At 70.8% G+C, this 56,568-nt stretch carries 50 protein-coding genes, 1 tRNA gene, 3 pseudogenes and 1 riboswitch (2 of these 55 cut by a window edge); of the genes and pseudogenes, 30 read left to right on the top strand and 24 right to left on the bottom strand.

Going from position 1 to position 56,568, the window contains the following annotated elements; translation table 11 throughout:
* Positions 1 to 687 carry the 5' portion of a glycosyltransferase family 4 protein gene (locus tag MTF65_RS09455; RefSeq protein WP_243628024.1) on the bottom strand. 627 nt of this gene lie to the left of the window's left edge, so only the first 687 of its 1,314 coding nucleotides appear in the window; it begins with the start codon at positions 685 to 687; its stop codon lies off the left edge, out of view.
* A gap of 240 nt (positions 688 to 927) precedes the next feature.
* Here MTF65_RS09455 and MTF65_RS09450 point away from each other — a divergent pair, with 240 nt between their 5' ends.
* On the top strand, positions 928 to 1,557 hold the full coding sequence (locus MTF65_RS09450; protein WP_243628023.1) for a TetR family transcriptional regulator: 630 nt from the start codon (positions 928 to 930) through the stop codon (positions 1,555 to 1,557).
* A 247-nt stretch (positions 1,558 to 1,804) separates the two neighbouring features.
* Positions 1,805 to 3,043, top strand: a complete 1,239-nt coding sequence (locus MTF65_RS09445; RefSeq protein WP_243628021.1) for a S1 family peptidase — start codon at positions 1,805 to 1,807, stop codon at positions 3,041 to 3,043.
* Positions 3,044 to 3,092: 49 nt separating this feature from the next.
* On the opposite strand, the gene MTF65_RS09440 is transcribed toward MTF65_RS09445, so the two are convergent.
* From MTF65_RS09440 to MTF65_RS09425, 4 genes are all read right to left on the bottom strand, one after another.
* A complete protein-coding gene (locus tag MTF65_RS09440) occupies positions 3,093 to 3,875 on the bottom strand; it encodes a hypothetical protein (protein WP_243628019.1) in 783 nt (260 codons plus the stop codon).
* The gene (locus tag MTF65_RS09435) at positions 3,872 to 4,393 is read right to left on the bottom strand and encodes a SigE family RNA polymerase sigma factor (RefSeq protein ID WP_243628018.1); all 522 of its coding nucleotides are present in this window, start codon (positions 4,391 to 4,393) and stop codon (positions 3,872 to 3,874) included. Before MTF65_RS09435 ends, MTF65_RS09440 begins: the two co-directional genes overlap by 4 nt.
* A gap of 117 nt (positions 4,394 to 4,510) precedes the next feature.
* Complete coding sequence (locus tag MTF65_RS09430) at positions 4,511 to 4,744, bottom strand: ferredoxin (protein ID WP_243628016.1); 234 nt, start codon at positions 4,742 to 4,744, stop codon at positions 4,511 to 4,513.
* Complete coding sequence (locus tag MTF65_RS09425) at positions 4,744 to 6,216, bottom strand: aldehyde dehydrogenase (protein ID WP_243628015.1); 1,473 nt, start codon at positions 6,214 to 6,216, stop codon at positions 4,744 to 4,746. The genes MTF65_RS09430 and MTF65_RS09425 overlap by 1 nt, the downstream gene beginning before the upstream one ends.
* Positions 6,217 to 6,428: 212 nt before the next feature.
* On the opposite strand from MTF65_RS09425, the gene MTF65_RS09420 reads away from it, so the two are divergent.
* The 7 genes from MTF65_RS09420 to MTF65_RS09390 all read left to right on the top strand — a co-directional run bounded on the left by MTF65_RS09420 (position 6,429) and on the right by MTF65_RS09390 (position 14,617).
* Positions 6,429 to 7,511: an MBL fold metallo-hydrolase gene (locus MTF65_RS09420; protein ID WP_243628014.1), complete on the top strand. Its 1,083-nt coding sequence runs from the start codon at positions 6,429 to 6,431 to the stop codon at positions 7,509 to 7,511.
* Positions 7,512 to 7,634: 123 nt separating this feature from the next.
* Positions 7,635 to 7,719, top strand: a riboswitch (cobalamin riboswitch).
* Positions 7,720 to 7,849: 130 nt separating this feature from the next.
* Entirely contained in the window at positions 7,850 to 9,091 is a 1,242-nt protein-coding gene (locus MTF65_RS09415) for a prenyltransferase/squalene oxidase repeat-containing protein (RefSeq protein ID WP_243628013.1), read from the top strand.
* Positions 9,091 to 9,732: an SCO2322 family protein gene (locus MTF65_RS09410; protein WP_243628012.1), complete on the top strand. Its 642-nt coding sequence runs from the start codon at positions 9,091 to 9,093 to the stop codon at positions 9,730 to 9,732. Before MTF65_RS09415 ends, MTF65_RS09410 begins: the two co-directional genes overlap by 1 nt.
* Positions 9,729 to 11,111, top strand: a complete 1,383-nt coding sequence (locus MTF65_RS09405; RefSeq protein WP_243628011.1) for an energy-coupling factor transporter transmembrane component T — start codon at positions 9,729 to 9,731, stop codon at positions 11,109 to 11,111. Before MTF65_RS09410 ends, MTF65_RS09405 begins: the two co-directional genes overlap by 4 nt.
* Entirely contained in the window at positions 11,108 to 12,964 is a 1,857-nt protein-coding gene (locus tag MTF65_RS09400) for an ABC transporter ATP-binding protein (protein WP_243628010.1), read from the top strand. Before MTF65_RS09405 ends, MTF65_RS09400 begins: the two co-directional genes overlap by 4 nt.
* Positions 12,961 to 13,857, top strand: a complete 897-nt coding sequence (locus MTF65_RS09395) for an ECF transporter S component (RefSeq protein ID WP_243628008.1) — start codon at positions 12,961 to 12,963, stop codon at positions 13,855 to 13,857. The genes MTF65_RS09400 and MTF65_RS09395 overlap by 4 nt, the downstream gene beginning before the upstream one ends.
* A 316-nt stretch (positions 13,858 to 14,173) precedes the next feature.
* Positions 14,174 to 14,617, top strand: a complete 444-nt coding sequence (locus tag MTF65_RS09390) for a transglycosylase SLT domain-containing protein (RefSeq protein WP_243626623.1) — start codon at positions 14,174 to 14,176, stop codon at positions 14,615 to 14,617.
* Between the two features lie 187 nt (positions 14,618 to 14,804).
* Here the strand turns inward: MTF65_RS09390 and MTF65_RS09385 are convergent, their stop codons facing one another.
* Positions 14,805 to 15,974, bottom strand: a complete 1,170-nt coding sequence (locus tag MTF65_RS09385) for a steroid 3-ketoacyl-CoA thiolase (RefSeq protein ID WP_243628007.1) — start codon at positions 15,972 to 15,974, stop codon at positions 14,805 to 14,807.
* 252 nt (positions 15,975 to 16,226) lie between these two features.
* Between MTF65_RS09385 and MTF65_RS30485 the strand changes: the two genes are divergently transcribed.
* Positions 16,227 to 17,474, top strand: coding sequence for a cytochrome P450 (locus MTF65_RS30485; RefSeq protein WP_374207189.1), 1,248 nt, complete (start codon positions 16,227 to 16,229; stop codon positions 17,472 to 17,474).
* Between the two features lie 437 nt (positions 17,475 to 17,911).
* On the opposite strand, the gene MTF65_RS09375 is transcribed toward MTF65_RS30485, so the two are convergent.
* Positions 17,912 to 19,954: a bifunctional glycosyltransferase 87/phosphatase PAP2 family protein gene (locus tag MTF65_RS09375; protein ID WP_243628006.1), complete on the bottom strand. Its 2,043-nt coding sequence runs from the start codon at positions 19,952 to 19,954 to the stop codon at positions 17,912 to 17,914.
* 120 nt (positions 19,955 to 20,074) lie between these two features.
* On the opposite strand from MTF65_RS09375, the gene MTF65_RS09370 reads away from it, so the two are divergent.
* The gene (locus tag MTF65_RS09370) at positions 20,075 to 20,407 is read left to right on the top strand and encodes an antibiotic biosynthesis monooxygenase (RefSeq protein WP_243628005.1); all 333 of its coding nucleotides are present in this window, start codon (positions 20,075 to 20,077) and stop codon (positions 20,405 to 20,407) included.
* Between the two features lie 160 nt (positions 20,408 to 20,567).
* On the opposite strand, the gene MTF65_RS09365 is transcribed toward MTF65_RS09370, so the two are convergent.
* Positions 20,568 to 20,984 (bottom strand): nuclear transport factor 2 family protein, encoded by a 417-nt coding sequence (locus MTF65_RS09365; protein WP_243628004.1) that lies wholly within the window; start codon positions 20,982 to 20,984, stop codon positions 20,568 to 20,570.
* 106 nt (positions 20,985 to 21,090) lie between these two features.
* Here MTF65_RS09365 and MTF65_RS09360 point away from each other — a divergent pair, with 106 nt between their 5' ends.
* Positions 21,091 to 21,684, top strand: a complete 594-nt coding sequence (locus MTF65_RS09360; protein ID WP_243628003.1) for a GNAT family N-acetyltransferase — start codon at positions 21,091 to 21,093, stop codon at positions 21,682 to 21,684.
* 88 nt (positions 21,685 to 21,772) lie between these two features.
* Here the strand turns inward: MTF65_RS09360 and MTF65_RS09355 are convergent, their stop codons facing one another.
* Positions 21,773 to 23,851 (bottom strand): MDR family MFS transporter, encoded by a 2,079-nt coding sequence (locus MTF65_RS09355; protein ID WP_243628002.1) that lies wholly within the window; start codon positions 23,849 to 23,851, stop codon positions 21,773 to 21,775.
* Between the two features lie 126 nt (positions 23,852 to 23,977).
* On the opposite strand from MTF65_RS09355, the gene MTF65_RS30480 reads away from it, so the two are divergent.
* Positions 23,978 to 25,072 (top strand): peptidoglycan-binding protein, encoded by a 1,095-nt coding sequence (locus MTF65_RS30480; protein ID WP_243628001.1) that lies wholly within the window; start codon positions 23,978 to 23,980, stop codon positions 25,070 to 25,072.
* Positions 25,073 to 25,215: 143 nt separating this feature from the next.
* Positions 25,216 to 25,899, top strand: a complete 684-nt coding sequence (locus MTF65_RS09345) for an HAD-IA family hydrolase (RefSeq protein ID WP_243627999.1) — start codon at positions 25,216 to 25,218, stop codon at positions 25,897 to 25,899.
* Positions 25,900 to 26,440: 541 nt separating this feature from the next.
* Here the strand turns inward: MTF65_RS09345 and MTF65_RS09340 are convergent.
* Entirely contained in the window at positions 26,441 to 27,022 is a 582-nt protein-coding gene (locus MTF65_RS09340; RefSeq protein WP_243627997.1) for a TMEM165/GDT1 family protein, read from the bottom strand.
* Between the two features lie 632 nt (positions 27,023 to 27,654).
* Between MTF65_RS09340 and MTF65_RS09335 the strand changes: the two genes are divergently transcribed.
* The 5 genes from MTF65_RS09335 (at position 27,655) to MTF65_RS09315 (ending at position 32,769) form a co-directional block, all read left to right on the top strand.
* Positions 27,655 to 28,317, top strand: coding sequence for an HNH endonuclease family protein (locus MTF65_RS09335; RefSeq protein ID WP_243627996.1), 663 nt, complete (start codon positions 27,655 to 27,657; stop codon positions 28,315 to 28,317).
* Positions 28,318 to 28,447: 130 nt separating this feature from the next.
* Positions 28,448 to 30,115, top strand: a complete 1,668-nt coding sequence (locus tag MTF65_RS09330) for an alkaline phosphatase D family protein (RefSeq protein WP_243627994.1) — start codon at positions 28,448 to 28,450, stop codon at positions 30,113 to 30,115.
* Between the two features lie 202 nt (positions 30,116 to 30,317).
* Positions 30,318 to 30,959: a DedA family protein gene (locus tag MTF65_RS09325; RefSeq protein WP_243627993.1), complete on the top strand. Its 642-nt coding sequence runs from the start codon at positions 30,318 to 30,320 to the stop codon at positions 30,957 to 30,959.
* A 184-nt stretch (positions 30,960 to 31,143) separates the two neighbouring features.
* Complete coding sequence (locus MTF65_RS09320) at positions 31,144 to 31,632, top strand: hypothetical protein (protein WP_243627991.1); 489 nt, start codon at positions 31,144 to 31,146, stop codon at positions 31,630 to 31,632.
* A 339-nt stretch (positions 31,633 to 31,971) separates the two neighbouring features.
* On the top strand, positions 31,972 to 32,769 hold the full coding sequence (locus tag MTF65_RS09315; RefSeq protein ID WP_243627989.1) for a hypothetical protein: 798 nt from the start codon (positions 31,972 to 31,974) through the stop codon (positions 32,767 to 32,769).
* Between the two features lie 328 nt (positions 32,770 to 33,097).
* Here the strand turns inward: MTF65_RS09315 and MTF65_RS09305 are convergent, their stop codons facing one another.
* Both MTF65_RS09305 and MTF65_RS09300 read right to left on the bottom strand, forming a co-directional pair.
* On the bottom strand, positions 33,098 to 33,325 hold the full coding sequence (locus tag MTF65_RS09305; protein ID WP_243627987.1) for a DUF2277 domain-containing protein: 228 nt from the start codon (positions 33,323 to 33,325) through the stop codon (positions 33,098 to 33,100).
* A gap of 15 nt (positions 33,326 to 33,340) precedes the next feature.
* Positions 33,341 to 33,751 (bottom strand): TRADD-N-associated membrane domain-containing protein, encoded by a 411-nt coding sequence (locus MTF65_RS09300; RefSeq protein WP_243627986.1) that lies wholly within the window; start codon positions 33,749 to 33,751, stop codon positions 33,341 to 33,343.
* 577 nt (positions 33,752 to 34,328) lie between these two features.
* Between MTF65_RS09300 and MTF65_RS09295 the strand changes: the two are divergent.
* Both MTF65_RS09295 and MTF65_RS30775 read left to right on the top strand, forming a co-directional pair.
* A pseudogene (locus tag MTF65_RS09295) lies at positions 34,329 to 34,454 on the top strand (GntR family transcriptional regulator); the annotation flags it as partial.
* Positions 34,435 to 34,554 (top strand): annotated as a pseudogene (locus MTF65_RS30775) (IS5/IS1182 family transposase); the annotation flags it as partial. The pseudogenes MTF65_RS09295 and MTF65_RS30775, both read left to right, overlap by 20 nt.
* Before the next feature lie 75 nt (positions 34,555 to 34,629).
* Here the strand turns inward: MTF65_RS30775 and MTF65_RS09285 are convergent.
* Complete coding sequence (locus MTF65_RS09285; RefSeq protein ID WP_374207214.1) at positions 34,630 to 35,043, bottom strand: SgcJ/EcaC family oxidoreductase; 414 nt, start codon at positions 35,041 to 35,043, stop codon at positions 34,630 to 34,632.
* 89 nt (positions 35,044 to 35,132) lie between these two features.
* Here MTF65_RS09285 and MTF65_RS30475 point away from each other — a divergent pair.
* The 5 genes and pseudogenes from MTF65_RS30475 to MTF65_RS09260 all read left to right on the top strand — a co-directional run.
* Positions 35,133 to 35,801 (top strand): annotated as a pseudogene (locus MTF65_RS30475) (tyrosine-type recombinase/integrase); the annotation flags it as partial.
* 1,021 nt (positions 35,802 to 36,822) lie between these two features.
* Positions 36,823 to 39,471, top strand: coding sequence for an NB-ARC domain-containing protein (locus MTF65_RS09275; protein WP_243627982.1), 2,649 nt, complete (start codon positions 36,823 to 36,825; stop codon positions 39,469 to 39,471).
* 427 nt (positions 39,472 to 39,898) lie between these two features.
* Complete coding sequence (locus MTF65_RS09270; RefSeq protein WP_243627981.1) at positions 39,899 to 41,155, top strand: helix-turn-helix domain-containing protein; 1,257 nt, start codon at positions 39,899 to 39,901, stop codon at positions 41,153 to 41,155.
* A gap of 90 nt (positions 41,156 to 41,245) precedes the next feature.
* Positions 41,246 to 41,617, top strand: a complete 372-nt coding sequence (locus MTF65_RS09265; protein WP_243627979.1) for a DUF6415 family natural product biosynthesis protein — start codon at positions 41,246 to 41,248, stop codon at positions 41,615 to 41,617.
* A 310-nt stretch (positions 41,618 to 41,927) separates the two neighbouring features.
* Positions 41,928 to 42,998 (top strand): protein-L-isoaspartate(D-aspartate) O-methyltransferase, encoded by a 1,071-nt coding sequence (locus MTF65_RS09260; protein WP_243627977.1) that lies wholly within the window; start codon positions 41,928 to 41,930, stop codon positions 42,996 to 42,998.
* Positions 42,999 to 43,032: 34 nt separating this feature from the next.
* Here MTF65_RS09260 and MTF65_RS09255 read toward each other — a convergent pair whose 3' ends face one another.
* Positions 43,033 to 43,275: a helix-turn-helix domain-containing protein gene (locus tag MTF65_RS09255; RefSeq protein WP_243627975.1), complete on the bottom strand. Its 243-nt coding sequence runs from the start codon at positions 43,273 to 43,275 to the stop codon at positions 43,033 to 43,035.
* Between the two features lie 531 nt (positions 43,276 to 43,806).
* Positions 43,807 to 43,878 (bottom strand) — tRNA-Val (locus MTF65_RS09250).
* A 229-nt stretch (positions 43,879 to 44,107) separates the two neighbouring features.
* Between MTF65_RS09250 and MTF65_RS09245 the strand changes: the two genes are divergently transcribed.
* From MTF65_RS09245 to MTF65_RS09235, 3 genes are all read left to right on the top strand, one after another.
* Positions 44,108 to 45,352, top strand: coding sequence for a hypothetical protein (locus MTF65_RS09245; protein WP_243627973.1), 1,245 nt, complete (start codon positions 44,108 to 44,110; stop codon positions 45,350 to 45,352).
* A gap of 243 nt (positions 45,353 to 45,595) precedes the next feature.
* On the top strand, positions 45,596 to 46,225 hold the full coding sequence (locus MTF65_RS09240) for a DUF4383 domain-containing protein (protein ID WP_243627972.1): 630 nt from the start codon (positions 45,596 to 45,598) through the stop codon (positions 46,223 to 46,225).
* A 91-nt stretch (positions 46,226 to 46,316) separates the two neighbouring features.
* Positions 46,317 to 46,526 (top strand): zinc ribbon domain-containing protein, encoded by a 210-nt coding sequence (locus MTF65_RS09235; RefSeq protein ID WP_243627970.1) that lies wholly within the window; start codon positions 46,317 to 46,319, stop codon positions 46,524 to 46,526.
* Between the two features lie 74 nt (positions 46,527 to 46,600).
* Here the strand turns inward: MTF65_RS09235 and MTF65_RS09230 are convergent, their stop codons facing one another.
* Genes MTF65_RS09230 through MTF65_RS09215 form a run of 4 tightly spaced genes read right to left on the bottom strand, consistent with a single transcriptional unit; the run spans position 46,601 to position 51,822 of the window.
* Positions 46,601 to 47,260, bottom strand: coding sequence for an O-methyltransferase (locus MTF65_RS09230; RefSeq protein WP_243627968.1), 660 nt, complete (start codon positions 47,258 to 47,260; stop codon positions 46,601 to 46,603).
* Positions 47,261 to 47,277: 17 nt separating this feature from the next.
* Positions 47,278 to 48,099, bottom strand: a complete 822-nt coding sequence (locus MTF65_RS09225; RefSeq protein ID WP_243627967.1) for an HAD family hydrolase — start codon at positions 48,097 to 48,099, stop codon at positions 47,278 to 47,280.
* The gene (locus tag MTF65_RS09220) at positions 48,096 to 50,642 is read right to left on the bottom strand and encodes a phosphoribosyltransferase (protein WP_243628632.1); all 2,547 of its coding nucleotides are present in this window, start codon (positions 50,640 to 50,642) and stop codon (positions 48,096 to 48,098) included. The genes MTF65_RS09225 and MTF65_RS09220 overlap by 4 nt, the downstream gene beginning before the upstream one ends.
* Positions 50,643 to 50,655: 13 nt before the next feature.
* Positions 50,656 to 51,822 carry an HpcH/HpaI aldolase/citrate lyase family protein gene (locus MTF65_RS09215; RefSeq protein WP_243627965.1) on the bottom strand — a complete coding sequence of 389 codons (1,167 nt, stop codon included), beginning with the start codon at positions 51,820 to 51,822 and terminating at the stop codon, positions 50,656 to 50,658.
* Between the two features lie 194 nt (positions 51,823 to 52,016).
* Here MTF65_RS09215 and MTF65_RS09210 point away from each other — a divergent pair, with 194 nt between their 5' ends.
* A complete protein-coding gene (locus MTF65_RS09210) occupies positions 52,017 to 52,787 on the top strand; it encodes a TerD family protein (RefSeq protein WP_243628631.1) in 771 nt (256 codons plus the stop codon).
* 16 nt (positions 52,788 to 52,803) lie between these two features.
* On the opposite strand, the gene MTF65_RS09205 is transcribed toward MTF65_RS09210, so the two are convergent.
* The 5 genes from MTF65_RS09205 to MTF65_RS09185 all read right to left on the bottom strand — a co-directional run.
* Positions 52,804 to 53,544, bottom strand: a complete 741-nt coding sequence (locus MTF65_RS09205; protein WP_243627963.1) for a Tellurium resistance — start codon at positions 53,542 to 53,544, stop codon at positions 52,804 to 52,806.
* A 132-nt stretch (positions 53,545 to 53,676) separates the two neighbouring features.
* Entirely contained in the window at positions 53,677 to 54,792 is a 1,116-nt protein-coding gene (locus MTF65_RS09200; protein ID WP_243628630.1) for a DUF475 domain-containing protein, read from the bottom strand.
* Between the two features lie 25 nt (positions 54,793 to 54,817).
* The gene (locus tag MTF65_RS09195; protein ID WP_243627962.1) at positions 54,818 to 55,393 is read right to left on the bottom strand and encodes a TerD family protein; all 576 of its coding nucleotides are present in this window, start codon (positions 55,391 to 55,393) and stop codon (positions 54,818 to 54,820) included.
* Positions 55,394 to 55,556: 163 nt separating this feature from the next.
* Entirely contained in the window at positions 55,557 to 56,132 is a 576-nt protein-coding gene (locus tag MTF65_RS09190) for a TerD family protein (protein ID WP_243627961.1), read from the bottom strand.
* A 183-nt stretch (positions 56,133 to 56,315) separates the two neighbouring features.
* Positions 56,316 to 56,568, bottom strand: the 3' portion of a protein-coding gene (locus MTF65_RS09185) for a peroxiredoxin (RefSeq protein WP_243627960.1). The gene runs 206 nt beyond the window's last position; 253 of the gene's 459 nt are visible here — the last part of the coding sequence; its start codon lies off the right edge, out of view; it ends in the stop codon at positions 56,316 to 56,318.

Here is a 56,568-nt window from a genome sequence, read left to right as displayed (position 1 = left end):
GTGCACGACGTGGACGCGCTCGTCGCGCACGCCCAGGTGCTGGACGATCTCCTGCTTGGAGGTCCCTGAGACGGTCAGCACGGAGGGCAGCCGGCGGGCCACCCGCTCCTGCATGCGCGTGAAGGCGTACCAGCGCCGCACGGACAGCCGCTTCTTGCGGTCCTGGGCGGCGTCCAGCTCCAACTGCCGGTCCACGGTGATCGGGTGGTGGATGGTGGTGACCAGCGGCGCGCCCAGCTGCCCCAACAGGCCATACCCGAGGGTCTGGTTGTCGTGGATGACGTCGAACTCGCCGGCGCGGGCGGCCAGATGGCGCCGGGCTCGCAGCGAGAAGGTCAGCGGCTCGGGGAATCCGCCGGTCCACATGGTGGCGACCTCAAGGGCGTCGATCCAGTCCCGGTACTCGTCGCGCCCCGGCGTACGGAACGGATCGGGGCTGCGGTAGAGGTCCAGACTCGGCAGCTCGGTGAGCGTGGCGCCCGTGTCCAGCACCGGGTAGGGCTGCGCGCCGATGACCTCGACGGAGTGCCCGAGGCGGACGAGCTCGCGGGAGAGGTGCCGGACGTAGACGCCCTGGCCCCCGCAGAACGGGTTCCCCTTATAGGTGAGGAGCGCGATGCGCAGCGGGCCATCGGCGCGCGTGGCGGAACCCGCGAAAGGGCTCGTCACCATGGCCTCTGCGGTCACTCTCGACCCCCTTCTCCCTGCACTTTCGCCGGAGCGTAACCGCTCGCATAATGTAGAACAAGTTTCAGACTTGATCCGTTGAAGAGCATTGAATCTACCGGCCGGAAACCACACCGTAAGAGGCGGAGCGGGTGATTCGCGCCACGACTCCGGCGCCTGACATGCTGGCTCCGGGCCAGCCTGGACCAGTACCCGCGCAGTACCACCGAGGACGCCACGGAACGCCATGGAACGGGACAGATGACAGCGGAAGCGAAGGCCGTCACCACGCCGGCGTCCCCTCCCCTGACGGAGCGCCAGGAGGCGCGCCGCCGCCGGATCCTGCACGCCAGCGCACAGCTGGCCAGCCGGGGCGGCTTCGACGCGGTCCAGATGCGGGAGGTCGCGGAGGCGGCCGGCGTGGCGCTGGGCACCCTGTACCGCTACTTCCCCTCCAAGGTGCACCTGCTCGTCGCGACCATGCAGGACCAGCTCCAGCACATGCACACCACGCTGCGCAAGCGCCCGCCGGCGGGCGAGGAGCCCGCGGCGCGGGTCGCGGAGACCCTGATGCGCGCCTTCCGCGCCCTCCAGCGGGAGCCGCACCTGGCGGACGCGATGGTGCGCGCGCTGACCTTCGCGGACCGCAGCGTGAGCCCCGAGGTGGACACGGTGTCCCGGCTGACCACGGCGATCATCCTGGACGCGATGGGCCTGGACGGCCCGCCGACGGCGGAGCAGCTGTCGGCGGTCCGCGTCATCGAGCACACCTGGCACTCGGCCCTGATCACCTGGCTCTCGGGCCGCGCGTCGATCGCCCAGGTGAAGATCGACATCGAAACGGTCTGCCGCCTGATCGACCTCACGTCCCCGGGCACGAAAACGGCGTGAAGCGCCCGCCTCCTCCCGCCCCTGACGGAACGGGAGGAATCGAGCCGATCGGCTGATTCCCCTCACATCGCGACATTCGCACTCAGGTTCTAATTCCCTTTCTGATCACCTGTCAATTCGGCTAGATTCAAGGCCGGTTGGCGGCGGGGGCCGAGTGGTTGCACTCGATGAGCCACACCACGGGTCCGCCGCGGGCCTTTACGCATGGCCACGCGTCGCCATGCTTCACGATCAACAGGGGGAGTTCGTGAACAGATCTCTGAAGACGGCAATCGGGCTGGGTACGGCCGCGCTGGCGCTGGTCGCCGGGGCGCTCCCGGCATCCTCGGCCCCGCTGGCACACCCCGTACTGACCGACGCCGAAATCGCCGCGCTGACGCCGGCGGACCAGGCGAAGCTGCTGAACCCGCTGCGCGAGCTGGCCAACGCCGCCGACTCCGCGGGCCGGTCCGGGGAGGCCGGCATCTATTCCGGCATAGAGCTCGACGCCAACACGCACACGGTCACCATCTACTTGACCGATCCCGGGCAGAAGCAGAAGTTCCTGGCCGCGGCCAAGAAGGTGGACCCGGAGATCGACACGGGGCTCGCCCGGATCAAGCAGGGAAAGAACACGCGCCAGGCGATGCACGCGGCACGTGATCGCCTGCTCCAGGCGAGGGGGCAGCTCGACGCCGGCATCGAGAGCGTGACGGTGCCGCCGGACGGCAGTGCGCTGCACCTCGGAGTGAAGGATGTCGCGAGCGCACGGCGCAAGCTCGCCTCGCAGCCGGACCCGACGCGCGCCGCGACGTTCGGGGCAGCGGTGGAAACGGTGGTCGAGCCCGCTGTCGGCGGCTCCGACATGTCCCGGCTGAGGGACACCCCCGCCTGGATCGCGGGCGCCGCACTCACCAACACCAGCTGGACCAGTGGCTACGCCTGCACCTCGGGCGTGCCCACGCGACGCAAGTCCGACAACCGTTCGTACTTGATCACCGCGGCGCACTGCTTCTCCGACGGCAACAGTGTGTACACGGGCTGGGAGGGCGGCGGCCGCAACTACATCGGCCAGGTCACCGCGAGGGCCAACCTCTGGGACGCCATCGCCGTCGACACCACCAATACGGGAGTCACCGCCGGGCGGGAGTGGGACGGCCCCGTCAACAACTCCTTCACCCTCGCGCTGACCAGCTCCGCGTACTCGTACAACGGCGACTACGTCTGCCAGGACGGCTACAGCTCGGGCGTCGTGTGCAACATCAAGGTCGTCAACCAGGACAAGTACTGGACGGGAAGCAACGGGGTCGATCACCGGGGCGTCGAGGGGACGCAGGTGAACGGCAGCACGGCCATCAGGGGCGGTGACAGCGGTGGGCTCGTCTTCAGCATCACCGGCAGCACCCGCCAGGCCCGCGGCATCAACAGCTGGGGCGGCGGCTCCACCATCCGGTGGACCGAAGTGATCGACATCTACAACACGTGGGGCTTGCAGCTGGCGCCGTAACGGCGGACCGCGGCTCCCCCGAGTCCTTCCCGGGCTCGGGGGAGCCGCCTCAGCGGGAGAGCGGAGCGCGCACCACGAGCAGTGGCGCGGGGTCCGGCGCGGGCTGTGCGGCAGGGGTCTCGACCGGCTGCCGCAGCACGACGACCACCTCGTAGCCCGCTGGGTCGCTCCACACCTCGGACCACGACGACGACGGGCAGAGCGCGTTGCGCTCGCCCAGTCGCTGGACGTCCGGGCGTCCCGGTTCGAGGTCGACGGGATGCCCGGCCATGTCGACGCCCTGGGGCGAGAGGTCACCGGGCGGGTTGAGCATCGGCCCCCCGCCCCGGATGACGCCGTCCTTGAGGTAGAGCACCTCGATGCTCGCCGGCGGGGTGGAGACGACGGTGCGCCGCGTCTCGGAACGGAGTGACACCGCGATCTCGGGGCCGGCCTGATCGCTCGTCCGCCGGACGGAGCCGAGCTCCAGGGTCAGACCGTCGCGCGTCGAGGCCGCTCCGGACAGGTCGGGGCGCTGGCCGCACACGTACGGGCCGGGTGCCGGAGCGCCGGACGTGCCCGTCGAGGGGGAAGCGCTCACGGCGCCGGTGCCCGCCCCGGATCCGGATCCGGATCCGGCGGCGTCGACGGCCCGCGAAGGACCCCCGTTCCACTGCAGGACGCCGAAAGTGCCCGCGGCCGCCAGCGCCAGAACCGCGCCTCCCTGGACCGTGAAGCGAGCCGTCCGGCGCCGGCGCACTCTACCCGCCACCCGGTCGGTGTCGATGTTCGGCGTTCCGGCGAGTTCCGCCGTCGCGGACAACTGCTCGCGAAGGTCTTCCGGTCCCATCATGACCTCGTGTCTCCCTCAACCTCGGTGCGCGGCGTGTCGAGGGCCGCGCCCAGCCGGGCCAGCGCGTCGCTGAGGTGGCCTTTGACCGTGCCTTCGCTGCAGCTCAGCTGGCTCGCGATGGCGGGCACGGTGCAGTCTTCGTAGTAGCGCAGGACCACACAGGCGCGTTGCCGCGGCGACAGCCCCTTCAGGGCGGCGAGGAGGTCGATCCGCAGCCCCACTCCCTCGCTGTGTTCCGCCACCGCCGTCGGCTGGGCCAGCCGCGGCGTCGCCGTCACGAACCGGGCGCGCCGACGGTGCTGATCGAGGAAGTAGTTCAGCATGGTGCGCCGCACGTAGGCCTCGGCGGCCCCCATGTCCCAGGACGCACGAGGCTGCGCGAAGACCCTGACCAGGGCTTCCTGGACGAGGTCGGCGGCCTCCGCCCGGTCCCCGCTCAGCAGGAAGCCGTAGCGGTTCAAGGCGGAGCCACGGACCTGGACCAGCTCGGTGAGCAGTAGTGACCACTTCTTCGCCATTCGGCTTCGACCCCCTCATGTGATGACACGAACGACGGGACCGTTTCGTTGGGGGGCTCGCCCGGCGAATTCTTGCCCGGGTGGGGTCGCTCTCACGCCTCCGGAGGGAACACCCTCTCACTCCTCCGGAGGGAACACCGGTTCGCCGGTGCTCAGGAGGGTGATCGTGATGGCCTCCACCGGGCAGCCCTCCGCCGCCGTGAGGACCGGTTCGTTCGCGTCCGTCTCCGGGACCGACGGGTGCGACTGCCGCGCCGTGTCCAGGGTGAAGCCGGCCGGGGCGAGGTTCACGCACATGCCCGAGCCGATGCAGACCCCCCGGTCCACCTCCACCTGCCACCGGTCACCCATCACGCACCCGCCTCGGGCGCCTGGTACCCCGCCGGGAGGTGGATCATCTTGTGCTCCAGGTACTCGCTCAGCCCCTCCGGCCCGAACTCGCGCCCGACACCGCTGTTCTTGTAGCCGCCGAACGGCCCGAGCATGTCCAGGCTGAAGGTGTTCACGTTGAACGTGCCCGTGCGGACCCGCCGGGCGAAATCGACGCCGTGCTCCACGTCCCCGGTCCAGACGCTGCCGCTCAGCCCGAACTCCGAGTCGTTCGCGACCCGTACCGCCTCCGCCTCGTCCCCGTACGGGATCAGGCACACGACCGGCCCGAAGATCTCCTCGCGGGCGATCCGCATCGAGTTGTCCACGTCGCCGAAGAGTGTGGGCTCGACGTACCAGCCCCGTTCCAGGCCCGCCGGGCGGCTGCCGCCGGTGAGGACCTTCGCGCCCTCCTCCTGCCCGATCCGGATGTAGTCCAGCGACCGCTGCCGCTGCCGCTTCGCCACCAGCGGCCCGAGCTGCGTCGCCGGGTCCAGCGGGTCGCCGACGACCAGGGCGCCGGCCGCCGCCGCGAGGGCCTCGGCGACCTCCTCGTACCGGCTGCGCGGCGCGAGCACCCGGGTCTGGGCCACGCACGCCTGCCCGTTGTTCATCCAGGCCGCCGGAACGATCCCGGCGATGGTCGCCTCCAGGTCGGCGTCCGGCAGGATCACCGCCGCCGATTTGCCGCCGAGTTCCAGGGTGACGCGGGTCAGGTTGCGCGCGGCGACCTCCATCACGCGCCGGCCGGCCGCGACCGAGCCGGTGAAGGCGACCTTGTCGATGCCGGGGTGGCCGACCAGGTACTCGCTGACCTCCCGGTCGGCGGGCAGGATCGACAGCACGCCCTCCGGCAGCCCGGCCTCCGTGGCGATGTCGGCCAGGATGTACGAGTCCAGCGGGGACTCCGGGGACGGCTTGAGGATCACCGCCGACCCGGACAGCAGCGCGGGCGCCAGCTTGGCGGCGGCCACGAACTGCGGGACGTTCCACGGGATGACGGCGGCGACCACGCCCACCGGCTCCCGGCGGACCAGGATCGGCCCGAGCACTCCCTGGCGGTACTCCTCGTACGGGTAGGCGCGCGCGACCGTGATCGCGGCGTCGTAGACCATCATCGGGCCGAGCGCCTGGGCGAGGACGCTCCAGGAGTACGGGGACCCGTTCTGGGAGCTGATCGAACGGGCGATCTCCTCGTGGCGGACGGCGATGGCGTCCTTGATCCGGGTGACGACGGCGATCCGCTCGTCCAGGGACATCCGGGGCCAGGGCCCCTCGTCGAAGGCCTTGCGCGCGACGGCGACGGCGCGGTCGACATCGCCCTTCGAGGCGTGCGGGACGCTGCCGATGACCTGCTCGGTGTGGGGGGAGACGACCTGGATGGTGTCGGTGCCCAGCGGATCCGTCCACTCCCCGCCGATGAACAGCTGTCCGTGTTCCACGAGCTCGGTCATGGCTGATGCCTCCTGCGGCCTGTGCGGATACCCGAATGACCCTGACGATCCTGACGATGCCTCAGAACTGATACCAGTTCTAGTTCCAGGAGTCCACGGCTCGGACGGAACAGCGCGGAAGATCCGGTGACTAGCCAGAAGGCCCGATAGATGGTCGACTTGGGCTACTACTGGAACAAGTTCTCGTTCGCGCGCGCAGACAGGGGGCCCTCATGCCGGAGGACAGGTCAGAGGACACGCCGGAAGACACGCCGCACGTCACCGACCACGGCGGAGGCGTGTGGGGCATCAAGGTCCCCATCCCCGACAACCCGCTCGGACACACCCTCGTCCACGTCCTCGACACCGAAAGCGGTCCGGTCCTCATCGACACCGGCTGGGACGACCCCGCCTCGTGGGACACCCTCGTCGCCGGCCTCGGCGTCCTCGGGATCGGGATCGCCGACGTCCACGGCGTCGTCATCACCCACCACCACCCCGACCACCACGGCCTGTCCGGCCAGGTCCGGGAGGCCTCCGGCGCCTGGATCGCCATGCACGCCGCCGACACCGAGGTCGTCGTACGGACCCGCTCCGCGGAACCCGGCGTCTGGTTCGACTACATGAGCGGAAAACTGGCCGCCGCCGGAGCCCCGGAAGCCCACATCGCACCCCTGCGCGCCGCCCGCGCGAGCGGCCGCACGAGAACGCTCCCCGGCCTGCGGCCCGCCGTCCCCGACCGGGAGATCGTCCCCGGCGAGCTGCTCCCCCTCGCCGGGCGCCGGCTCCGCGCGATCTGGACCCCGGGCCATACCCCCGGCCACGTCTGCCTGCACCTGGAGGAGAAGCACCCGGCGGACCTGCCCGGCAACGGCCGGCTCTTCTCCGGGGACCACCTGCTGCCCGGGATCTCCCCGCACATCGGCCTGTACGAGGCCCCGGACGAAAACGGGGTCACCCGCGTCACCGACCCCCTCGGCGACTACCTCGACTCCCTCGAACGCGTGGGCCGCCTCCGCCCGGCGGAGGTGCTCCCCGCGCACCAGCACGCCTTCACCGACGCCCCGGCCCGGGTCCGCGAGCTGCTGGGGCACCACGAGGAACGGCTGACCGGGCTGTGGGAGCTGCTGGCCGAGCCGCTGACCCCGTGGGGACTGGCGGAGCGGATGGAGTGGAACCGGCCCTGGGAGCAGATCCCGTACGGCTCCCGCAACATCGCCGTCTCGGAAGCGGAAGCCCACCTGCGGCGGCTGGTGAAACAGGGCCGGGCGGAGGCGGTCCCGGGCAGCGACCCGGTGACGTACCGGGCGCTGTAAGGGGCGGTGTAAGGGGGCGCTGTAAGTGGGGCGATGCAGGCGCTGCACAGGGCGTGGGGGCCGGACGCCGCCCCCGGCCCGTGAGCTACGGGCCGGTACAGTGAGCGCGTCGTCCACACTCCGTACGGGGGAAGCCGGTGGGAATCCGGCGCTGACCCGCAACCGTGACCCGGCCCCGCACCCAGGCGGCCGGGGAGCCGGATCGCCCCGTACCGAAGTGCGCGGCTCGTGCCGCCGGGTCCTCCGGCGGCCGGCACCGTCGAGGTAAACGGGGCCGGAGCCCGGTACCCGCGCGTGCCTGTCTCCCGCTCCCCTGCACGAGAGGCACCCGCCCCGCCATGAACGTTCGCCGCAGCGCAGCCGCGCTCGCCGCCTCCGCCGTGCTCTGTGCGGTCGCCGCGCCCGCGGCCCTCGCCGCGCCCTCCCCCTCGCCGGCCCCGGTCATACCCTCCGGCCTCTACGGCAAGAACGACCCGACGTACGACGGTGTGTGGCGGCAGTCCTTCGCCCTGCTCGCGCAGCGCACGGTCGGCGTCAGGCCCGCCAAGGAGGCCGTCGACTGGCTCGTGGGCCAGCAGTGCGCCGACGGCGGCTTCGCATCCTTCCGCGCCGACGCGGCGAAGGCGTGCGACGCGACGACGATGCTCGACACCAACGCCACCGCGATGGCCGTGCAGGCGCTCAAGGCGCTGGGCGGTCAGGACGCGGCGGTGAAGAAGAGCGCCGACTGGCTGAAGTCCGTCCAGAACGAGGACGGCGGCTGGAGCTACAACCCCGGCTCCCCGAGCGAGGGCAGCTCCACCTCCCTGGTCATCAGCGCGCTGGCCGTGGCGGGCGAGAAGCCGGCCGACGTGAAGTCGAAGGCGGGCACGTCCGCGTACGAGGGCCTGCTCAAATTCCAGCTGGGCTGTTCCGCCGAGCCGGCCGGCGACCGCGGCGCCTTCGGGTACCAAGCGGCGGACGGCAAGCTGCCGGCCAACGCGGACGCGACGGCCGCCGCGGCGCTGGCCGCCCTCGGCAAGGGCGCGGTCGTCTCGCCGTCCGCTACGGACACCCCCGCCGCCGCGCTGGTCTGCCCGGCGGGCGCCGGCGACGTGACGGCGGCGGCTCAGGGCGCGGTCGGCTACCTGGCGGAGGCGCTCAAGAAGAACAGCCACCTCACCGCCGTCACCCCGGGCGCGGACCAGCCGACCCCGGACACCGGCAACACCGCCGACGCGGTGATCGCCCTGGCGGCGGCCGGGCACAAGCAGTCGGCGGCGAGCGCGCTGGAGTGGCTGAAGGCCAACTCGGCGGAGTGGTCCAAGGGCAACCCGGCGGCCCTCGGCACCCTGATCCTCACGGCGCACGCGACGGGCGCCGACCCGAAGTCCTTCGGCGGCACCGACCTAGTCGCCGCGCTGAACGCGACGGGCCCGGCCCCGCAGGCGAGCCCGTCGCCGAAGGCGACGGGCGAGGGGATCGTGATGAGGGACGACGGCTCCGGCCAGGGCATCTGGTGGATCATCGGCGCGGGCGCTGCGGCCGGCATCGGCATCGGCATCCTGCTGAGCGGCCGCCGGAAGAAGAACCAGCCCTGATGCGCCGGCTGACCCCTCTGATCCTGGCGTTCGGAATCCTGCTCACCGTGGTGGCGGCCACCCCGGCATCGGCCTCGACCTACCGCTACTGGTCGTTCTGGGACGGCTCGGGGGGCCAGTGGGCGTACGCCTCGCTCGGCCCCTCGATGGCCCGCCCGGCCGACGGCTCGGCCTGGGGTTTCCGCTTCGCGGTGAGCAAGGACGCCGGGGACGAGGGGGCGCGGCCGCGCGCCGAGGCCGACTTCGGGGCGATCTGCGCCGCGACCCCGGCTGCGGAGGGCAGGAAGCGGGTGGCCGTGGTCATCGACTTCGGTACCGCCTCGGACGCCCCGGGCGGCGAGACCCCGCCGCAGGACACCGCGCGCACGGCCTGCGCCCAGGTCGGCCCGGACGCCACGGTGGCCGAGGCGCTGGCGGAGGTGGCGAAGCCGCTGCGCTACAACAGCGCGGCGCTGCTGTGCGCGATCTCGGGGTACCCGAAGCAGGGCTGCGGCGAACCGCTCGCGGACGCGGAGCCCCAGCCTTCGGCCGCGCCGAGCGGTGACGGCGGCCCATCGGCGGGCCTGCTGGCCGGCATCGCGGCGGTAGCCGCCCTGGCCACGGCCGCAGTCTGGCAATCCCGCCGCCGCCACACCCGATGACCCCGCCCCCCGAGTCCCCCCGCCCCCCGGCGAACCGGACATGCACCGGCGGTGCCAGCCCGGCACCTACGGACGCGCCAAGCCCGACGAACCCGGCCGCCGCCACGAACCCCGGCCCGGCCGACCCGGTAACCGCCGGCCAGGCGAGCCGGCACGCCACCCACCGGCCCGCGGCCGACGTCGCGGCCCCGGCCGGGGGAGGCCCCGCCGGGGCGACGGATCGCCCGCACCGGTCGACGTACAAAAAACGCACCGCCCCCGAGGCCCGCCGCGGCAACGCCCTGCACGCCGGTGCCTGGTGGCTCTGGGCCCTGGGCCTCGCGACGGCCGCCTCCCGCACCACCAACCCCCTCCTCCTCGGCCTGATCATCGGCGTCGCCGGATACGTGGTCGCCGCCCGCCGCACCGACGCCCCCTGGGCGCGTTCGTACGGCGCCTTCATCCGGCTCGGCCTCGTCGTGATCGGCCTGCGCCTCGTCTTCTCCGCGCTGCTCGGCTCCCCCATCCCCGGCTCGCACACCCTCTTCACCCTCCCCGAGGTCCCGCTGCCCGCCTGGGCGCAGGGGGTCCGGTTCGGCGGCCGGGTCACCGCCGAGCAGCTGGTCTTCGCCTTCTACGACGGCGCCAAGCTGGCCGCCCTCCTCATCTGCGTCGGCGCCGCCAACGCCCTCGCCAACCCGGCCCGGCTCCTCAAATCGCTCCCGGCGGCCCTCTACGAGGCGGGCGTCGCGGTGGTCGTCGCCATGACCTTCGCGCCGAACATGGTCGCGGACGTGGTCCGCCTGCGCACCGCCCGCCGGCTGCGCGGCCGCCCCACCGGCGGGGTGAAGGCCATCCTCCAGATCGGCCTCCCGGTCCTGGAGGGCGCCCTCGAACGCTCCGTCGCCGTCGCCGCCTCGATGGACGCCCGCGGCTACGGCCGGACCGCGCGGGTCCCGCCCGCCGTCCGGCACACCACCAACGTCCTCACCCTCGGCGGTCTCCTCGGCATGTGCGCCGGCACGTACGGCCTGCTGGCCGCCGAGGGCGCCGCGTACGGCCTTCCGGTGCTCGCCATCGGCCTCGTCCTGGCCCTCGCGGGCCTGCGCCTCGGCGGCGCCCGCAGCATCCGCACCCGCTACCGGCCCGACCGCTGGGGCCCGCGCGCCTGGCTCGTCTCCGGGTCGGGAGCGGCCGTCGCGGCCCTGCTGATCTACGCGGGCACGGTAGACCCGGAGGGGCTGCGGCCCGGCGTGGTGCCGCTGGTGGCCCCCGGGCTGCCGCTGTGGCCCGCCGCCGCGATCCTCATCGGCCTGCTCCCCGCCTTCGTGGCACCCGCACCGCCGGCGGCACCCGTACCGCCCACACCACCCACACCGCCCAAGGAGACGTCGCAGTGATCCGCTTCGAGCAGGTCTCGGTGACCTACGACGGCGCCCCGGCCCCCTCCCTCCGCGCCGCGGACTTCGTCCTCCCGGAGGGCGAGCTGACGCTCCTGGTCGGCCCCTCGGGCGTCGGCAAGTCCACTCTGCTCGGGGCGGTCTCGGGCCTGGTCCCGCATTTCACCGGGGGCACCCTCCGGGGCCGGGTCACGGTGGCGGGCCGCGACACGCGCACCCACAGGCCGCGCGAGCTCGCGGACGTGGTCGGCACCGTCGGCCAGGACCCGCTCGCGCACTTCGTGACGGACGTGGTCGAGGACGAGTTGGCGTACGGCATGGAATCCCTCGGCCTGGCCCCGGCCGTCATGCGCCGCCGGGTCGAGGAGACCCTGGATCTCCTGGGCCTGAACGAACTCCGCGACCGCCCCATCGCCACCCTCTCCGGGGGCCAGCAGCAGCGTGTGGCGATCGGCTCCGTCCTCACCCCGCACCCCCGGGTGCTGGTACTGGACGAACCCACCTCGGCGCTGGACCCGGCGGCGGCGGAGGAGGTCCTGGCGGTCCTCCAGCGGCTGGTCCACGATCTCGGCACGACGGTGCTGATGGCGGAACACCGCCTGGAGCGCGTGGTCCAGTACGCGGACCAGGTCCTGCTCCTCCCCGCCCCGGGCGCGGCGCCGGTGCTCGGGACTCCGGCGGAGATCATGGCCCTCTCCCCGGTCCATCCCCCGGTGGTCGCCCTGGGCCGCCTCGCGGGCTGGTCCCCGCTCCCCCTCTCAGTCCGCGACGCCCGCCGCCGCGCCACCCCCCTCCGCTCCACCCTCGCACCCCGGACGCCGACGGCCGTGCCAAACCCAGCCCCGCCGGCCCATCCAGCCCCGCCGGCCCATTCAGCCTCGCCGGCGTTTGAGGCGCGGGGGTCCGGGGGCGGAGCCCCCCACGCGGCGGAGCCGCATATTCGGTTCGCCGGGAAGGGGCGGGGTGGGGAAGCGGCTCCGCGCAGCGGCACCGCCACCCCCCGGCCCAGTGTCTGGAAGCGGCTCCGCCGCAAGCCCACCCCCGCCCAGTCCACAGCGGCAGCGACAGCGGCCGAGGTCACCAACCTCTCGGTCCGCCGCGCCCGCGCCGAGGTGCTGCACGGCATCGACCTCACCGTCACCCCCGGCGAAACCATCGCCCTCATGGGCCGCAACGGCGCCGGCAAGTCCACCCTGCTCAACACCCTCGTCGGCACGGTCGAGCCCACCACCGGCCAGGTGACCGTCGGCGGCCGCACCCCCCACCGCACCCCGCCCCCCGAAATGATCCGCCGCGTCGGCCTCGTCCCCCAGGAGCCCCGCGACCTCCTCTACGCCGACACGGTCGCCGCCGAATGCGCCGCCGCCGACTCCGACGCCGGTCAGGCGCCGGGGACCTGCCGGGCCCTCGTCAGCGCCCTGCTCCCCGACGTCCCCGACGACACCCACCCCCGCGACCTCTCCGAAGGCCAGCGCCTGGCCCTCGCCCTCGCCCTGGTCCTCACCGGCCGCCCCGCCCTCCTTCTCCTCGACGAGCCCACCCGCGGCCTGGACTACGCCGCCAAGGCCCGCCTGATCGAGATCCTGCGCGCTCTCGCCGCCGACGGACACGCGATCGTCCTCGCGACCCACGACGTGGAGCTCGCCGCGGAGCTGGCCCACCGCGTCGTCATCCTGGCCGGCGGCGAGATCGTCGCCGACGGTCCGACCGCCGAGGTCGTGGTGTCCTCACCCGCCTTCGCACCCCAGGTGGCCAAGATCCTGGCGCCGGGCCACTGGCTCACGGTGTCCCAGGTCGCACACGCCCTGACCGCCACCGCCACCGCCACCACCCCCGACGGGGCAACCCCATGACCCCCACCCACGCCACCCACGCCACCCGCCGTACCCGGCCCACCCGCCGTACCCGCCCCACCCGCCCCATCCGTATCGGCCCCCGCGCCGCCGCCGCCCTCGTCCTCGTCACCCTCATCGGCATCGCCGCCTTCGGCTGGCCCCTCCTCGCCGACCGCCAGTCCGGCCTCGCCCACTCCCAGGACGCCCCCTGGCTCTTCGCGGCGCTGCTCCCCCTCCTCGTCGCCGTCGTCGTCGCCACCATCGCGGACGACGGCATGGACGCGAAGGCGGTGGCGATGCTCGGCGTGCTCGCCGCCGTCGGCGCCGCCCTCAGACCCCTCGGCGCCGGGACCGCCGGCCTGGAGCCCATGTTCTTCCTGATGGTGCTCAGCGGTCGCGTCCTCGGACCCGGCTTCGGCTTCGTCCTCGGCTCCGTCACGATGTTCGCCTCCGCTCTGCTGACCGGCGGGGTCGGCCCGTGGATGCCGTTCCAGATGCTGGCCATGGGCTGGTTCTCGCTGGGTGCGGGGCTGCTGCCCGGCCCCGACCGGATCCGCGGCCGGGCCGAACTGGCGATGCTCGCGGCGTACGGGTTCCTCGGCTCCTTCGCGTACGGCACGGTCATGAACCTCCAGGGCTGGGTGCTGCTGCAGGGCATGGGCCAGGGGGTCTCCTTCCATCCGGGGGACCCGGTTCCGGCGAATCTCGCGCGCTTCCTCGCGTACTGCCTGGCGACCTCGGTGGGCTGGGACCTGGGCCGGGCGGCGCTGACCGTCGTACTGACCCTCGCGCTGGGCGCCACTGTGCTGAAGGCGCTGCGGCGGGCGACTCGGAAAGCGGCGTTCGACGCCCCCGTTTCCTTCGATTCAGGGGTGAGAGTGGCCCAGGACACACACCCAAAAGGGGTATGAACGGCAACGGAACGTGACATCCGGGGCGCCTCCCAGTGAGGCGTCCCATAGGACCCAGGTCACATACGACCCAGGACCGTAGACCTCAAACGCCCCGTTCCCACCCCCCGCAACCCGCGTCCCACCTGCACCAACGCCGGCGGCACCGCCGAGGCGCGGCGGGACCCCGGCTGCGACCCCCACTAGTAGGAGGGCTCGTTGCCAGACGCTCGGCGGCCTGTCTAACTGGTGATGTCGCCACGGCGGCAGGGGTGCTTCACCCCCCCGCCCGACGAACCCCTCTCCTCCGCGTGAGTGGCTCACGCATGTCTTCGGCATGCCCGCGACGGTCCTTGTTCCCTGTGAAAGGTTTTCCGTGTCCAACGCAGTCATCCGCCGCATCGCCGCTTCGAAGAAGACCCTCGCGGGCACCGTCCTCGCCCTGGGCGTCGCCGGTTCCATGCTTGCCGCGGTTCCCGCGCAGGCCGCCCCGACGGGTGCGAAGGCGATCGCTCAGCAGATGATCAAGGACCCGGCCCAGTTCGCAGCCTTCGACAAGATCATCTCTCACGAGAGCGGCTGGGACCACACCGCCACGAACGCCTCCTCCGGCGCCTACGGCCTGGTCCAGGCCCTGCCCGCGTCCAAGATGTCCTCCGCGGGCTCGGACTGGAAGACCAACCCGGCCACCCAGATCAAGTGGGGCCTGGACTACATGAACGAGCGCTACGGCAGCCCGGTCGGCGCCTGGAACTTCTGGCAGGCCAACCACTGGTACTAAGCCACCAGCGGTAAGCAGACGCCGGAGCGCCCCCGCCCCCACGGCGCAGCGCACCTCAGCACGCATGCGAAGGCCCCGGTGGCCGACCTCCCCAGGTCGGCCACCGGGGCCTTCGGCTTCCCATCCCACAGGGTCTTCGAACGCACCGGAACAGCGGCTTCAGCGGCTTCAGCGGCTCGCCAGCTCCCTACAGCCGCTGGATGATGGTGCCGGTCGCCAGCGCTCCACCCGCACACATGGTGATCAGCGCGAATTCCTTGTCGCGCCGCTCCAGCTCGTGCAGCGCGGTGGTGATCAGGCGGGCGCCGGTCGCGCCGACGGGGTGGCCGAGCGCGATGCCGCCGCCGTTGACGTTGACCTTCTCCAGGTCCTGCTCGAAGACCTGGGCCCAGCTGAGGACGACCGAGGCGAAAGCCTCGTTGATCTCGACGAGGTCGATGTCCCTGAGGGACATGCCGGCCTTGCCGAGCACGGCCCGCGTCGCGTCGATCGGCCCGTCGAGGTGGTAGTGCGGGTCGGCGCCCACCAGCGTCTGGGCGACGATCCGGGCGCGCGGCTTGAGTTTCAGCGCGCGGGCCATCTTGCGGGAGGCCCACATCACGGCCGCGGCCCCGTCGGATATCTGCGAGGAGTTCCCGGCGGTGTGCACGGCGGTCGGCATGACCGGCTTGAGCCGGGCCAGGCCCTCCATCGAGGTGTCGCGCAGGCCCTCGTCCCGGTCGACCAGGCGCCACATGCCCTGGCCGGCGGCCTGCTCCGCCTCGGTGGTCGGCACCTGAACGGCGAACGTCTCGCGCTTGAACCGCTCCTCGGCCCAGGCGGTGGCGGCCCGCTCCTGGGACAGCACCCCCAGCCTGTCGACGTCCTCGCGGGTCAGGCCCCGGCGCCGGGCGATCCGCTCGGCGGCCTCGAACTGGTTCGGGAGATCGACGTTCCACTCGTCCGGGAAGGGCTTCCCCGGGCCGTGCTTGGAGCCGGAGCCGAGCGGGACCCGGCTCATGGCCTCGACCCCGCAGGCGATGCCGATGTCCATGACCCCGCCGGAGATCATGTTGGCGACCATGTGGTTGGCCTGCTGCGAGCTGCCGCACTGGCAGTCCACGGTGGTCGCGGCGGTCTCGTAGGGCAGGCCCATGGCGAGCCAGGCGTTGCGGGCGGGGTTCATCGACTGCTCGCCGGCGTGGGTGACCGTGCCTCCCACGATCTGCTCGACGCAGTCCGGCTGGATTCCGGTACGGGCGAGCAGCTCGCGGTAGGTCTCGCCGAGGAGGTAGGCGGGATGGAGGTTGGCGAGCGAGCCCCCGCGCTTACCGATGGGGGTGCGTACGGCTTCGACGATGACGGGTTCCGCGGCCATGAGCTCGTCCTCTCCTGCGCAGTGCCGGCGGGGCGGGTCGTCCTGGCGCCCCCGCCCGAACTAGTACGCGTTCTACTTCTCCCCGCAGTCTTATGACCTGGGGCCCCGGCACGCAAGGGTCTTGCACGCGGCTTACGCGGCCTACACGGATTCCACACGCAACAGTTGGCGCGAGGACCCTTGTCACTTCTAGAACTCGTTACTACCTTCAAGCCAACTTCTGATGGTCCGTCAGACTTTGGAGTTGCCCCGATGCCCCCCTGCCCCGCGCTGCCCGAAGGCTTCGACGCCACCGACCCCGACCTCCTCCAAGACCGGGTCCCCCTCCCGGAGTTCGCGCGGCTGCGGCAGACCGCACCCGTGTGGTGGTGCCCGCAGCGCCGGGGCGTCACCGGATTCGACGACGAGGGCTACTGGGCCGTCACCCGGCACGCGGACGTCAAGTACGTCTCGACGCACCCCGAGTTGTTCTCCTCGACGACGAACACGGCGATCATCCGCTTCAACGCACACATCCAGCGCGAGCAGATAGATGCCCAGCGTCTGATCATGCTGAACATGGATCCGCCGGAACACACCCGCGTACGCCAGATCGTGCAGCGCGGATTCACGCCGCGGGCGATCCGCGGACTGGAGCAGGCGCTGCGCGACCGGGCCCGGAAGATCGTCACCGAGGCGCTGGCGGTCTCGGGCGACGGCAGTTTCGACTTCGTCACGCAGGTCGCCTGCGAGCTCCCGCTCCAGGCCATCGCCGAACTGATCGGCGTACCGCAGAAGGACCGCGCCAAGATCTTCGACTGGTCGAACAAGATGATCGCCTACGACGACCCCGAGTACGCGATCACCGAGGAGGCCGGCTCCGAGGCGGCCATGGAGCTCATCGGCTACGCGATGAACCTGTCCGCCGAGCGCAAGGAGTGCCCGGCCAAGGACATCGTCACGCAGCTGGTGGCGGCCGAGGGGCAGGGCAACCTCGGCTCGGACGAGTTCGGCTTCTTCGTGCTGCTGCTGGCGGTCGCGGGCAACGAGACCACGCGCAACGCCATCAGCCACGGCATGCACGCCTTCCTCACCCACCCCGAACAGTGGGAGCTGTACAAGCGCACCCGTCCCTCGACGGCGGCGGAGGAGATCGTGCGCTGGGCCAGCCCGATCGTGTCCTTCCAGCGCACCGCCACCCAGGACACCGAGCTGGGCGGGCAGAAGATCAAGGCGGGCGACCGGGTGGGGCTGTTCTACTCCTCCGCCAATCACGACCCCGAGGTCTTCGAGAACCCGGACGTCTTCGACATCACCCGCGACCCGAACCCGCACCTGGGCTTCGGCGGCGGCGGGCCGCACTTCTGCCTCGGCAAGTCGCTGGCCATCATGGAGATCGACCTGATCTTCAACGCGCTGGCCGACGCGCTGCCGGACCTGCGGCTGGCCGACGAGGCCCCGCGGCGGCTGCGGGCGGCCTGGCTCAACGGCATCAAGGAGCTCCGGGTCAGCCACGGCTGACCCGTGGTCCAGGACGGCAGGGGCCCCTCCACCCACGCCCCGGCCCCTGCCGTCCGCTGGTCGCCGGCCGTCGTACGGGCGGTGGTCGGGCCGTCGTACGGGTGCTGCTCGCCGCCGCTGTACGGGCGCTGGCACGGGCGCCGCTCGCCGCCGCTGTACAGGCGCTGGCACGGGCGCCGCTCGCCGCCGCTGTACGGGCGCTGCTCCGCCGGTCGCTCACGCCCCGCCGGGGGCGAAGCTCCAGCCGCCGCCGGCAGGCCGGCGCGCGGCGGCGTGCCGCCGAGTGGCGCGATGGCCGCACCGGGCGGATCCTGACAGGACGCGGCGATCCACCGTAGGGGTGCCGGAGCGGGTCCAGCCCGCCCGGCACCCCTACGCGCGTTCGCCATGCCTTCGGCAGGGCCCGGGCGGGGCCCCGGCCGGGCCCCGGCCGGGCGTCAGGCCCGCGCGCGTTCCCCGGCGGCCGCGCCCACCCGCTCCGGCACCCGCGGCCTCGGCACCCCGACCCCGGCCGGCAGCGCGGCCCCCCGGGGCCCGGAGAGTACGTAGACCAGCCCGAACCCGGCGCCGACGACGAGCGCGCCGCCGACCGCGTCGAGCACCCAGTGGTTGGCGGTGGCGACGATCGCGCACACCGTGATCAGCGGGTGCAGCACGCCGAGCGCCTTCTGCCAGCCCTTCGGCGCGAGGACGACGACCACGATCCCGCACCACAGCGACCAGCCGAAGTGCAGCGACGGCATCGCCGCGTACTGGTTGGAGATCGCGGTCATGGCCCCGTACTGCGGATTGGCCAGGTCCTGCACGCCGTGCACGGTGTCGACGAAGCCGAGACCGGGCATCAGGCGCGGCGGCGCGAGCGGGTAGAGCCAGAACCCTATGAGCGCGAGGACGGTGGCCAGGCCGAGGGAGGCGCGGGCCCAGCGGTAGTCGGCGGGGCGGCGCCAGTACAGCAGCGCGAGGATCGTCAGCGGCACCACGAAGTGGAACGACGTGTAGTAGAAGTTGAAGAACGCCTCCAGCCAGGGGGTGTTCACCACGGCGTGGTTGACGGCGTACTCGATGTCGATGCCCAGCGCCCGTTCGATCGCGAGGATCTGGCCGGCGTGCCCTTCGGCAAGGCCGCGGCTGGTGGGCGCGGCGGCGCGGATGTGGGAGTAGAGCGAGTACCCGACCCGTATCAGCAGCAGTTCCAGTAGCAGGTTGGGGCGCGACAGCACGCGCCGCCAGAGCGGCAGCAGCGGCACGCGCGACCAGCGGGCGGCGGCGGGCCGGCCGTACGCGGTCGGGACGGGCTCGCGCCAGTACGCGGAGGAGCGCGGCAGGAACGGCACCGCGCAGGCCGCGGCGAGTGCGGCCAGCAGCAGCACGTTGTCGCGTACGGGGGCCAGCGCGGCCAGGTTCGGCAGCAGCACACTGCTGGGCAGGGTCAGGGCGAGGACGACGGCCACCGGCCACACGGGCCGGTCGGCGGCCCGCTTGCCCACCTTGCCGGCCACCGCGAGCAGCACCCACAGCATCTGGTGGCGCCAGCCGGTCGGCGACACGGCGACGGCCACACAGCCGGTGATGGCGACCGCGAGCAGCAGCTGCCCGTCGCGGGCGTAGCGCGCCGCGCGGCGCAGGCCGGTCCAGACGATTGCGGCCGCGAGGGCGACGTAGAGCAGGATCTCGCCGGGTCCGGTGAGCCCGAGGCGCAGCAGCGCGCCGTGCACGGACTGGTTGGCGAGGCTGTCGGGGGCGCCGCCGAGGCCGGTGCCCGCGAGGTGCTGGATCCAGTACGTCCAGGAGTCGCGGGGCAGGGCCGCCCAGGCGAGCACGGTGGCTCCGGCGAAGGTCGCGGCGGCGGCCCGCGCGGTGGGGCGGCGTCCGGCCAGCCACAGCAGCGGGGCGAAGAGCAGCAGCGCCGGCTGGAGCGCGGCGGCGAGGCCCACGAGGAAGCCCGCCGCGCGGTCGCCGGGGACCCGGAAGACGGCCAGGAGGACCAGCAGCACGGGCAGGACGGGCAGGACGGCGGTCTGGCCGGGCGAGGCCGCCTCGCGTACGGGCAGCGAGACCATCATCAGGGCGACCAGCACGGGCGCGGCGAGCAGCGCGGTGCGGCGCGGCACGGGGTCGGGCAGTCCGCGCGCGGCGACGAGCCCGACGGCGGCGACGAACAGCAGCGTGACCGAGGTCCAGGCCACTTCCAGCGAGGGGGCGGCGAGGCCGGCCAGCGGCTTGAGGACCAACCCGGAGAAGGGTGTGCCGGTGAACTGGCCGCCGTCGTAGAGCGAGCCGAGCAGGCTGCCGGGGCTGCCCGGGAGGTGGAACTCGGTGAGCCACTCGCCGGGCGGCACGCGGAGCACCGCGGCGGCCTGTCTGAGGGCGAGGACGCCCGCGAGCGCCCACAGGAGAAGGCGAACGGCTCCGAGCCTGCCGTTACCGCCTATGACTCCGGCATGTCCGTTCGCCCCGCTGTGCTCCGCCGCGTTAGCCACGCCTCGCCGGCCTCCCGCCCTGTTGAACGCAACCTTGACTTCGCCTGGCTGCCGCGCTTGATGCACCACTCCATTACCTGGGAGGACGATATCTCCCGCGAGATACCTAGGATGTCGGGCATGAGCATCGTGAAGATCAACGCGCTGACCGTCCCCGCCGAGCAGCGGGAGGTGCTGGAGCAGCGCTTCGCCTCGCGGGCGGGGGCCGTGGAGGGTTCGGACGGGTTCGAGTGGTTCGAGCTGCTGCGGCCCGTCGAGGGGACGGACCAGTACCTCGTGTACACGCGGTGGCGGTCGGAGGAGGACTTCCAGGCGTGGATGGAGGGGCCGATGAAGGCCGCTCACCAGGGTGGCGGCGGCGCGGCGGGCGGGGAGCGGCCGAAGCCGGCGGCCACGGGCTCGACGGTGTGGTCGTTCGAGGTCGTGCAGCAGACCGGGCCGAAGCGGGACTGACCGGGCACGAACGGAGGCCCGGGCGGCGCAGGGCCCGGGCCTCCGTTCGTGTCACATGACGTCGGTCAGCGGCCTGATCAGCGGTCGGTGGTTGGCGGCCGTCGGTCGTCGGTCGGCGGTCGTCGGCCAGTGGCCAGTGGTGATCAGCGGCCGGCGGTGATCAGCGGCCGGCGGTCAGCGGCTGGCTCCAGAAGGCGTCGTTCTCGCTGATGTCCGAGGTGCATCCGTCGATGTCGGTGATCTTGTCCCCGACGAGGGTGAAGAAGAGACCCTCGTGGATCTCGATCCCCCGGTCTCCGCGGTCGGCGAACGTCGTGTGGAAACTCATGACGTGGCCGCGGCCGTCCGCCAAGACCGATTCCAGACGGACCCGGAAGGTTCCGTTCGTCTCCTCGGCGATGCGGCGGTAGAGGTCCATGACGGCCTCCCGCCCCTTGTGGTGCCCGGAGAGGGGGTTGTTGCCCGGCATGTGGTGGATGACGTCGGCCGTCATCATCGAACTCAGCTTCTCCATGTCGCCCTTGCCGAAGGCCTCGTAGCCGCGGCGGATCAGGGCACAGTCCGGATGCTCCGACATGACGGTTCCCGCCCTTCGTGTGCACGGTTTGTCGCTTTTCCTATCATCGGCCCGTGCCTGTGGATATTCCACGCGGGCGTCGGCGCGCGCGATCCACAATGAGGCCATGACCAGCAACGCGAGCTCCACCTCAGCCCCTCCGACCGCCACGACACCCGGGTCGAGCGCGGCCGCCCCGTCGAACACGGCCGCCCCACCCGCCCGGGCATGGGCGGTCGCCCGGGCATGGGCAGTCGCCCCGGAACCCTTCGACACCCCGGACGCCACCACCCTGCGCCGCGCCTACTACGCGGAGGTCGCCGGCCGGTACTGGAAGAGGGCCGCCACCGAAGCCGAGATCGACCAGGGCCTGGCGGACGATCCGGACGACGGGCTCGTCCCGCCGACCGGTCAGTTCGTGGTCGGACGTCTCGATGGCGAGGCCCTGGCCTGCGGCGGCATACGCGTACTCGATCCGCTCACCGTCGAACTCACCAGGGTGTACGTGGACCAGCGCGCCCGCGGCACCGGTGGAGGGGCGGCGCTGCTCGCCGCCTTGGAGGAGGCGGGCCGGTCCCTGGGCGCCGAGCGGGTCCGCCTGGACACCCGGTCCGACCTGGTGGAGGCCCGCGCCCTGTACGCGCGGCACGGGTACCGGGAGATACCGGCGTACAACTCCGGCCCGTACGCCGAGCACTGGTTCGAGAAGCCCCTGGTCTGAGCGGCCTCTCCGCGGCGGACCGGGCAGGGGCTGCGGCACAGGGCTGCGGCGGACCGGGCAGGGGCGGACCGGGCAGGGGCGGGGTCGCTCAGTGGGCGGCGTGGTCCCGGGGGGCCAGGGTGTCGTAGGGCTCCTCGGCGTCGGATCCGCAGAGCTCCGCGTTGATCTCCTCGACCAGCTTGACCAGGTCGGTCGGGCGGTCAGGTCCCCACCAGTCGCCGAGCAGCTCGGCCAAGGACTCCTGCCGGGCCGCGGCCAGCCTGGCGGCGGCCTCGCGTCCCCGGTCGGTCAGGACCAGCGTCAGCCCGTCCCGGCGGGCGAGCCTGCGCTCCTCGACCTGGCGCGCGGCATCCGTGACGATCCGGAGCGGCACGGAGGTGCGGTCGGCGAGCAGGGCGGGTTCGGCCGAGCCGTACCTGTTGATCCGCAGCAGCAGCCAGCTGGCGGCGGGGAGCAGGTCGTAGCCGGCCTTCTCGGTGATCTTCTCGTAGACGTGGCGGCGGCCCTCCCGGGTGCCGAGCAGGGACAGCGCGCGGGCGACCTCGTCGTGGGACGAGCGCTGGACCGGGTTGGAGGCGAGCGTCTCGGTCCCATCGGGTGCGGTGACCGAGCCGCGGAGCTTGTCCTCCTTGAGGAACCAGGCGATGACGAAAGCGACCAGCACCACGGGCACGGCGTAGAGGAAGACGTCGGTGATCGAGGTGGAGTACGCGTCGAGTACCCGCGGCTGCAGGTCGGTGGGCAGCTCGGCGATGGCCCGGGGATCGGCCTCCAGTTGCGCGACGCTCACACCGGGCGGAAGCGGGACGCCGGCGAGGGCGGAGGCCAGCTGGTCGTCGAGCCGGCTGGTGAAGACCGTGCCGAAGATGGCGACGCCGAAGGAGGCGCCGATGGAGCGGAAGAAGGTGGCACCGGAGGTGGCGACTCCGAGGTCGGCGTAGCTGACCGCGTTCTGCACCGCCAGGACGAGCACCTGCATGACCAGGCCGAGTCCGGCACCGAAGACGAAGAAGTACACGCCCATCTCCCAGTCGCCGCTGTCCCGCCGCAGCTGGTGCAGGAGGAGCAGCCCGACGGCGGTCACGGCCGTGCCCACGATCGGGAAGACCTTCCAGTGCCCGGTGCGGCTGACGATCTGGCCCGAGCCGGTGGAGGCGATGAGCAAGCCGAGAACCATCGGCAGCATGTGGACGCCGGACATGGTCGGTGAGACGCCGCGTACGACCTGGAGGAAGGTCGGCAGGTAGACCATCGCGCCGAACATGGCGAAACCGACGACGAAGCTGATCACCGAGCAGAGGGTGAAGGTACGGATCCGGAACAGCCCCAGCGGCAGGACGGGTTCGGCCGCCCGCCGCTCCACGAAGAGGAGGACGACGAGGAGTACCGCGCCGAGGACGGCGAGGCCGATGATCTGGACCGAGTCCCAGGGCCAGGTGGTGCCGCCGAGGGATGCGACGAGCACGAGGCAGGTGGCGACGGAGGCGATGAGGAAGGTGCCCAGGTAGTCGATGGTGTGCTTCGAGGAGCGCACCGGGATGCGCAGCGCGGCGGCGATGACGACGAGTGCGACGAGACCGATGGGGAGGTTGATGTAGAAGACCCAGCGCCAGGAGAGGTGGTCCACGAACAGGCCGCCGAGCAGTGGGCCCAGCACGCTGGTGGCGCCGAAGACCGCACCGAAGAGGCCCTGGTACCTGCCGCGTTCGCGGGGCGGGACGATGTCGCCCACGATCGCCATGGACAGCACCAACAGTCCGCCGCCGCCCAGGCCTTGCAGTGCGCGGAAGCCGATGAGCTGGGGCATGTCCTGGGCGATACCGCAGAGGACCGAGCCGATGAGGAAGATGACGATGGCGTACTGATAGAGCTTCTTGCGGCCGTACTGGTCACCGAGCTTGCCCCACAGCGGTGTGGCGGCGGTGGAGGCGAGCATGTAGGCGGTGACCACCCATGACAGGTGTTCCATCCCGCCCAGTTCGCTGACGATCGTCGGCAGGGCGGTGGAGACGATGGTCTGGTCGAGAGCGGCGATCAGCAGGCCGAGCAGCAGTGCGCCGATGGAGACGAGCACCTCGCGCGAGGCGTGCTCGGCGGCGGGGCTGGAGCTCCTGGGCCCGGGGCCGGGGCCGGGGCCCACGGACGATGTCGTCAGATCCTGAGCCATCAACTCCTCCTCAGGCCGAATCAACATCTCCATCGTGAGCGGTGTGTCCGGTTATGGCCTGTCGGACGGTTGGGCGGGTCCCCGCGGGTCTGCATAATCGCAGGCAAGTGGCCAGGGAGGGTTTCAGTGAGCGCTGAGCGCTGTCCAAATTGCGACGCCGTGGGCGTCGGCTGCGGGTGCGTGCCTCGGGCGGGCTTCGACCCCCTGCGCATCCGTCCGTACGTGACGTTGTCCGACCCGGGTGAGGCGACGGCGCCGACGTTCCCGCAGCCGGTGCGCGGCGCGGTGACCCCGGAGCCGCACCCCTCCGGGCCCCCGCCGGCGCCGGGCGGCCCGGGCGGGTACGGGGCCCAGGCGGCGCCGGGCCCGGGCGGGTACGGCCAGGCCGGCGACGCCGCGACGGAGCTGCTGCCCCCGGTTCCGGCCGCGCCGGTTCCGCCGCAGGGCGACACCCCGGCGTACGGGATACCCGTACCGCCGGCGCACCCGGCATGGCCGGACGAGACGGCCGCGCTCCAGACGGTCCCCCCGGCTCCGGGGCCTGCGCCTGCACTGGCGCAGGACGGCGGATGGGCCGGGGAGCAGGGAAGGGGAGAGGGAAGGGGAGGGGGTGGGGGTGGGGCCCCGGAGGGGCGGTCCGCTCCGGCTTCCCGACGGCGGCTGCTGCCCCTGCTGCTGGGCGCGGCCGCGGTGGTCGCGCTGGGCTCGGGTGCCCTCGCGATGGGCGCGTTCGGGGACTCCGGGGCGAGTGACACCGCACTGGGCGACCCGAAGGCGGCGGCGCCCGCGGCGAGCGCCGCCCCGGCCGGTTCGTCGCAGGCCTCGACGAGTCCGACGCGCAGCCCGTCCGCCTCCGCCTCCCGTTCGACGTCGCCCTCCCCGTCCGCGTCACCGTCATCGAGCGCCTCACGCTCGGCGTCACCGTCCGCGAGCCCGTCACGCTCCTCGGCACCTCCGTCCCCGAAGGCGTCCGCGATCCGCTCCCCCAGCTCCCAGGCCCCGCAGCAGCAGGTCCGGAGCCTGCAGTACGGGGACTCGGGCCCGGAGGTGGAGCAGCTCCAGCGGCTGCTCGCGGCGGAAGGCCTGTACCGGGGCAAGTTCAACGGCAAGTACGACGACCGGACGGAGAACGCGGTCTCGACCTTCCAGTGGAACAACGACATCGACGAAGACCCTTGGGGCGTCTACGGTCCGGCCACCCGGAAAGCCCTGGAGGGCTAGAAGATCCAGGGCTTCGTCAAGCCGGGTGGCGCAGACCGCCGCTATTTTGTATCGTGTGGGAACAAAGTGGTTCCGTCCTCACTCCCTGACCGGTGGACGGAACCACTTGATCTCTTTTCCCGCCCCGTCTGGAGCACCTGCCGATGTCGGCCAGCGCCACCACCGCCCCTGTCGTCCTCACCGCCAAGGCCCTGCTCCTGGACATGGACGGCACCATCGTCAACTCCGACGCGGTGGTCGAGCGCTGCTGGCGCGAGTGGGCGGAGTCCCACGGGCTGGACCCGCGGGAGGCCCTCAAGGTGGTCCACGGCCGCCAGGGCTACGCCACCATGGCCATCCTGCTTCCGGAGCGCCCGATGGAGCATAACCACGCCGAGAACGCCGTGATGCTCGCCCGCGAGACCGCCGACACCGACGGCGTGGTCCCGGTCGGCGGCGCCCCGGAGTTCATGGCGGCGCTCGGCGGGCTGCCGCACGCCCTGGTCACCTCCGCCGACGCCGCTCTGGCCGCGGTACGGATGTCGGCCGCCGGCCTGCCGATGCCGGGCGTGCGCGTGACGGCCGAGTCCGTCTCGGCCAGCAAGCCCGACCCGGAGGGCTTCCTCAAGGGCGCCGCCGCGCTGGGCGTGGACCCGGCCGAGTGCATCGTCTTCGAGGATTCGGCCGCCGGTATAGCCGCAGGCCAGGCCGCCGGCATGCGCGTGATCGGCATCGGCCCCCGCGCCGCCGCCCACGCCCCGACGGCCCACGCCCCGGACCTGACGTCCATCCACGTCCAGCCCACCCCGGACGGCTCGATCCAACTCACCCTGACTCCCACCGCCTGACCCGGAACACACCCCCGCCCCGGCCGCCTCGGAGCGCACCCCCGCCCGGCCGCCTCGTTGGCGGCCCGTCGGCGCTTCACGATCACGCGGAGCGACATGCCGGCCCGGGCGGGCCCGGCCCGGGCCGCGACCGCCAGCGGCCCGGCGGAACAATCCGCCGCGCCTGGGCCGCCCGGCCAGACCGCACCCCAGCGGTGCGCGGCAGGCTTCGCCGCCGCCCCCGTACACGGAATCCCGCTCCGCGCGCACCCGGACGCCTCACCGCCGTGCACCAGCACCTCGCGGAACCGCATCGGCGACGAGCCGTCTCGCGAAGGCGGTATCGGCCGCCCCGCAGCCCAGGCGGCGGCCGCGACGACCGCCGGGCCCGCCATCGCCCGGTGAAGCGGCGGTGGCGCGCCGACTACCTCCCGGCCCGCCACCACACCGCGGAGCCACCCGGCTCCACGCCCGCGAGGTGCCGCAGGAGGCGGCCCGGCAGGAACAGGCCGGACGGCGGTCAGAGGGTGGTCAGACGTCGGTCAGACGGAGCTCGGCCGGCTCAGCCCGCGATCGCCTCGTACAGCGAGAACGCGGCCAGCGCCGCCATCACCGCCGCCGCGACCTTGGTGATCAGCCGCAGCGGCACGTACTTCATCAGCGTCCGCCCGCCCAGAATCCCGATGCCCGCGACCGCCCACAGCGCCAGCACCGCACCGACGCCGACCGAGACCGGGTTCTCGTACCGCGCCGCGAGATTGGCGGTCATGATCTGCGTCAGATCGCCGAACTCCGCCACCAGGATCAACATGAACCCGGCCCCGGACACCTTCCAGAAGGACTGGTCGGCCGGCGGCCTGACCTCCTCCTCCCCGTCGCTCTTCTTCAGCAGCAGCATGGCCGCACCCGCCAGGAACAGGACGCCGACGACCGCCTGTACGAGCCGGTGCGGGAGCAGCGTGAGCACGCTGCCGGCGGCGATGGCGAGCGCGACGTGCACCGCGAACGCGGCGGCGACGCCCGCGAAGACGTAGGACGCGCGGTAGCGGGTGCCGAGCATCAGGCCCGCGAGGGCGGTCTTGTCGGGGAGTTCGGCGAGGAAGACGACGCCGAAGGCGATCGCCGTGACGCTGAAACTGAACACGGGGTGGAACCTCGATCGGTAGGGCAGGACGCCATCGCTACCGAGAGACCTGGGGTGTGTCGGGGGTCGCTTCGGCTCGGCGGCGCCCTGGGTGCATCTGCGCATGCACGTGTGTGCGTACGCCTATGCCGGAACAGGACACTGCGGCCGAAGGTCTCGCTGGCCGGCCGCTGTCCGCGGCCTGCCTCCGGGCGCCGGCTGGGGTGACCCAGCAGTATGTCGACGGTCCGGCGAAGAGCTACTCCCCTTCTGCTCGCTCAAGGGTACGCGACGCTCCCGGGCACCCGTAAGGGGTCTTTGGTCCCGATACGGCCCCTCTCTGCCCCCTAGCGGACCCGGCGGCGGACCCGGCGACGGGACCCGGCGGCGGCCCCGGCGTGGACCCGACGACCGACCCGGGGCGGACCCGGGGTGGATCCGGCGTGAGCCCGGGCCCGCCGCCGATCACCGGACCCACCCCTACCGGAACTTCAACTTCCGCTTAATCAAGGGCCTTTCAACATCTTGATGTGACGTGTCCATGTCGTCAGGCTGTCACCTGGCGCCCATCCCCGCGAAACCTGGCGCCGACACCATGGCCGCGCCCCGCCGGGGCCGCTCGGCCACATCCCCCCGCATCCACGGAGACCCTCATGGCCTTCAAGACCCCCATATCCTCCGTCTACGCGCGTCGCATCGGCGTACTCGCGTCGGCCGCCGCGCTCGCCTCCCTCACCTCCCTCGTGAACGCGCCGACCGCCCAGGCCGCTCCGCCCACCCCCATCAGTGCCGCGTCCGCCCGCGCGTACCTCGCCACGGTCACCCCGCGGACCGAAGGCTCCACCACCGGCTACAGCCGCGACCTGTTCCCGCACTGGAGCACCGTCTCCGGAACCTGCAACACCCGTGAGACCGTCCTCAAGCGCGACGGCGTGAACGTCGTCCAGGACTCCTCCTGCGCCGCGATCAGCGGCAGCTGGTACTCCGAGTACGACGGCGCCACCTGGACCGCCGCCTCCGACCTCGACATCGACCACGTCGTCGCGCTCGCCGAGGCCTGGCGCTCCGGGGCCAGCTCCTGGACCACCACCAAGCGGCAGCAGTTCGCCAACGACCTCACCCGCCCCCAGCTCATCGCCGTCACCGACAACGTCAACCAGGCCAAGGGCGACCTCGACCCCGGCAAGTGGCTGCCGCCGCGCACCGCCTACCGCTGCACGTACGCCCGCATGTGGGTCCACGTGAAGCAGTACTGGGGCCTGAGCATGGACTCCGGCGAGAAGACGGCCCTGGTCAACGTCCTGAACGGCTGCTGATCCCGCCGTCCGGCGGGCGCCGGCCGCGACCCTGAACCGGAGGCCGATCTTTCTCCCCCGCCAGGGGGAGGCCAGGCTCCCCCTCCACGTCGTACCGTGATCGAAGGGACTACGGAGGAGGGGGAGTTCCATGGCCGGACTGCGTCTGGGGCCGCTGCTGCGCTACGTCGACTGGGACGCGGGCGGCTCCGCCACGATCTGGGTCGAGGCGGACCGCCCGTGTACGGCCGAGGTGCGCTGTGCCGACGGGGCCGGCGGGAGCGTGCGCACCTTCCAGATAGCCGGGCACCACTACGCGCTGGTGCCGGTGACGGGCCTGACCCCCGGGGACACCGTGGCGTATGAGGTGCTGCTCGACGGCGTCCGCGTCTGGCCGCTGCCCGACAGCGCATTCCCTCCGAGCACGATCACCACGCCCGCCGTCGCGGGGCCGGGCCGGCCCGCGCCGGGGCTGCGCGTCACGTTCGGGTCCTGCCGGCAAGCCGTGCCGCCCGCCGACGGGCGCGGCCGGCACGGTCCGGACGCGCTGGACACGCTCGCGGCGCGGCTGGCCGCCGACCCCGCGGCGGTGCGCCCGGACCTCCTGTTGCTGCTCGGCGACCAGGTGTACGCCGACCACCTGTCGCGGGAGACCAGGCAGTGGATCGCGGCCCGCCGTGACCTGCGGGACGCGCCGGGCGCGCAGGTCGCGGACTACGAGGAGTACACCCGGCTCTACTACGAGTCCTGGCTCGACCCGGAGATCCGCTGGCTCCTCTCCACCGTGCCCAGCCTGCAGATATTCGACGACCACGATGTCGTGGACGACTGGAACACCAGCGCGGCGTGGCTGGCGGAGATGCGCGCGACGCCGTGGTGGCAGGAGCGGGTGCTCAGCGGGCTGATGTCGTACTGGGTGTACCAGCACCTGGGAAATCTCTCCCCCGCCGAGTTGGAGGCAGACGCGCTGTACGGGGCGATCCGGCGGACCCCGGACGGTACGGATGAGCTGCGGGCCTTCGCGGCCTCGGCGGATGCCGATCCGGGCACCGTCCGCTGGAGCTACCGGCGCGACTTCGGCCGCTCCCGGCTGCTGATGGTGGACACGCGGGCGGCGCGGGTACTGGCCGAGGACGGGCGGGCGATGCTCGACCCGGCTGAGCAGCAGTGGCTCCGGGAGAACGCGCTGGAGGGGCACGGGGGTTACGACCATCTGCTGATCGGGTCCTCGCTGCCGTGGCTGATGCCGCCGCTGATCCATGACGCCGAGGCCTGGAACGCGGCGTTGTGCCGTGGGGAGCGGGGGCCTCGGTGGGCGCGGATCGGGGAGGATCTGCGCCGCCGCAGCGATCTGGAGCACTGGGCGGCGTTCCCGGCGTCGTTCTCGGCGCTCAGTGATCTGATCGAGGAGGTGGGGACGGGGCCGCGGGCGCCGGCGACGGTGTGTGTCCTGTCGGGGGATGTACATCACGCGTATGTGGCCGAGCCCCTCATACCGAGTACGGCCCGGGTGTTCCAGCTGACGTGTTCGCCGGTGCACAACTCGATCCACACGGCGGTGAAGTTGGGATTCCGGCTGGGCTGGTCGCGGGCGGGCCGGTGGCTGGGGCGCGGGTTCTCCCGGCATGGCCGAACGGGCCGGCCGCCGTTGAGCTGGCGGCGTACGGGTGGGCCGTGGTTCGGCAACCAGTTGATGACCCTGGCCTTGGCGGGGCGCACGGCCCGACTCCGGCTGGACCAGGCCCACAAGGGCGGGCGGGGTGACAAGCGGGCTCGGCTGGTGACCGTACTGGACCGGGACCTGACGGCCCAGGAGTGACGGGCGGGGCCGGCACGCGTACGGCCGAACCGGCGAAGCCGCGCGCCTTCCGGCCCTCGGCGCGGGGGCACCTCCGGCGCCCCCGGCGTCCGGCAGGCGAACGCCGGGCGTACGCTGTATGGCTGTCAGCCGCCCCTGCCGCTCCCCGCGACGTCGCGGCGCTTCACGCCGAAGCACCTCAACCGGACTGGGGAGTCCCGCTTTGCTTGAGACTCTGGGGTCGTTGACGACGAGCCCGTGGATCTACGCCGTGGTGGCGGTGTCCATCGTGCTCGATGTCTTCCTGCCCGTGCTCCCGAGCGGGGTACTGGTGATCACCGCCGCTGCCGCGGCGGCCGCCGCCGGTGCGGCGGGTCCGGTCCCGGTCCCGGTCCCGGTGCCCGAGCAGGTGCCCGACATCATGGCGCTGCTGGTGATCGCCACGACGGCCTCGGTTCTGGGCGACATGGCCGCATACCGGCTCGCCCGGCTCGGCGGAGCCCGGCTGGACCGGGCCATCGCCCGCTCCCGTCGCCTGACCCGGGCCCAGGAGCGCCTGGGCGCGGCCCTGGCCCGGGGCGGCGGCGCCCTGGTGGTGATCGCCCGGTTCGCCCCGGCCGGCCGCTCGGTGGTCTCCCTGGGCGCGGGCAAGGCGCACCGCAAGATCAAGGAGTTCCTGCCCTGGTCGGTGCTGGCGGGCATGGCCTGGGCCGGCTACAGCGTGGCGCTCGGCTACTTCGGCACCCAGTGGCTGGGCGCGACGTGGCTCGGCACCGCGGTGTCGGTCGTCGCCCTCTTCGCGGCGGGAGCCCTGGCGGCCTTCCTCATCCGCCGCCCCCCGCCCTCCCCGGCCCCGGCGGCGTAACCCGGTGACCGGTAGGCGCCCGGACAGGGCATAGCCCACCCGGGGCATCCGGTCACCCGTTCACCCGGCTCCGATCGCCGCCTGCGGGCTTGGCTCCTAGCGTCCAGAGAACGGTGCGCAACCGAATCCGCGTCACATCCGTGCCCTGGCCGCGCCGTTTCGAGGAGCCCGAGGAGTTCTCTCCATGTCCCCCACGCGCAACCGCCACCGCCTGACCGGCCTCGCGGCCGCGGCCCTCGTCGCCGCCGCGGCGTCCCCCGCCACGCTCGCCCACGCCGTCCCTTCCGCCAGCGTCTCCCCGACCGCCGTGGCCCCCGGCGGCCGCGTCAGCCTCAACATCACCGGCTGCGGCACCAGGACCGGCAGGGCGACCTCCCGCGCCTTCGGCGACGTCCAGCTGACTCCGGGCAACCTGGAGGCCAGCAATCTGTTCGGCGGCGCCACCGTCTACCCCAATGCCGCCTCCGGCTCACACCCCGTGACCTTCGAGTGCGGCGGCCTCGGTGGCCAGCGCGTCACGATCTACCTGACCGTCAGCGCGGGCGCCGCCCGAGGCGGCCTGGGCGGCAGCGTCGAGTCGGTGAGCCGGGGTCAGATCGCCATCGGCGGCGCCCTCGTCGCATCCGCCCTCGGGGCCGGCATCTGGGTCCTCCGTCGCCGCGCCCACCCGTAGTCCTAGGCAGTGTCTTCAAATGATGTGGGGTGGTGGATCGCGGGGGCATGATGCGTCGCCATGAACTGTCCGATGCCGAGGGGAAGTTTGTCCGGCGGCTGGACGGCCGCAGGGCCCTGAACGAATCGCGTGGAAGGTCCGGACCGGGACGGCCTGGCGGGATGTGCCTGAGCGTTCTGGGCCGTGGGTTCCTCGTACGGGGCCAGGGGAGACGCGGCACCGGGTCGCCACCGCGATCGTGGCGGCGGCCGGGGCGGCGGGGCCTGTTCCTCCTCGCGATAGGTTTCCGGTAGCGCGACGGCGGACGGCGCCATGGCGTATCAACAGGGGGCGAACGCGATGGTCTCTTCACAGATACTGATCGGCGGCGACGGTGCCGAGACCGTGATCGAAGGCGGCGGTCTCCGGCTCGTCGACCGCCGCACCCGCACGGAAATCCCCCTCGTGGTGGTCCAGGAGGCCCGTACCGACGGCGGGCGCCACGTCGAGATCGTGCTCACCGACAGTGCCGTGCACCGTGTGGACGGCGGCAACCCGACGGCCGCCACCGCCTTCGTCACCGCCCTGACCGCCGCACTCCCCGCGCGGCGCGACCCCACCGGCAGCGCCCGCGTCACGGTCACCCCGCTGGCGCCAGCGGAGGAACCGGAGGAGGCGGAATATCATCCGAAGTACCGGCGGCGGCAGGTGATCACGCTCGCTCTCCTCCTCGTCTACGTCGGCTACACGATCTGGGTCGGCGTCGTACGCGGGGCCGAGGTGATCATCGCCCCAATCACCGCGGCGATCCCGCTCGCCCTCGGCGCAGGCCTGCTGTTCCTCGCGGTGAACGTGGCGTTGGTCTACTTCGCGCTGAAGCGGCGCGGGATCACCGTGCCCGCCTCTTTCGACTTCAGGACCAAAGACGGAGCAGCCTGGTACAAGTTCACCGACGCCGACGGCGTCGAGCGCAGTGGCCGGGGCAAGAACCGCGGACCGGTGACCCGCGTCGCCTACGACCCGGAGGATCCCCGGGACTACTCCTTTGACCTATCGGGCAAGAGCACCCTGCTCAGGGCCGGCCTCCTCACCCTCGGCGCGCTGCCGCTGCTGGGCGGCGGTGCCGCCCTCGCGGTGCTTCCGTTTCTGGTGGACTGAGGGTTCGTCCGACCGGGTCCGGCCGCCCGCTCGGCTTCGTCGTCACGGGCGGGAACACCAATGACTGCACCCAGTTCACTACGGTGAGGTAAGCAATCCGGGTGCCCCGCATCGGCCTGGGACGGCCCAGATCCGGCCCGCTCACGTCCTGGGCGACAAGGGCTACAGCTCGAAAGCGATCCGCACCTGGCTCCGCCGCAGGAGCATCCCGCACACCATTCCCGTGCGGGTCGACCAGACCCGGAACCGGGCCCGGCGCGGCAGCCGGGGCGGCCGGCCGCCGCCTTCGACCGCGAGGCCTGCAAGCGTCGCACTTTGACGACAGAACCTAGGAGGCCGTGGCGGCCGCGCCTCTGACCTGGAGGCCGTCCAGCAGGTCCCGGGTCGCCTCGGCGATCGCATCGACGGCCTCGGCGAACACCTCTTGGTTGTGCGCGGCGGGCGCCCGGAACCCGGACACCTTCCGTACGTACTGGAGCGCGGCGGCGCGGATCTCCTCCTCCGTGGCCTTCTCGGGGATGGCGGGCGGGCGCAGGGTCTTAATGGAACGGCACATACCTCTACTATCCCGCTATCGGGGCAGCTCAGACCCGGACAATTTCATGATCAACCCGGCCTGCAGCCGCGCCCTCAGCGCCGGGTCCGCAACCTCGTCCAGCAGCCCGACCGCCCGCCTCAGCGCCTCCTCTGCCCGCCGGTCCTCGCGCAGCAAGGCGGTCTGGTCGGCCATGTGCCGCAACGCCACGTCGGCCCGCCGATGAAACAGCTGCCCGATGACCGTGATCACGAGCCCCACGGAACTGGTGACGACCCCGAGATACAGTTCCCCGCTGCTTTCGGCCTTCCACACGGCCAGCGCCACTCCGAACAGCACGATGGCGGCCCCCGCCGCGGCGAACCACTGGCTGGTCACGAAGCTGCTCCGCGCCTGCGCCAGCCCGTAGGCGTAGTACTCGACGAGGATCGGCGTGAACTCGTCCACCCGAACGCCCGGTCCCGGTTCCGGTCCCAGTCCCGGTTCCACTTCCCCCCGCCTCGCCCCGGAATCAGCGTACTTCCCCTCACCGCCATCCCGGGCCGCCGGTTCCACAAGGTGCGCGAGCAGCCGCGCCCGCTCCTCGTTTCTCCTCCGGTCGAACCCACCCCCGACCCCCCACCCCGCCACCAAGCCCCCCGCCGCCAAGGCCACTCCACCCCACGCGAGCCACTCACCCATCCCCGTGACGTTCCCACCCCCCACCCTCCAGGACGGCCCACCCCCAAAGTTGTCCAAAACCCACCCCCGAACCGTCCGCATACGCGGTCCTGACGCTCGACGCACGCTGTGAGCATGAGAGCTTCGGTTCCCCCAGCCTCTTCGGCTCGCTCCCTGGGGACAGATGTTCACCATCAGGCCACCGACCCCGTCACACTGCAGGCCGACGGTGACGACGCCACGGCCCGTTTCACTCTTGGGTCCGGCGAGACGGCCGCCATCGTGCTGACCAGCGCAGCGAGCGGCAGCCCCATCCCGATGCGGCCGCGAAGAGCGCGCGGGGCCTCGTACCGTCGCGGGTGACATCGACCAGCAGATCCGCGCCGGTGTGCTGGGTGCCGGCGACATGGCGCCGAGTGAGTCCGAGCTGGTGGAGCGCTACGGCGTCTCCGGCGGGACGATCCGGAAGGCCCGAACGGTTCGGGCCGCGGAAAACCATCTATGGACAGCACCGGCTGTGGTCGGCCGACGGGACGTGGGAGCGTCTGCTCCAGCAGGTCAAGTCCGCGGCGGACGCGGCGGGTGAGATCGGCCGGCCGCCCGCAACGACCCGCCCGGCTTCGACGAGGAGCGGTACAAGAAACGCAACACCGTCGAAGGGCAAGCTAGTCGGCGACGACCCCCGTGTTCTGGCAGGCGGTCAGCAGCCAGCGGCCGTCGACTTGCTTCGACATCACGTACAGCGGGGCGCCCTCGCTCTCCTCGCCCGGGGACAGGTAGCGCTGACGTACCTTGACCGCCGCGACGTCGGGGCGGATGAAGAGCACGTGGACCACCTCGTAGGTGACCTTGCCGTCCCAGCTCGCCGCGGGGAGGACCTTGCGGGTGAACTCCGAGATCGCGTCGAGGCCGATGAGGACCTTGCCGTGGGCCGTCGTCCAGATCGCGTCCGGGTGGAAGAGACCGAGGAACTCCTCGGGGTCCTTGTTCTGCTGGGAGTGCTCGACGGTGGCGACGAGCTGGCTGATCGCTTCGATGTCCGCCGCGTGGGATGTGGATTCCGTGGTCATGGGGATCATCGTCACACCTCAAGCATGATTGAGGTCAAGCGTGTGATCACATGGTGATGTGAGGATGACCGGACATCCGGCGCGGGTTCCGGCACAAGCTGCCACCGGCCCTGGCGGCATCTACGCGCGGCTGGAGGAACACGGCCACGTCGTCGCGGGTGCGCGCGCAGCTTCAGGAGAAGGCCCGCGCAGCCACGGCCAAGGAGTCGCATCGGATGCTGCGGACCGCTCTGACTGGCGCCGTTCGGGAGGAGTTGGTGACCCGGAACGTCGCGACGCTGGATGAGCCTCCCAAGGTTGAGGCGCGGGGACCTCTCGCAGCGTCAGCGCGTCGGGGGTGAGGCGTACGAGGACGATCCCAAGGGCTGGAGAAGGCGCCAAACGCTCCCGCCTGCCCGGGATTTGCGTTGCTCCTCTGCCCTGGCAGGGATGAAACAGGCGGAGATCCGGGCGAAGGCCGGGGAGAAGTGGAGCAGGAGACCTGGTACGTGTTCACGACGCGGACCGGGCAGCCCATCGAACTGCGGAATGTGTACCGGTCCTTCACCCGCGTGGCTAAGGACGCCGGGCTGAGGGTAGTTCGGCTGCACGACGCGGCCACGCTGTTGACCGCCGCCGGAGTACCGCCTCGGGTCGTGATGGGGATCCTGGGGCACTCGCAGATCGCCGTGACGATGAACGTGTACGCGCACGTCGTGCAGGACACGCAGCGCGAAGCGATCGGGCACATGGACCGCCTGCTTCGGCAGCGTTCCGCCCGTCCCTGACCGTCACCGTTGATGTCAGACGTGGTTGTCATGTGGCGTCGATGTGGCATACGAAAGCCCCCGACCATGATCGGTTGGGGGCTGTTCGCTGGTGGGCGCGGACGGTTTCGAACCGCCGACATCTGCTCTGTAAGCTCGCCCAGCCCCCACCCAGCACCGACACGACGCAAGCCACAACGCCCCTGTCTGACCGCTCGGCGCTGCCAGCGTGCACCCACGTTGATGTCAGCTATGGATGTCAGCGGCTGGCCACCGACCAGGTCACTTCTTTCTCCGAAGCTTCTTCATCTTCGCGTCGGCTTCCTTCTTTTTCCGCTGCGCCACTCCGTAGCTCGACCAGCCTCCCTGGTGTAACTGGCACCGAGAACTGTTCATGATCGCGGGCTTGGTGCACCGACTCCCCTTGGTCGTCTGTGCACCGCACCTGGGCTGCGTCATCTGACCCCCACCTGATTCCGGCGGCTAGCGGACCCCGGGATGGTCTCGCCAAGACCGGCCGTCCGGGAGGCGCAAACACCGCGGACGGAAGCACGGCCGGCACACGACTCCGGAGGCCCCGCGCGTCCCACATGTTTCAGCAGGACAGGGGAAACAGAGGCGCCATGCCCCCGTACCAGTCCGGGTACGGGCCGTGGCCGCCCGCTGTCCACCGCTGAGCTGACTCCTGCTTGAGGCACTGCCGTGCAGAGTCCGCGGTCGTTCATGTGTACTCCGGGAGCTCCGCTTCGGCTCAAGAAGGCGGGTGCGGCCGGGGCGCCTGACTTCCGCCGCCGGGGGCCGGTCCGCCCCGTATGCACGGTTTGTCGCAGATCGTCGGCGCAGCGCCAGCCACTGCTCCTCTTTGAGCGAACTCCCTGGTCCACGGTGGCCGTCGGGTCCTGCCTAAGGCGCCCGAAGGCCTGTGCGCACCTGTACGGTTCTGCAGACACAGAACCGCTATTCACCTACGCTGAAGCTGCCGGGCTTTCGAGGGGGTAGCTTGCTCCACACTCGCATGACACGAGCACGACTCTACGTACTAGTGGACTCGTTCGAATCTGATGTACGTCGGATGATCTTGCGATTCATCCTTGACCACATGGGCGAGGTCGAGGCGCTGGGTGAGAGCTATCAGCGCGCAGACGATCGCCGCCGCGTGGATGCGAGTGATGACGATCTTTCAATTGTCGAATACTTGGATATGCGTGAGGCGTACGACATCCTTAACCGGCACCGCGAAGCGCTACCTGTGGAACTTGCCCGGGAATTGCGTCATGGAACGCCCAGGATGGACACACTCGTTCCGATTCGCAATCGCGTCATGCACGGACGTCCCCTTCAGGCTGGGGATGCCGAAAAGGCTGTAAGTGTCTGCTGGGAGTTCAAAAGCCGATTTTGGCCCACGATGCGCGATACGCTGGACAGGCTGGGCGCCGAGCCGGGCTGGGAGCCCGCCTTCAATGGCTCAAACCGACGGTACTCGGATCGCGTCCTCCATAATCTTCCACCGTTTGACTATGACGACACCGGTCTTATCGGCAGGTCACAGGCATGCGGTGATATCGTTAAGCATCTGCTACGGCGACGAGAGCCAATGATCACCATTACGGGTGAAGGCGGGATTGGCAAGACAGCCCTGGCCTCTGATGTGGCCTATTCGTTGTTGGACAATCCGGATTCCCCTTATGAATGCATCCTGTGGACCTCTCTTAAGACGGAGCGACTGACGGCCAACGGTGTGGTGGAAATTGCCGGAGCGGTGCGCGATATTACTGGCGCCACCCATACTTTGGGGAAGGTGCTCGCCGACGACTTCAAGGGCGGGGCACAAGAGCTGGCGGAAGCCCTTGAAGGCATCGAGACGTTGCTCATCATCGATAACCTTGAAACGGTAAGTGGTAGTGAGATTGTAACGCTGTATGAAACGCTACCCGATAACGTCACTTATCTCATGACGAGCAGGATCGGTGTAGGGCAGATTGAGCGTCGTATACCCCTCCCTCCACTCGAGAAAAGGGACGCTCAAACACTCTTCAGGTCTTTTGCTAGGGTTCGCGGTGGACGGGCAGGGTTTCTTGCGTCACTTAAGCCGGAGACTGTCGATGAGATCATTACTCGACTCCGCTTTAGCCCGCTTGCCATTCGATGGTATATTCTTTCTGTCGAATCGGGGCGAGAGCCGCACCCCACCTTGTCTGGCCAAGACGAACTAATCGATTTCTGTGTTAGGTCAGTGTTTGACGCCTTGAGCGAAACACCGAAAACGATTCTCTCTGTTCTGTTTGCTCTCGATAGGTCGTCGACGTTCGACGAGTTGGCGGTCCTTACAGATTCGCCGATTGATGATCTGAATCTAGCGGTGAAGGAGCTCAGTGCGGGCTCTCTTGTGAGCCAAAAGCCTGACCCTGAGGACCAGTTGGTCTCGAGGGTTCAGATCACGGAGGCAGCACAACACTTCTTGCGTAGGGTTTCCCCCCCGCCGAAGGCTGATATCAGCAGGACCCTATTGCGGGAGCAGGAATTCAAACGCTCAGAGGAACAGCGTCGCACGGAGGCGAGTAAGCGACAATTCGCTCCAGGTGCCGTTAGAGTGCGTTCGTCACACGACGAGCCCACAGCGCATCTACTCCGGCTCGCGCTGGCACAATCGCGTGTGTCGATCGACCGTGCTCAAAATTACCTGGATCGGGCACGGGCATTGAATCCAGAATTTTGGGAAGTGGATCGGGTTGAAGCTTTCATCCTCTCCCAGAATGATCAAATAGATCAGGCCACTTCGCTCTATCGTTCTGCCCTGAGGAAGGCTGACGAAGCCGGCAGGGCGATCATCTCCTACTACTTCGCGGGCCACCTCGGCGGTCGAGGTCATGACGTGGATGCCGCCCTCCCTCTGGCCGCTGCCGCCCACGACTACTTGCAGACTGCTGACACTGCGCAGCTGCTGGGTAAAATCAACCTCTGGGCGCGAAACTATGAGGAGTCCCAGATCCACTTGGAGTGGGCGCTTGACAACATGACTGGGCGAGGAAGGCTTCGCCTAATCATTATCACCAGTCTGGTGGATTCTTGGCGTCGGTGGTCTGAGTCGCTTCTCGAAGATGATCGGCGACCCATTGAAGCCGCACACAAAGCATCCGCAGGTTTTTCGCAAGGTGTCAAAGAGCTGGACTCGGGGGCCTGGGATCAGCGACTCGCCGAGATGATTCTGGAAAGCGCAAATGCGTTCCTACGGTCGGTTGGTGAGCTCGGCACCTTTCCCTCTGTTTTCGAGGGCGATGCGGTTCGGCTTCTGAAAGGGGTAAAGCGGCATTCCGTGCTTTTTGAGCGCTGTGCGGCATGGCGCCACTTTCCCGGACGAGTTGGTAGGCTTTATCGATTGGCGGGGGTCAGTCAGGAGGTTTCGAGTCTTTGTGAGAACCTGGTGCACGTGGCCAGGCCCAAGCCGGATGGCGCTATTGAGACATCTCCACAAGGGATCGTAAAGGCTTGGCGGGGAACCTATGGCTTCATTTCGCACCCGGACTACCCAAGCGATGTATTCTTTCCGGGATCGGTCGTGCAAGATGGTCATGGTGTGAAGTGGGATCCGGTTAACCCTGTCGGGGTGCATGTTGTTTTCGAAGTCGACGAGCATGGGAACGAGGACCGTCCGCGGGCCAACTATGTAGCGCCCGTATCCGTCGACGAGTGAGCCTAAGTGTTCGCATCTTGGCGGATGAGCTCCGGAGTTTCCTGGCGCCAGCCATATGGCCGCCCTGCTGTCATCCCGTCTGCCGTCGACCCACACGGAGTGATAGCAGACCAGGCTTCTTGGACTTCGACGCCGCGACGGAGCGATTGCGGCACTCGCGGCGGATGCACGGTGTGCACGTCAAAGCCCTGAAGCCCGGGTTCTTGGAAGTGCGGCTGATCGCATACGACGTCCTGCGACGGGTCCAGATGCCGCGCAAGGTACCGGCTGAACTGCTCCAGGTGCCGATCGCGCTTCGGGCCGATGGTGCGGTCGCCCCCTCTCGCCTACGGCGGGAGGGGGCGCTTTCGTGCGTTCTGGATCACACAGAAGTGGCCTTGCCGCCTACGCTGTTCAGTGTCGAGCTGCACAGAGAAGGGGCAAGGCCGTGTCATCTGATGCTACCCCCGACCCGTACGACAACCCCGTCGTGTTCGGGCAACGTGTCCAGATCTACCGCAACCGCCGAGGCATGACCCGCGAGCAGCTGGCCGGACTCCTCGGCCATCACTCCTCGTGGGTCAAGAAGATTGAGACCGGGACCATGAGAATGCCGCGACTGCCGGAGATCCTCCGCATCGCTGAAGTCCTGTGTGTGCGCCGCCTGAACGATCTGGTGGGCGACGTCGGCGCCGAGCCGCACACTGACCTGTTCCTGGGCCCCGGACACGACCGGCTCCCTGCCGTCCGCGCGGCACTCTCCACGTACCCTGCCCCCGGCGCCCGGGAGGCGCCCACGCAGGCGTTCCTGCGAGCCGCGCTGGACGCCGCGTGGGCGGCCCGCCACGACGCGCCGAACCATCGCGAAACCATCGGCAGCCTGCTGCCCGGGCTGATCCGTGACGCGCAGCTCAGTGTCCGCCAGGCCGAGACGGCCACTGACCGGCGGAAGGCGCTGGCGCTTCAGGCGGAGACGTTCTTCCTCGCTCAGTTCTTTGTCGCCTACCAGCCGGACCCGTCCTTGCTGTGGCGTGTGGCCGAGCGCGGGATGGCTGCCGCGCAGGAGTCCGAGGACCTGCACGCGATCGGCGTAGCCTCCTGGCTCTCAGCGCAGGCGCACCGCGACTCGGGGCCCGGACACTACGACGAGGCTGACGACGTGGTCATGCAGGCGCTGCGCCTGCTGGAGCCCGGCCTATCCGACGCCTCCCTCGACGTGCAGGCCATTACGGGCGCCCTCCGCGTCGAGGCCGGGCTGACCGCGGCGAAGCGCCGCGACACCGGCACCGCGTGGGGGTGGTGGGATCGTGCGGGCGGCATCTCCAAGCGGCTGCCCGCCGACTACTTCCACCGGGTCACCAGCTTCGGCCGGGCCGTGATGGGCGCGCACGGCGTCACAGTGGCGGTCGAGCTGCGGGCCGGCGGCGAGTCGGTGCGGCAGGCCAACCGGGCTGAGGCCGACGCGATTCCGTCGCGGCCGCGCCGGGCTCGGCACCGGATCGAGCAGGCCCGCGCCTACTACCTCGACGGGCAGCAGGAGACTGCGCTCGCAACGCTGGAGCAGGCGCACGCGGCCGCGCCGGAGACGATCCGCTACAACGGGTATGCGAGGTCGATCGTGTTGGAGGAGACGACGTCTCGGCTGCCGGATCGGCGCCAGAGGGCAAGCCAACTGGCTGTGGACATCGGCCTGCTGGCTGCGTGAACCGAGGGGGCCCGGATCGGGCCCCTTCTTTTCGTTACGGGCACCTAACGTCGTGTCACCACCCGTTGACGACGGTAGGGAGCACCCGGCATGGCCAGCACGCGCGCCGATCTGACCACAGGGACAGCCCTCGTTACGAGGGCCCTCGTCCCCTACGCCCAGAAGCCGAACGAACCCGAGATCGCGGCTCTCGTCGATGACCTGCTGACGCACGGCGCGTACCTCACCATCGACGTCGCCCACCTGCCCGAGGCGGCCGGCGCGTTGGACGACTGGCACACGCTCACCACGGCAGGGCCCGAGGCCAGCGCGCTGGGGAACTGGAGCCACTGCCGGGCACTGGCCCGGACTGTCCGGACCATGCACCGCGTGCTCGTCGAGAGCGCCTGCGGGACCGCGTTCGTGGGGCGGCCGGGGCTGCCGCCGCTCGCGCCCGAGCGTGGCGCCGGGCATCCGCAGTGACGGAGGGCGTGCGGCAGGCTCTGTACGTGGCGGTCCTGCTGGGCCTGCTGGCGCTCATCGTCGTCGGCGTTACCCACTGACTCCCGCCCCTTTCCGGGGCGGGCATCCTGCACCACTCACTGAAGTGATAGGAGAACGACATGGACATGAGTGACGGCAAGCACGGCGGACAGCCCTCCGACAAGCCGTGGACGCCTCCGCCGGGCCCCCCGCCGAGCCCCGACGGCGACGGCTCGAACAAGTCGACCCAGTGAACCGCAGCATCTGTCGGCAGTCGCTGACGGTCATGGGCCTACTTCGTGACCCATGGATGGCGAAGGCCTTCGATTCGGTCGAGCGGGAGCAGTTCGTCCCGCAGACCGTATGGCTGCCGGTGAAGGACTCTGACGGCCTGTGGCAGTTCGTGGATCGTGACGCCGACCCTGGTCTGTGGGAACAGGCCGTTTGGGGCCCCCATCAGTCGGTTGTCACTCAGCTGGACGACGGTGACATCACGGCCTCGGGTCCTGCGTCCGGCGACTTCACGTCGTCGGTGTCCGCCCTGGACGTGGTAATGCGGAAACTGCGCTTTCTCGGCCTGGAGCCGCATCACCGGGTCCTGGAGATCGGCTACGCCTCCGGCTATCACACCGCCCTCCTGTGCGAGCGTGTGACGTCGGAGCGGGTCACGGCCGTGGAGGTGGACGAAGCCCTTGCGGACTGGGGGGCATCGAACCTCAAGGCGGCCGGGTACGCGCCGCATCTGGTCTGCGGTGACGGTCTGGAGGGGGTTTCCGTGCGAGCACCGTTCGATCGGATCATCAACACGGCATCCCTGCGCCGTGTCCCGCACACCTGGGTTGAGCAGGCTGCCCAGGGCGGCGTGATCCTCACCCCGTTCGGCACCACGTACAGCAACGCAGGACTGCTGAGGCTGACCGTCGATGGGGATAAGGCCGAGGGTCAGTTCGTCGGCGGGGCCTCGTACATGTGGATCCGCGGCGAGCGACCGACGGTTGACATGCAGATCTCGGGGGACCCGGTCAGCCGGCCGTCACCCATCGACCCGGCGAAGGTCCTGGGGGGTACGTACTTCCAGGACTTCGCCATCGGGCTGCAAGTGCCCGACGTCACGTACTCGCACCGCGGGGAGGGCGATGGCCGGAGGGTCCAGTTCGTCGATGAGGCCGGCACGTCGGCCACCATCGTCAGCTATGGCGACTGGTGGGAAGAGGACGCGGTTCGCTCGTGGGGACCGCGTGATCTGTGGGCGGAGGTGACGGCGGCGTACACCTGGTACGAAGAGCACGACCGGCCGCACATCACCCGCTTCGGAGTGACTGTTGATGGGGGTGGCCAGTACACGTGGCTCGATAGCCCCCGTCAGCTCGTGGGCTCCTGAACCGTGGCCCCGGCCGGTCCCCTTCCGGCCGGGGCTACTCCCTGACCAGCTCCGCGAGCGGGACACCGATCGCGTCGGCGATGAGGATGAGCGTGTCGAGGAGCGGGGACGCCTGGCCCTGCTCGATCCGTACGTACGTCGCGCGGTCCATACCGCCGGCGCGGTCGGCCACGGTCTCCTGCGTCAGCTTCCTGCCCAGCCGGGCGGCCCGGATCTGCGCTCCGATGCGCTGGCGTCTGGCGAGGACGTGAGCGGGTACAGGGTGGGCACGGGACACCCGTACACGCTGGCGTGATCATGAACCGATGTATGTAGGGTGCACCCTACATCCACGGATCCGGACTCCCGGCCTCCATATGCCCCACAGACTCACTCCCCGCGCATCGCGCCTCGGAGTGAGCAGGACGGTGCGCCGGCGTTCGTACATCCGCCGAGCCTGCCCGTCCTGGCCCCGATTTCGATCGGGGCGGCCGCCCGGTCCCCATCGCGGGGCCGGGCGGTTTAACGTGTACGGAAGAACCCCCCGGCGTAACGCGCCGGGGGGTTCTCTGCCTATGCGCCGGGCCTCCCCGCCACAACACACAGGATCCGAGCGGCGTACATCTGGCGCGCGTGGGGAGACGCACCGGCCCCGCTCGTCCTGCACTCTAACCCGATAAGACGCCAGCAGTGCACCCCCCAATGGGTGATGACCGAGAACCCGCACGGTGGCGATGTGGCGTCGATGTGGCGTCGGAGATGGGAAAGGCCCCCCGGTCGAACACGACCGGGGGGCCAACAACAGGCTTTCACCTGCTAGTTCCTACTGTGGGCGCGGACGGTTTCGAACCGCCGACATCTGCTTTGTAAGAGCAGCGCTCTACCCCTGAGCTACGCACCCGTGGCACATCGGCCCATGGCCGCCGCATGAGTGGACAGCCTACGTGACTCCTCCCCAACGGCTGGCGCCATGGGGCTTCTCCCTGGTCTGACAACCAAGGCCGGACAAGCCCTGCCCGCTGCCCGAAGGCAGGACGACAGCCTACATGGCAGGCGCACCCCCCACGCAAACCCGTTCCCGTGGGGGAGAATGGAGCGGGGCATGGCGGACGCGGCACGGGAGACGGATTGTGACGACGGCATCCCGGCGGTGGTTCGGCGGGCGGGACGAGAGTCGGCGGGCGGATGCGCAGGCGGCGAAGGATGCCGCCGCGGCCGCGTTCTACGAGCTGGATACGGCGCAGCGGGATCTGCGGATCTCCATCGAGACCATCGCCGCGGCGGACGGGTCGCCTGCCGCGCGGCAGGCGGGTGAGGGGTTCGTGGCGCTCGGTCGGCGCATCGACGAGGTCAGCCATGTCTACATCGAGGCAGTCGACGCGCATGACCTGGACCGGCCCGAGCTGGACGGCTCCGTCGCCGCGCGGGCCCGGAACGAGCTGATCCGGGCGCGGGACGAGCTGGTGCGGGTCAAGGGCGAGCTGGACCGGTTCGCGCAGGGGCTGCAGCCGCTGCTGGACAAGGCCGAGACGCAGTTGGCCCGGGTGGCGCCGGCCCGGGAGCGGGCGAAGGCCGCGCTGCTGGCGGCCAGTGACGCGCTCGACGCCGTACGGGCCAAGGGCATGCGGGCCGACGATCTCGCGGTGCGGCTGGCGGCGCTGGGGCCCGAGCTGACCAAGCTGAACCAGGGCGCCGGGCAGCACGGGGTGCAGGAGACCGTCCAGCGCGCCGACCGGATCCTGCGGAGCGCGGAGGCGATACGGGCCGAGGCCGCCCGGCTCCCGGAGCGCGCGGCGGAGATCGACCGGAGGCTGGTGAGCCTGCGGACCCGGGCGCAGGCCCTGCACAACCGGGCGGAACGGGTGGATCCGGTACTGAGCGAGCTGCGCCGCCGGTTCAGCGCGGCGTGCTGGCAGGACCTCCAGCACGTCCCGGACCAGGCCGTACGGGAGGTCGCGCAGGTGGAGGAGCGGCTGCGGGAGGCCGGCCGGGCCCGTGACGAGCAGCGCTGGACCGACGTAGGCACGCTGATCGAGGCGGTCCGGGCCTCCCTGGACGCGACCGACGAGGCGGTGTCGGCGGCGCAGGACCGGCTGACCCGGCTGGAGGCGGTGGCGCGGGACCCGCAGGAGGAGGTGCGGCGGACGCGGTTCGCGATCCGGGACGCGCAGCGGCTGGCCATGGCGGGCCGCAGCGTGCCCGATCCGCGGCATGCGCGGCCGCTGGACGGGGCGGTCGCCCGGATGGATCGGGCGCTGGCCGGGCTGGAGGGGCGGCACCCCGACTACTGGCATTTCCTTCAGGAGATGGAGGAGGTCCGGGCGGCTGTGGGCCGGGTGGTGGCGGACATGCGGGGCCGACGCGCAGTCGAGTGAGGCCGGAGTCCGAGTGAGGCCGGAGTTGTCCAGGGGTGGGCATCGGCGGATGCTGGAGGTGCTGGGAACGGAGCAGAGGAGGGCGGTATGGCTGCCCACATTTCCCACAGGCCGCGCGCGTCCCGCACACCCCAGGTGTCCGAGGTACCCCCTGAACCGCATGGATCTCATGGGTCGCATGGGTCTTATGCGCCTCATGCGCTCTACGGGTGTCATGAGCCCCATGAGCACTACGCGCCGTACATGCCCCATGAGCACCATGAGCCTTTTAAGCCCCACGCGCCAAGGGTCTCCAGATTGGTGCGACGCGCTCTGCATCCCGTCAATGCCCGGCTCGACGAGCATCTGCCCACCGATCACAAGCTCAGCAAGGTCTACCGGGTCGGCGCCGGCCTGACCGGGCTGCTGCTGGTCACCTTCGGAATCCTGGGGCTCATCGACCGGATCGGCTTCTTCGACACCGGCGGAGACACGGTGCTCGCGCTGAACACCAACGGCGCGCTGAGTGTCCTGTCGATCTGTATCGGCGGGCTGCTGTTCGTCGGGATGGTGATCGGCGGGACCTTCGCCTCCACCCTGAACATCGTGCTCGGGGTGGCGTTCATCCTGAGTGGGTTCGTCAACCTCGCGCTGCTGGACAGCGATTACAACTTCCTGGCCTTCGAGATCGAGAACGTGTTGTTCAGCTTCGTCGTCGGCGTGATGCTGATGTGGTTCGGGATGTACGGGCGGGTGGGCAGCGCCCTGCCGCACGAAAATCCGTACTGGCGTGCCCGCCACCCCGAGCAGGCGGCCCGGGAGGACCGGGTACGGGCCGGGAGCGGACGACCCGTGGCGCACGGCCGGGGACGACCCGTGGCGCACGGCAGGTGACGGCCCGTAGCACACCGGCAGGTGACGACCCGTAGCGCACCGGCAGGTGACGCACGTAGCGCACCGGAGCCGGCCCGTTTAGCCTGTGCGCATGCCTCGATACGAATACCGCTGCCGGACCTGCGACGACACCTTTGAGGTCAGCCGGCCGATGGCCGAGTCCTCCGCGCCCGCCGACTGTCCCGCGGGGCACTCCGACACCGTCAAGCTGCTGTCGGCCGTCGCCGTCGGCGGGACCAGCGGCGCCCCCGCGCCGGCCATGGGCGGCGGGGGCTGCTGTGGCGGAGGCGGCTGCGGCTGAGATGAGCTGCGTGAGATGACCCGATAGCCGTGATAGCCCCGACAGCCAGGCCGGCGCTCGCGCGCGACGGCCGGCTAGCGCTTGCGCGAGAGGGTCAGGCCGTCCGAGATCGCCAGCAGGACGGATTCCATGCGGGTGTCGGCCGAGACGTGGTCGTTGAAGGCGCGCACGCCCGCCGCCGCGCCCGTGGCCGTCTCGTCGAGCACCGAGCCGTGGAACAGGGTGTTGTCGGTGACGATCAGCCCGCCCGGGCGCATGCGCGGCACGAGCTCCTCCCAGTAGGCGATCTGGCTCTGCTTGTCGGCGTCGATGTAGGCCATGTCGATGTGCGGCTCCGCCGGCATGGCGCGCAGCGTGTCCAGCGCGGGGCCGATCCGCAGGTCGACGCGGTCGGAGACGCCCGCGGCTTCCCAGGCCCAGCGGCCGTACGCCGTCCACTCGTCCGAGATGTCGCAGGTGATGACGCGGCCGTCGGCGGGGAGTGCCTGGGCCATCGACAGGGACGAGAAGCCGGTGAAGGTGCCGACCTCGACGATGTGCCGGGCGCCGGTCAGCCGGACGAGGAAGGCCAGCAGCGGGCCCTGCTCCTCCGCCGACTGCATTCCGGCGGCGTCCGGGAACTTCGCGTACGTCGTCTCCACCAGCCCCCGCTGATACATGTCCAGCGGGGGGTTGTGGTCCAGCATGTACTGGTAGAGCTCGTCAGTGATCTTGGTGCTGTTGCCCTTGGTCATGATCCAAGTGTGCCGAGTCAGCGGCCCGCTTCATAGGCCGTGCGCACGAATACGCGCACGATTTCCTCGCCCGCGAGGACACCCGTCTTCGTCAGCGCCGTCACCGACGGCGCCGTCCAGCTCGCGTCGGCGAGTTCGCCGTGCCCCGGGCGCCACCCCCGGTCCGCCGCGAGCAGCAGGTCCGCGTCCAGCAGCGAGTCCCCGGCGGCCAGGGTCTCGGTCGCCCCCGTGCGCCGGGCCACCTCCCGCATCGCCGCGCTCTTCGTCAGCGGGCGCGGGACCGCGTAGATCTTCCGGCCCTGCAGGGACACCGTCCAGCCGCGGGCCTCGGACCACTCCACGAGGGCCTTGAGCCACTCGTCGGGGACCAGCGCCCGCTCCACCACCAGGTACGCGAAGAGGTCCTCCGCCACCCGCGCCTTGCGCAGCCACGCGGGATCCGCCGACGCGAGCAGGTGCTCGTGCACCTCCTCCAGCGGAGCGCACTCCCGCGCCAGCCGCGCCGCGACCTGGCGCCGCCAGTCCCGGTCCGGGACCCCGTCGACGAGGAGCTGCCCGCCGTTGGCGCAGATCGCGTACTGCGCGGGACGCCCGGGGAAGCGGATGCGCTGGTACTGCTTGCGCGTACGGGTGGTCGTGGGGACGAACACCACGCCCGGGTCGGCGGTCAGCTTCGCCAGCAGTCCCGCCGCCGTCTCCGTCATGTACGACAGCGGCTTGCTCTCGTGCACCTCGACGCACAGCAGCCGCGGGGCCACCGGGTCGGGCATGGTCAGCGCGAGGGCGGCCGTCGAGTAGATGAGCGTACGGTCGAGGTCACTGGCAATCAGGACAGTCACTTGGAGGCCACAGCCTTTCCGTCGGCGCCCGTGGCGCCGCGCGTGAAGCGGGGGTGAATGAGTCCTACGCACGTGTAGGGCAGCCCGTCGACCTCCTCCACCGGCACCCCGCGCTGCTCGGCGAGGAGCCGTACGTGGTCCAGGTCGGCTCCGGCTCCGCGCTGGGCCAGGATCTTCCATGGCACGCGGCGCAGCAGCACGCGCGTCGTCTCGCCGACGCCGGGCTTGACGAGGTTCACGTCGTGGATGCCGTACTCCTCGCTGATCCGCTCCACCGCCGCCCAGCCCTCCCAGGTGGGCGTGCGGTCGGCCGCGAGCAGCTCCTTGACCTCGGCCCCGACGGCCTCCGCCACCTCGTCGAAGCGGGCGGCGACGGTGTCGACGAAGTCGACGGAGACATCCGCGCCGGCGAGCTCGCGGTAGAACTTCGCGCCGTGGAAGTCGGCGGGCCCGACCAGGTCGGACCTCAGAACCGTACGCGAGATGAGTCCCGAGACGGTCGAATTGAGACAGGCGGACGGAATCAGGAAGTCCTCGCGGGTGCCGTACGTGGGCACGCACGAGCCGGGGTCGGCGAGGACCACGATCTCCGGGTTGAAGCCGGGGAACTTCGCCAGGGCCTCGCGCAGCTCGCGCGTGATCGCGCCCTTGCCCGTCCAGCCGTCGACGAAGACGATGTCGGCCGGATCGTGGTGCGCGGCGAGCCAGCGCAGCGCGTTGGCGTCGATGCCGCGGCCGCGCACGATGGAGACGGCGTAGTGCGGCAGGTCCAGGCCGTGCCGGGCGCGGGCCCAGCGGCGCATCAGCACGCCGACGGGTGTGCCCGCGCGGGCCAGGGAGACCAGCACCGGGGACGGGGACCGCTCGGCGAGGACGGTTTCGGTGACGGTGCCCACGGCCCGGGCTATTCGGGCCGCGGAAGCGGTCAGCGCGCTCTGGTAGAGCTCCTGGTAGCCGGGGCTCGGCTGGTACTCCACGGGCAGGGACTCGGCGTAGTGCGCGCCGCCCGCCTGGATGGCCTCCTCGCGCTCCTCGGTCGGGGCCTCCAGTTCGACCTCGGAGAAGTCCTGGAGCAGCCAGCCGACGTCCTCCGGGGCGTAAGAGGAGAACGCGGGCCCGCGCAGGGGCTCGGTCATGATCGGCTCCTGCCGGTCGTGGAGGGGTACGGGGGCCGGCGCGGGGGCGGGCGCGGGCGCGGGCGCGGGCGCGTAGGACGGTATGACGGCCAGCAGGACCCGGCCGGTGTGCGGGGCGAGGGCCGCCAGTAGCCCCGTACGCAGTTCGGGGGTGTCGCCGTGCGTGTCGACGACAGCGACGACGGTGTCGAAGCCGGCTCCAGCCGTGCTGAAGACGTTATAGGCGTACCGGTCGCCGGGCCCGTCCGCCGGGATGTCGTGGGCGGGGAAGACCAGCCGGGTGCGGATGGCGTAGCCGGGGTCGTCCACGGCGAGCACGGGCGAGCGGGTGGTCGTCGAGAACCGGACCTCGCGGGCCGCCCCGGACTGCTCCAGGGCCAGCGCGAGGCGCAGCGGCGCGTACATGAGCTCCTCGTTGCCGAGTACGAGGACCCTCCCGGGCTCCGGGCCCAGCGCGTCGGCGATCCGCCCGGCCAGCGCGGGCAGCGCCGCCTCCAGCCGGTCGCGGTGCGCGGGGGTGAAGCCGTGCCGGCCGCCGTCCGGGAGCCCGGCGGGCCAATGGAGCGCGACGCGCGTGACCGCCTCCGGGCCGTCTGCCGGGGCTCCGCCCCGGACCCCGCGCCTCAAACGCCGGCGGGGCTGATTTTCGCCGGCCGGGGTCTCGTACTCCTCGACCAGTGCCTGCCCCTTGGCCAGCACCCCCTCGGGGAGGCGGACCGTCCCGGAGGCGAGGGTGACGAGGTCGATGCGGGCCCCGAGGCCGGCGGCGAAGGCGGTGAGCCGGTCGCGGTCGGCCGGGGAGCGCATGTCCACGAGGGCGACGACGACGTAGTGCGCGCGGGGGTGGCGGGCGTGCAGGTCGGCGATGGTGTTCAGCACGGTGTTGCCGGTGGAGAACTCGTCGTCGACCAGCACCAGCGGACCGCTGCCGGCCAGCAGCTTCGGGTCCTCGGGCAGCAGCAGGTGTGAGGTGGCGTGCGAGTGCGCCTCCTCGAATCCGCCGGCGGGCTCCACACCGGCCACGGGGCGGCGGGTGGAGTGCAGGTAGGGGGCGAGGCCGAGGCCGTCGGCGACGCAGTGGCCGAGCCCGGTGGCGGTCTCGGCGTACCCGAGGACCACCGCCGCGGCGGCCGCGCCCTCGCCGTCGGCGTCGAGCAGCGCCCGGACCCGCTCGCCGAGCTCGTGTCCGGCGGCGTAGACGTCGTGCGGGGACCGGGGCACGTGCTTGCCCAGCACCTGCGAGACCAGCAGGTGCGCCCGCTTGGGGTTGCGCCGCAGTGCCAGCCCGAGGAGGGCGTCCAGCCGTGGGGCGGCCGGGGCGCCGCCGTCCTCCAGGCTTACGCCCAGCCGGTCCGCGACCCAGGTTCCCGACCACACCGTGTCGTCGATCTTCTTGCCTTTCTTCATGGTCAAGGCCTGCTCACACCTGGAGCCCGGCCGCCAGGAGGTCGACGAAGCCGACCTCCTCCTTCGCCACACCGAAGACCTCGGCGCGCAGCATGGTGCGCTCGGCCCAGGCCCGGTGGGGCTTCACCTCGTTCATCTTGTTCGTGTACGCGGAGCGCATGACTCCGCCGCCGTCGCGCTCGGGGCGCAGGATGTCCTGGGCGTCGCTGAACTCCTCGTGGGAGACCACCGACAGCGCGTGGACGGGTGTCACGTGGGCGGGGTGGATGCAGGTCTTGCCCAGCAGCCCGTTGGCCCGGTCGAGCTCGATCTCGCGGAGCAGCCCGTCGAGGTCGTGCTCGATGAGGGAGGTACGCAGTTCCTCCACTCCCTCCTCCAGGAAGGGGCTGCGGCGCAGCTGGGGCTTGAAGAGGCGCTGCTGGCTGCGGAAGTACTCCCAGACCGGGCCGGTGACGGTGAAACCGGTGCCGTCGGCGCGGCTGAGGACGTTGACGACGTCGGCGATGACGCCCGCGACGATCTGGACGTCGTAGGCGGTCATGTCGGGGGTGCGGCGCAGCCCGTAGGCGGAGCAGAAGTCGGTGACGCCGAGGCGGAGGGCCAGGACCCGCTCGCGGTAGTCGTTGACGGTGCGGGAGATGCCGGAGAGGGTCTCGACGCGGGTTTCGAGGTGCAGGAGCTCGGGGGTCTCCAGGACCGGCATGGCATACAAGCGGGAGTGGCCGCTCTCCGCCTCCGCCCGGGCGACGGCGTCGAGGAAGGCGATTCCTCGGTGCTCGCCGAACTTGGGAAGGACGAATCCGGCCAGTCGGCGCGCTGAGCCGCCGAGCCGGCGCACCAGGTCGGGAATCTGCTCGGGTTCGCGGACGCGGATGAACAGGAGCGGGTGCTCGCCGTCGTCGCCGTCGAGCTCGGCGAACTGCCGGACGAGGTTGGCCTCGCCGCCCTCGACCTCGGCGTCGCCGATCGAATCCTCCAGGCAGAGGACCATGGAGACGACTCCGCGGGCGGCCTGCTTGCGGATGTCGGCGGCGAGCTGGGGGCGGGTGGCAGGGCTGTAGAGGGTGGCTCCCAGCGCGGCGGCGAGCATGCGGGCGGGGGAGGCGGCGGTGAACTCGGCCGGCTCCTGGTGGAAGAGGTCCTTGCGGACCGTGGGCGATACGTGCCCGAAGTGACGCATGTGCTTCCCCCGTACTGCCTCGGCGGCCGATCTGGCATGGCCGGTAATAGTACGTACGAATGTGGTTCAAGAGTTCCTCAAGCACATGAAGTTCAGGTAACCCCCATGCACCATGCCCACGTCTTCGGGATCGGACAAGGCTCTACGGGGGGCCGCATTGTCCGGCTCGGCCCCGGGAGGGCAGGATGACGGGCATGACGCACGCGATGCAGAAGGGCTCGAACATCCCGGTGGCCGCCTCGGCGGTCCGGGCGGTGCTGCGCTGGACCACCGGCCCCGAGGTGCCGGACGTGGACGCCTCGGCGCTGCTCGTGGGGGCGGACGGGCGTGTGCGTTCGGACGAGGACTTCGTCTTCTACAACCAGCCCCGGCACCCCTCGGGTGCCGTGTGGCGGCTGGGCAAGAAGCAGATCGGCGACGGGATCACCGACGCCGTGCAGGCGGACCTGCGCGCCGTGACGCCGGTGGTGGACCGGATCCTGGTGGTCGCCTCCGCCGAGGACGTGCCCTTCGAGCGGGTACGGGACCTGCGGATCCTGCTCTACGACGCCACCGCGACCGGCGGCTCCGAGCCGCTGGCCTACTTCGACGTACGGCCCGAGACGGGCGCCGAGACGGCGCTGATCTGCGGGGAGCTGTACCGCCGGGGCGAGGGGTGGAAGTTCCGCGCGCTGGGCGAGGGCTACTCGGACGGCCTGGTGGGGCTGGCGACCGACCACGGGATCTCCGTGGACGAGAACGCCGCCGACGAGGCGGGGGCCGCCGGGCCCGCCGGGCCCGCGACCGGGCCGACCGCCGAGCAGACGGCCGCGATGCGCCCGCCGGCGCCGCCCACGCAGGCCCCGCCGGCCGCGCAGCCCGCGTACGGGTATCCGCAGCCGGTCTCCCCGGTGCCGGTGCCGGGTCCGGGCGGGGACCCCACGTTCCGGCTGCCGGTGCAGGGCCCTCAGTTCATCCGCCGCTGACGCCACGGGGCTCTGGTCAGGCCTTGGTGCTCTTGTAGCCCCGCCCCCACTGGAGCCCCCACCCGTACAGCCGGTCCAGCTCGGCCTGGAATCCGTACACGAATTTCACTTCGCGGCGCACGATCAGCTCCCCCTTGATCTTCTCCAGGGAGACGACCGCGCAGGAGCGGGCCTGCGGCTGCCGCTCGTCGAGGGCGATCTCGACCCGCGGCCCGGTGCTCGGGTAGAGGGTGACCAGCGCGTGCGTCCGGTCGAAGGCCGGCGTCTGGTCGTAGATGTAGACGAAGACGAGCAGGCGTTTGATCTCATCGGCGTGGTCGAGGTTGACGAAGATCGTCTCGCCCGAGGGCGCCCCGAACCGGTCGTCGCCGCTGAGCTTCACGTACGGCGGGCTGTTGATGTCGCCGTGGAGGTTGCCCAGCGGCTGGACGACCCCCCGGGTGCCGTCGGTGAGCTCGTAGAGGCAGCCGATGTCGAGGTCCACATTGACCATGCCCTGGGTGTGCGCCTGCACCATCTCCGGCTTGAACAGTTTGAACGGGTGCCGCAGCAGCTGGCCGCTCTGGCCGGAGCGGCCGCCGATGTCGGAGGTGCGCATCCGCCAGGACAGGTTGACCCGGAGGTTGCCGTGCACCGCCCCCTGTTTCGTGAGCGACACCGTCGGTTGCCGCCTGGTCAGCTCGATCGCGTTCGACGAGGCGTTGCCCGACTGGAACTGCATGGCGCGCGCGCCCCTGAGTCCGTCGAAGAATCCCATCCCTGTCTTCCCCCCTGATCCCCTCGGATCCCCTCGGATCCCCTCTGATCCCCGCTGGACGTACGGAAAAGCGGGGCGGCCTGGGTTCCCCCGAGCCGCCCCGCAAGGGAGCGTTCCGCATTAACGGGGCGGTCATGCCTCCGCGGCGGATCCCTCCAGCTCCATGCGCTTGTTGCGCCGCACGGAGGACCAGAAGGACCACGCGATCAGCGTGACGCCGACGAGGCCGGTGATGACCTCGTTGATCTGGTACTGGATGGTGACGAGCAGGAGCACGGCCAGCGCGCCGATGGCGTAGTGCGCGCCGTGCTCCAGGTAGACGTAGTCGTCCAGGGTGCCCTGGCGGACCAGGTAGACCGTGAGCGACCGGACGTACATGGCACCGATGCCGAGGCCGAGGGCCATGAGCACGATGTCGTTGGTGATGGCGAAGGCGCCGATGACCCCGTCGAAGGAGAACGAGGCGTCGAGTACTTCGAGGTAGAGGAACATGAAGAACGCGGCCTTGCCGGCCATGGCGACGGCCGTGACCGGCTTGCCCTTCTTCTTCGCCTCCTCCTCGGCCTCGTGCTCGGCCTCCTCCTCTTCCTCCAGCTTGTTCTCGAAGAAGCCGGAGAGGCCGCCGACGATCATGTAGGTGATCAGGCCGAGGACGCCGGAGATCAGGACGGTCTGCGCCTTGTCCACGTGGACGCCGCCGTGCTGGTGGGCGTTGGCGGCGAAGGTCATCGAGGTGACGACCAGGACGATCAGCGCGATGCACGCCGACAGCATGTCGATCTTGCCGAGCTTGGCCAGCGGCCGCTCCAGCCAGGCCAGCCACTTGATGTCGCGGTCCTCGAAGATGAAGTCGAGGAAGATCATGAGCAGGAACATGCCACCGAAGGCGGCAATGGACGGGTGGGCGTCCGTGACCAGCTGCTCGTACATCTCCTTGTCGGAGAAGGCGAGGTCCACGGCCTCGATAGGCCCGATCTTGGCGCTGATCGCGACGATCACGACGGGGAAGACCAGTCGCATACCGAAGACCGCGATGAGAACGCCGATCGTGAGGAAGATCTTCTGCCAGAAGGCGTTCATCTTCTTCAGGATTCCGGCGTTGACCACCGCGTTGTCGAAGGACAGCGAAATCTCGAGGACGGACAGGATCGCGACGATCCCGAAAGCGGTCCACCCCCCGTAGATCACCGCTGCGACCAGGCCGAGCGCGGTGATTGCGAACGACCAGCCGAAGGTTTTCAGAACCACTGGCATCCCATCGTCTTGAACGGCTTTACGAAACGTTGACCCCGAAGTCTAGAGCGATGCCCCTGAGGCCCGACGCGTACCCCTGCCCCACGGCGCGGAACTTCCATTCGCCGCCGTACCGGTACACCTCGCCGAAGATCATCGCGGTCTCGCTGGAGGCGTCCTCGGTGAGGTCGTAGCGGGCCAGTTCCTGGCCGTCCGCCTCGTTCACCACGCGGATGAAGGCGTTGCTGACCTGGCCGAAGCTCTGTCGTCGGGCGTCCGCCTCGTGGATCGACACCGGGAAGACGATCTTGTCCACGCGGTCCGGCACCTTGGTGAGGTCGATGATGATCGACTCGTCGTCGCCGTCACCCTCGCCGGTGAGGTTGTCCCCGGTGTGCTCGACCGAGCCCTCGGGGCTCTTCAGGTTGTTGTAGAAGACGAAGTACTCGTCCCCGAGCACGCGGCCGCTGTTGCACAGCAGCGCACTGGCGTCGAGGTCGAAATCGGCCCCTGTGGTCGAGCGCGCGTCCCAACCGAGCCCGACGAGAACCCGCGTCAGGTTCGGTGCGGCCTTGGAGAGGGAGACATTGCCCCCCTTGGCGAGTGTGACGCCCATGATGTGGTCCTCCCCGGACGACGTGGGAGCCGCGGCATGGCGGTCGCGGCCCTGCTGTGGTGAAACCCGCGGCGCGGCCGCGGTAAACCCAATCCGGCGCCGTACACACAGTGCACGGCGCCGGACGGGGAAAGAGTGCCCTGACTCGGGCGGCGGATCGGACTCAGACGTTGACGCCGAAGTCCTGCGCGATGCCGCGCAGGCCGGAGGCGTAGCCCTGGCCGATGGCGCGGAACTTCCACTCCGCGCCGGCTCGGTACAGCTCGCCGAAGACCATGGCGGTCTCGGTCGAGGCGTCCTCGGAGAGGTCGTAGCGGGCGAGCTCGGTGTTGTCGGCCTGGTTCACGACGCGGATGTACGCGTTGCGGACCTGGCCGAAGCTCTGCTGGCGGCTCTCGGCCTCGTAGATCGAGACCGGGAAGACGATCTTGGCGACATCGGCCGGCACGCCGACGAGGCTGACCTTGATCGCCTCGTCGTCGCCCTCGCCCTCACCGGTGGTGTTGTCACCGGTGTGCTCGACCGAGCCGTCCGGGCTCTTCAGGTTGTTGAAGAACACGAAGTTCGCGTCGCTGGCCACCTTGCCCTGGTCGTTCGTCAGGATCGCGCTGGCGTCGAGGTCGAAGTCGACACCGGTGGTGGTGCGAGCGTCCCAGCCCAGACCGACGATGACCGCCGTCAGGTTAGGCGCGGCCTTGGTCAGCGAGACGTTGCCGCCCTTGCTGAGGCTGACTCCCACGGGTCCTCCATTGGTTTTGTGTAGGGGCGGGGCCCCGTCGTGCGATTGCTACCGGATCAACGTGTCGATCCTAGTGACGGGTTCCCGCCCGCAAGCGTTTTTCGTACGGAACTTCGTACGGACCTCCCCGCGCGCCCCCTCGGAGGCCTGTCGGAGGCCTGTCGGAGGCATGCCGGGGGCGTCTCAGAGGGTGTCGAGCGCCCGGATGTACTCGTTCAGGTCACGCGCGTCGGGCAGCCCGTTGACGACGGTCCAGCGCACCACGCCGTCCTTGTCGATGATGAAGGTGCCGCGGACCGCGCAGCCCTTCTCCTCGTCGAAGACGCCGTAGGCACGGGAGGTCTCCCCGTGCGGCCAGAAGTCCGACAGCAGCGGGTAGTCCAGGCCCTCCTGCTCGCCGAAGACCCGCAGGGTCGGCACCGAGTCGTTGGAGACC

It is taken from the genome of Streptomyces sp. APSN-46.1 (genome assembly GCF_022815725.1).
GTDB lineage: Bacteria > Actinomycetota > Actinomycetes > Streptomycetales > Streptomycetaceae > Streptomyces.
The sequence above is the reverse complement of the archived record's forward strand: the minus strand, read 5'-3'. Positions and strand labels throughout refer to the sequence as shown.

Bases quoted from the DNA above. Each gene is read 5' to 3' on its own strand.
- MTF65_RS09450 (WP_243628023.1), top strand. From the start codon at position 928: ATGACAGCGGAAGCGAAGGCCGTCACCACGCCGGCGTCCCCTCCCCTG.
- MTF65_RS09440 (WP_243628019.1), bottom strand. From the start codon at position 3,875: ATGATGGGACCGGAAGACCTTCGCGAGCAGTTGTCCGCGACGGCGGAA.
- MTF65_RS09435 (WP_243628018.1), bottom strand. From the start codon at position 4,393: ATGGCGAAGAAGTGGTCACTACTGCTCACCGAGCTGGTCCAGGTCCGT.
- MTF65_RS09430 (WP_243628016.1), bottom strand. From the start codon at position 4,744: ATGGGTGACCGGTGGCAGGTGGAGGTGGACCGGGGGGTCTGCATCGGC.
- MTF65_RS09425 (WP_243628015.1), bottom strand. From the start codon at position 6,216: ATGACCGAGCTCGTGGAACACGGACAGCTGTTCATCGGCGGGGAGTGG.
- MTF65_RS09420 (WP_243628014.1), top strand. From the start codon at position 6,429: ATGCCGGAGGACAGGTCAGAGGACACGCCGGAAGACACGCCGCACGTC.
- MTF65_RS09415 (WP_243628013.1), top strand. From the start codon at position 7,850: ATGAACGTTCGCCGCAGCGCAGCCGCGCTCGCCGCCTCCGCCGTGCTC.
- MTF65_RS09410 (WP_243628012.1), top strand. From the start codon at position 9,091: ATGCGCCGGCTGACCCCTCTGATCCTGGCGTTCGGAATCCTGCTCACC.
- MTF65_RS09405 (WP_243628011.1), top strand. From the start codon at position 9,729: ATGACCCCGCCCCCCGAGTCCCCCCGCCCCCCGGCGAACCGGACATGC.
- MTF65_RS09395 (WP_243628008.1), top strand. From the start codon at position 12,961: ATGACCCCCACCCACGCCACCCACGCCACCCGCCGTACCCGGCCCACC.
- MTF65_RS09390 (WP_243626623.1), top strand. From the start codon at position 14,174: ATGCCCGCGACGGTCCTTGTTCCCTGTGAAAGGTTTTCCGTGTCCAAC.
- MTF65_RS09385 (WP_243628007.1), bottom strand. From the start codon at position 15,974: ATGGCCGCGGAACCCGTCATCGTCGAAGCCGTACGCACCCCCATCGGT.
- MTF65_RS30485 (WP_374207189.1), top strand. From the start codon at position 16,227: ATGCCCCCCTGCCCCGCGCTGCCCGAAGGCTTCGACGCCACCGACCCC.
- MTF65_RS09370 (WP_243628005.1), top strand. From the start codon at position 20,075: ATGAGCATCGTGAAGATCAACGCGCTGACCGTCCCCGCCGAGCAGCGG.
- MTF65_RS09365 (WP_243628004.1), bottom strand. From the start codon at position 20,984: ATGTCGGAGCATCCGGACTGTGCCCTGATCCGCCGCGGCTACGAGGCC.
- MTF65_RS09360 (WP_243628003.1), top strand. From the start codon at position 21,091: ATGACCAGCAACGCGAGCTCCACCTCAGCCCCTCCGACCGCCACGACA.
- MTF65_RS09355 (WP_243628002.1), bottom strand. From the start codon at position 23,851: ATGGCTCAGGATCTGACGACATCGTCCGTGGGCCCCGGCCCCGGCCCC.
- MTF65_RS09345 (WP_243627999.1), top strand. From the start codon at position 25,216: ATGTCGGCCAGCGCCACCACCGCCCCTGTCGTCCTCACCGCCAAGGCC.
- MTF65_RS09335 (WP_243627996.1), top strand. From the start codon at position 27,655: ATGGCCTTCAAGACCCCCATATCCTCCGTCTACGCGCGTCGCATCGGC.
- MTF65_RS09330 (WP_243627994.1), top strand. From the start codon at position 28,448: ATGGCCGGACTGCGTCTGGGGCCGCTGCTGCGCTACGTCGACTGGGAC.
- MTF65_RS09320 (WP_243627991.1), top strand. From the start codon at position 31,144: ATGTCCCCCACGCGCAACCGCCACCGCCTGACCGGCCTCGCGGCCGCG.
- MTF65_RS09315 (WP_243627989.1), top strand. From the start codon at position 31,972: ATGGTCTCTTCACAGATACTGATCGGCGGCGACGGTGCCGAGACCGTG.
- MTF65_RS09305 (WP_243627987.1), bottom strand. From the start codon at position 33,325: ATGTGCCGTTCCATTAAGACCCTGCGCCCGCCCGCCATCCCCGAGAAG.
- MTF65_RS09285 (WP_374207214.1), bottom strand. From the start codon at position 35,043: ATGATCCCCATGACCACGGAATCCACATCCCACGCGGCGGACATCGAA.
- MTF65_RS09265 (WP_243627979.1), top strand. From the start codon at position 41,246: ATGGCCAGCACGCGCGCCGATCTGACCACAGGGACAGCCCTCGTTACG.
- MTF65_RS09260 (WP_243627977.1), top strand. From the start codon at position 41,928: ATGGCGAAGGCCTTCGATTCGGTCGAGCGGGAGCAGTTCGTCCCGCAG.
- MTF65_RS09240 (WP_243627972.1), top strand. From the start codon at position 45,596: ATGCCCCATGAGCACCATGAGCCTTTTAAGCCCCACGCGCCAAGGGTC.
- MTF65_RS09235 (WP_243627970.1), top strand. From the start codon at position 46,317: ATGCCTCGATACGAATACCGCTGCCGGACCTGCGACGACACCTTTGAG.
- MTF65_RS09230 (WP_243627968.1), bottom strand. From the start codon at position 47,260: ATGACCAAGGGCAACAGCACCAAGATCACTGACGAGCTCTACCAGTAC.
- MTF65_RS09220 (WP_243628632.1), bottom strand. From the start codon at position 50,642: ATGAAGAAAGGCAAGAAGATCGACGACACGGTGTGGTCGGGAACCTGG.
- MTF65_RS09215 (WP_243627965.1), bottom strand. From the start codon at position 51,822: ATGCGTCACTTCGGGCACGTATCGCCCACGGTCCGCAAGGACCTCTTC.
- MTF65_RS09210 (WP_243628631.1), top strand. From the start codon at position 52,017: ATGACGCACGCGATGCAGAAGGGCTCGAACATCCCGGTGGCCGCCTCG.
- MTF65_RS09205 (WP_243627963.1), bottom strand. From the start codon at position 53,544: ATGGGATTCTTCGACGGACTCAGGGGCGCGCGCGCCATGCAGTTCCAG.
- MTF65_RS09195 (WP_243627962.1), bottom strand. From the start codon at position 55,393: ATGGGCGTCACACTCGCCAAGGGGGGCAATGTCTCCCTCTCCAAGGCC.